This window comes from Tistlia consotensis USBA 355 (genome assembly GCF_900177295.1).
In the GTDB taxonomy this organism is placed as follows: domain Bacteria; phylum Pseudomonadota; class Alphaproteobacteria; order Kiloniellales; family DSM-21159; genus Tistlia; species Tistlia consotensis.
Genome location: NZ_FWZX01000014.1, coordinates 1 through 54,149, shown reverse-complemented (window position 1 = coordinate 54,149; position 54,149 = coordinate 1). Strand labels below are relative to the sequence as shown.

Below are 54,149 nucleotides of genomic sequence, written 5' to 3'. Positions count from 1 at the left end.
AGCCTCGAGGGCTTCCAGGCCGGGCTCGCCTGGATCACCATCCTGAGGAAGCGCGAGGCCTTCCGGGCCGGCTTCGCGGGCTTCGATCCCGAAGCGGTCGCCGGCTTCGGCGAGGCCGAGGTCGAGCGCCTGCTCGGCGACCCCGGCATCGTGCGCCACCGCGGCAAGATCGAGGCGACGATCGACGGCGCGCGGGCTTGGCTGCGCCTGGAGGAGGGCCATCCCGGCGGCTTCTCGGCCTTCGTCTGGGAGGCGGTCGACGGCCGCCCGCTGGTCCGGCGGCCGAAGACCATGGCCGAGGTGCCGGCCGTGACGCCCGAGGCCGAGGCGCTGTCGAAGCGCCTCAAGAAGGCCGGCTTCCGCTTCGTCGGCCCGACCATCGTCTACGCCTTCATGCAGGCCGCCGGCCTGGTCGACGACCACGTCGAGGGCTGCTTCAGGCGCGGCTGAGCGCGCCCGCCGCCGCGCCGTGCGCCCGGGGTCCCGCCCGGGGGCCGTCATTGTTTTGACCCGGCCCCACTGCTATATACCCGCCTGATCAGGTCCCCCCGGCGGTTGCAGCCAGGCGCGGCGAAACGCGCGCTCCCGCCCTATCTCAGAGAAACAACATGCGACGCAGACGTATCTACGAAGGCAAGGCCAAGGTCCTCTTCGAGGGTCCCGAGCCGGGCACCCTGGTGCAGTACTTCAAGGACGACGCCACCGCCTTCAACGCCCAGAAGAAGGGCGTCATCACCGGCAAGGGCGTGCTCAACAACCGCATCTCCGAGTACCTGATGCTGAAGCTCGAGGAGGTCGGCGTGCCGACCCACTTCGTGCGCCGGCTGAACATGCGCGAGCAGCTGATCCGCGAGGTCGAGATCATCCCGATCGAGGTCGTCGTGCGCAACGTCGCCGCCGGCTCTCTCGCCCAGCGCTTCAAGCTGGAGGAGGGCACGCGCCTGCCGCGCTCGATCGTCGAGTACTACCTGAAGAACGACGAGCTCGGCGATCCGCTGGTCACCGAGGAGCACATCACCGCCTTCGGCTGGGCCGCGACCCAGGACATCGACGACATGCTGCAGCTGGCGCTGCGCGTGAACGACTTCCTCTCGGGCCTGTTCCTCGGCGTCGGCCTCAAGCTGGTCGACTTCAAGGTCGAGTTCGGCCGGCTCTGGGAGGACGAGCAGATGCGCATCGTGCTCGCCGACGAGATCAGCCCGGACTCCTGCCGTATCTGGGACGTCCAGACCAACGAGAAGCTCGACAAGGACCGCTTCCGCCGCGACCTCGGCAACGTCGAGCAGGCCTACCAGGAGGTCGCCCGCCGCCTCGGCGTCCTGCCCGAGGCCGGCCCGATGGACCTCAAGGGCCCGAAGGCGATGCAGTAGGGGCGCGTCGGCGACCGCGCCTGCCGTCAGAACTCCCGGCCGATCGCCGCGTCGAGCGAGAAGCGTCCGCCGCCCCTGATCAGGATCGACAGCGCCATCAGGCCCCAGAGCAGCGGCATCTCCAGGCCGCCCTGGGGCCAGAACCAGACCGGCCAGTGGTGGAAGACCGCGACGGCCATGAAGACTGTCACGGCCGCGGCCGCCGGCCGCGTCAGCAGGCCGAGCACCAGGCAGAGCCCGCCGAAGAACTCGGTGCAGCCGATCAGCACCGCCCAGAACAGTCCCGGCGTGAAGCCGGTGCTGGCCAGGAACTGCGCCGTGCCTTCCAGCCCGCCGCCGCCGAACAGGCCGAACAGCTTCTGCGAGCCGTGCGGAATCAGCAGGAAGCCGACCGTGACCCGCACGATCAGGTCGGCGAGCGGTGCCAGCGCGCCGTAGAGCCCGCCGAGAGCCGGGATGATGAGCCTGTTGCCGTTCGCCATGGCCTTGGAGCCTCCCCAGTCTGCCTGCCGTCCGCCGGCTAGCGCTTGAGCACCTGCCGGCCGAGCCCGGTCCGTGCCTGCCAGCGCGCGCGCTCCAGCTCCGGAACCGCCGTCTCCTGCTCGGGCCAGCCGACACAAAGATAAGCGACGAAGCGCCAGCCGTCAGGGACGGCGAGATCGCGTTCCACGGAGCGCGGCTCCAGGATCGAGACCCAGCCGAGCCCGACGCCATGGCTGCGCAGCGCCAGCCAGAAGGTCTGCACCGCCTGGACCACCGAGTAGCGCCGGGTCTCCGGCATGCTCGCCTGGCCGAGGCCGAAGCCCTGGCGCGTCGCCTCGTCGCAGAACACGGCGAGCTGCACCGGCGCTTCCTCCAGGCCGGCCAGCTTGAGCGAGGCGTAGAGCGCGCGGCGCTCGCTCGCCTGGGCGGCCAGGGCCTCGGCGTTGGCCGTGCGGAAGTTGGCGCGCACGGCCTCGCGCGCCGACTCGCTCTCGACGGCGACGAAGCGCCAGGGCTGGCTGTTGCCGACCGAGGGCGACAGGCAGGCGAGGTCGAGCGCCGCCTCGACGATCGCCGGCGGCACCGGATCGCGGCGGAAGCGCCGGACGTCGCGGCGCCAGCGCAGCAGCGCCGCGAACTCGGCGCGGAAGCGGGCGTCGAAGACCGGCGCCGCCTCCTCCAGCCGCGACGGCCGGGCACGGATCTCTCGGAAGGCCGGATGGCTCACGCGCTTGTTCCTCTGCGGCGGACGGCGATCATGCTCTATCCTGCCGGCCATGATCGAGTCACGCAGCAGGCGGAGCGTCCTGAAAGGTCTCGCCGGCGTCAGCGCGCTGGCCGCCCTGCCGCCCGGCCTCGCCCGTGCCGGTGCGCCCCGCGTCATCCGGCCGCAGCCGGCCGAGGCACAGCTGGTCGGCCCGTCCTATCCGAAGACCGCGGTCTGGGGCTACGACGGGCTGATCCCCGGTCCGACGCTCAGGCTGCGCCAGGGCGAGCGCCTGGACGTGCGGCTGGAGAACGGCCTGCCGCAGCCGACGACGCTGCACTGGCACGGCCTCAGGCTGCCCAACGCCATGGACGGCGTGCCCGGCGTGACCCAGGCGGCGGTCGAGCCCGGCGGCAGCTTCGACTACGCCTTCGAGGCACCCGACGCCGGCACCTTCTGGTACCACTCCCACGCCAACTCGGCCGAGCAGGGCGCGCGCGGCCTGGCCGGCCCGCTGATCGTCGAGGAGGCGACGCCGACCGCCGGGACCCTGCGGGTGGACCGGGAGGAGACCTGGCTGCTCGACGACTGGCGGCTGACCAAGGAGGCCCGGATCGCCGAGCCGATGGCGAGCATGATGGACCTCAGCCACGGCGGGCGGATCGGCAACACCGTGACGCTCAACGGCGTGATCCCCGAGGCCTGGCCGGTCACCGCCGGCGAGCGCGTGCGCCTGCGGCTGCTCAACGCCGCCAACGCCCGCTTCTTCGCCCTCAGGTTCGAGGCTCACGCGCCCTGGGTCGTCGCCGTCGACGGCCAGCCCTGCACGCCCTTCCTGGCCGAGAATGGCCGCGTCCTGCTGCCGCCGGCCGGGCGCCTCGACCTGGTCGTCGACCTGACCGGCCGGCCCGGCGCGCGCTTCGAGGTCGTCGACGACGCCTATCCGCGCGACGCCTACCGCCTGCTCGACATCGCCTACGCGGACGAGGCGCCGCTGCGCGCGAGCGCCCTGCCCGCCCCCATGGCGCTGCCGGCAAACCCGCTGGCCGAGCCGGACCTCGGCTCCGCCGAGACGATCGCGATCGTGCTGGAGGGCGGCGCCATGGGCGGCATGGGCGAGGCGACGCTGGGCGGCAAGACCATGGGCCTGCGCGCGCTGGCCGAGCGCGGCAAGGTCTGGGCGCTCAACGGCGTCGTCGCCGGCGACGGCGAGCATCCGCTGCTCGGCGAGCTGAGGCTCGGCCGCAGCTACCGCCTGGTCATCGAGAACCGCACGGCCTTCCCGCACCCGATGCACCTGCACGGCCACCACTACAAGCTCATCGCACGCGACGGCGCGCCGGAGATCCGCGGCATCTGGCACGACACGGTGATCGCCTGGCCGGACGGCACCGTCGAGGTCGCCTTCGTCGCCGACAACCCCGGCGACTGGCTGTTCCACTGCCACATCCCCGAGCACATGATGGCCGGGATGACGGGGATGTTCCGGGTCGGGTGAGGAGCGGTAGCGGCCGCCGCCTCCCTCTGCCTCGGCCGCCGTCGTCCCTTCCCATTTCGTCATCCCCACGAAAGTGGGGATCCAGAGGAAGGCGTCGTAAGCATGGACGGCCGACGGCCCGCGCCGCCGACTTCGTTCTCTGGATCCCCACTTCCGTGGGGATGACGGGCTGAGAGAGTCGGGATGGACGGGGTGCCGCCGGAACATCCCGCACATGCCGGCGACGCACGCGCCAGTGCATTGCCTGGAATCCGTCTCACGGTTAGGTTCCGCGCAACTCCTCCAGGCCAGCCGAGACGGAACCCCTGCCCATGAAGGCGAAAGTCCACGTCACCCTCAAGCCCGGGGTGCTCGACCCCCAGGGCAAGGCGATCCATCATGCCCTCGGCGCGCTCGGTTTCCAGGGCGTCGAGGAGGTCCGCCAGGGCAAGGTCATCGAGCTGGAGCTGGCCGAGACCGACCGCGCCAGGGCCGAGGCCGCGCTGGACGAGATGTGCCGCAAGCTGCTCGCCAACACGGTGATCGAGAACTACGCCATCGAACTGACCGACTGAGGGCGCCCGCCATGCGATCCGCCGTCATCGTCTTCCCCGGATCGAACCGGGAAATGGACATGGTCGCTGCCCTGGAGCAGGCCTCGGGGAAGAAGCCGGCCCTGGTCTTCCACAAGGACACCGAGCTGCCGGAGGTCGACCTCATCGTGCTGCCCGGCGGCTTCAGCCATGGCGACTACCTGCGCGCCGGCGCCATGGCGGCGCGCAGCCCGGTGATGGCCGAGGTCCGGCGCCGCGCCGAGAAGGGCGTGCCGGTGCTCGGGGTCTGCAACGGCTTCCAGATCCTGACCGAGGCCGGCCTGCTGCCCGGCGCGCTGATGCGCAACGCCTCGCTGCGCTTCGTCTGCAAGAACGTCACCCTGCGCTGCGAGAACGCCCAGACGCTGTTCACCGGCGCCATGGAAGCCGGCCAGCGCATGACCGTGCCCTGCGCCCACATGGACGGCAACTACTTCGCCGACGCCGATACCATGAAGCGCCTGGAGGACAGCGGCGGCATCGCCTTCCGCTACGTCGACGGCGAGGGCCGGACGACCGAGGAGGCCAACCCGAACGGCTCGCTCGACAACGTCGCCGGCGTCTTCAACGAGACCAAGACGGTGCTCGGCCTGATGCCCCACCCCGAGGACGCGACCGATCCGCTGCACGGCGGCACCGACGGCCGCGCCCTGTTCCACGGCCTGGCGGAGGCGCTCGCGTGACCGACACGACCAAGACCCCCGGGATCACCCCGGAGATCGTCGCCGAGCACGGCCTGAAGCCCGAGGAGTACCGGAAGGTCCTGGAGATCATGGGCCGCGAGCCCAACCTGGTCGAGCTCGGCATCTTCTCGGTCATGTGGTCGGAGCACTGCTCCTACAAGTCCTCGAAGGTCTGGCTGAAGAAGCTGCCGACCCAGGGCCCCCAGGTCATCTGCGGCCCCGGTGAGAACGCCGGGGTCGTCGACATCGGCGACGGCATGGCGGCGATCTTCAAGATCGAGAGCCACAACCACCCGAGCTTCATCGAGCCCTACCAGGGTGCCGCGACCGGCGTCGGCGGCATCCTGCGCGACGTCTTCACCATGGGCGCGCGGCCGATCATGAACCTCAACGCGCTCAGGTTCGGCTCGCCCGACCACCCGAAGACCCGCCACCTGGTCTCCGGCGTGGTCGCCGGCATCGGCGGCTACGGCAACTGCGTCGGCATCCCGACGGTCGCCGGCGAGGTCAACTTCCACCCGGCCTACAACGGCAACATCCTGGTCAACGCCATGACCGTCGGCCTGGCGCCGGCCGACCGGATCTTCTATTCGGCGGCCGCCGGCGCCGGCAATCCGGTGGTCTACGTCGGCTCGAAGACCGGCCGCGACGGCATCCATGGCGCGACCATGGCCTCGGCGGAGTTCGGCGAGGACAGCGAGGAGAAGCGGCCGACCGTGCAGGTCGGCGACCCCTTCACCGAGAAGCTGCTGATCGAGGCCTGCCTGGAGCTGATGGCGACCGACGCGATCGTCGCGATCCAGGACATGGGCGCGGCGGGTCTGACCTCCTCCTCCTTCGAGATGGCCTCGAAGGGCGGCGTCGGCGTCGAGCTCGACCTCGACCGCGTGCCGCTGCGCGAGGAGGGCATGACGCCCTACGAGATCATGCTCTCCGAGAGCCAGGAGCGCATGCTGATGGTGATCAAGCCCGGGCGCGAGGAGCTGACCCGCGGCATCTTCGAGAAGTGGGACCTCGACTTCGCGGTCATCGGCCGGCTGACCGAGACCGGCAAGATGGTCCTGCGCTGGCACGGCGAGGTCGCCGGCGAGCTGCCGATCGACCCGCTGGCCCTGGCCTCGCCGGAGTACGACCGGCCCTGGACGCCGACGACGCCCCCGCCGCCGCTCGACCCGGCCTCGCTGCCCGAGCGCGACCCGCTGGAGGCCCTGGAGACCCTGATCGGCTGCCCGGACCTCGCCTCGCGGCGCTGGATCTGGGAGCAGTACGACCACCTGGTCATGGGCAACACCGTGGTCCGCCCCGGCGCCGATGCCGGCGTGGTGCGCCTGCCCGCCGAGTGCGGGGGCGGCAAGAAGGGCCTCGCTGCCAAGGTCGACTGCACGCCGCGCTACTGCCTGGCCGACCCCGTCCAGGGCGGCCGCCAGGCCGTCGCCGAGGCCTGCCGCAACCTCTACGCCGTCGGCGCCCGGCCGCTGGCGGTCACCAACAACCTCAACTTCGGCAATCCCGAGAAGCCGGAGATCATGGGCCAGCTGGTCGGCTGCCTGCAGGGCATGGGCGAGGCCTGCCGCGCCCTCGGGGCCCCGGTCGTCTCGGGCAACGTCTCGCTCTACAACGAGACCGAGGGCAAGGCGATCCTGCCGACCCCGACGATCGGCGCGATCGGCCTGGTCGAGGACGTCGCCAGGATCCCCGGCGCCGGCCTGGCCGAGGCCGGCCTGGCGCTGGTGCTGCTCGGCCGGACCCGCGGCGAGCTCGGCCAGTCGCTCTATCTCAGGGAGATCGAGGGCCGCGAGGAGGGCGCGCCGCCGCCGGTCGACCTGGAGGCGGAGCGGGCGGCCGGCGAGCTGCTGCTCGCGCTGATCGCCAAAGGCCGGGTCTCGGCCTGCCACGACCTCTCCGACGGCGGCCTGCTGGTCGCCGCCGCCGAGATGGCGCTGGCCGGCACGGTCGGCTGCGCGCTGGACGTGCCCGGGGAGACCCCGAAAACCGCATGGTTGTTCGGTGAGGACCAGGGGCGCTATCTCTTGGCGGTGCGCGATGCCGATGCCATTCTGTCGGCGGCCGAAGCGGCCGGCGTGCCGGCCGTCCGGGTCGGCGAGACCGGCGGCGACGCGTTGAAACTGTCCGACGGCAGCGCCATCTCGGTGGCGAGCCTGCGGCGCGCGCACGAAGGTTGGCTGCCGGCCTACATGGCCGCGGAGCTGGCTGCCGAGTAACGGCGGTCCTGACCGCGGCTCCTGTCACTGGGAGGATGCTGTTCCATGCCGATGAACCCCGCCGAGATCGAGAAGATGATCAAGGAGGGCATCCCCGGAGCCGAGGTCCGCATCGAGGACCTGGCCGGCGACGGCGACCACTACGCCGCTTACGTCAGCGCCTCGGCCTTCAAGGGCAAGACGCGCGTGCAGCAGCACCAGATGGTCTACCAGGCCCTGCAGGGCCGCATGGGCGGCGAGCTGCACGCCCTCGCCCTGCAGACCTCGGCACCCGACTGAGCGAACCACAGAACAGCAGGCCGCGCGGCACGCCGCCCGCAGCCGGGCAAGATTGAAGGATCAAGCGATGGACAACCCCGTCTTCCAGCGGATCAAAGACGACGTCACCGAGAACGACGTGGTGCTCTTCATGAAGGGCACCCCGGTCTTTCCGCAGTGCGGCTTCTCGGCCGCCGTGGTCCAGGTGATGAGTCACCTGGGCGTCAAGTTCAAGGGCATCAACGTCCTCGAGGACCCGGGCCTGCGCCAGGGCATCAAGGACTATTCGAGCTGGCCGACGATCCCGCAGCTCTACGTCAAGGGCGAGTTCGTCGGCGGCTGCGACATCATCCGCGAGATGTTCGAGTCCGGCGAGCTGCAGGAGCTGCTGCAGACCAAGGGCGTCGAGGTCCGCGCCGACGCCTGACGGCGCGCCGAGCGACAATGCCGAGGGCCCCGGCCGACCGGCCGGGGCCCTTTTTCTTGTCTTGGTGAAAAAGCAAGACTTTCCAGGAACTTAGCGGACGGCCAGGATCGCGCCATGACCAGTGCGGCGCTCCACGGCACGCGACGCGAAGGCCTGGGGCTCGGGCTCGGCCTGCTCGGCGTGCTCGCCTTCTCCGGCACCGTGCCGGCGACCGTGCTGGCGCTCCACGCCTTCTCGCCCGGCTTCGTGGCGCTCGGCCGGGCCGCCCTGGCCGGCCTGGTCGCCGGCCTGCTGCTGCTGGCCTTCCGCCAGCGCCTGCCGCGCCGGGACGAGCTGCGCGGCCTGGCCCTGGCCGCGGCCGGCGTCGTCTTCGGCTTCCCCCTGCTGATGACCTGGGCGCTGCGCACGGTCGAGCCGGCGCACGGCTCGGTGGTCCTCGGCATCCTGCCGCTGGCGACGGCGACCTGCGGCGCCCTGCTGCAGCGCGAGCGCCCCTCGCCCGCCTTCTGGCTGACTGCCGCGGCCGGCAGCGCCACGGTCGTCGCCTTCGCCCTCTGGGACAATCCGTCGGGCGGCCTGCATCTCGCCTGGGGCGACCTCGCCCTGCTCGCCGCCATCGCCCTCGCCGCCCTGGGCTATGCCGAGGGCGCCCGCGTCGCGCGCAGCCTGGGCGGCTGGCAGACGATCTGCTGGGCCCTGGTGCTCAGCCTGCCGATCCTGCTGCCGCTGGCCGGCCGCGACCTGCTGGCGCAGCCGGCTGAGCCGATCGGGCCGGCCGCCTGGAGCGGCTTCCTCTACGTCGCACTGATCAGCCAGCTGGCCGGCTTCTTCGCCTGGTACCGCGGCCTCGCGCTCGGCGGCGTCGCGCGGGTCAGCCAACTGCAGCTGCTGCAGCCCTTCGTGACCCTGGTCTTCGTCTGGCTGGTCCTGGCCCGGCCGATCGGCCCCATGACCCTGGGCTTCGCCGTGCTGGTCGTGGCGCTGGTCGGGCTCGGGCGGCGTGCGACGGTGAGTCGGTAAGCCCTTCCGCCTTCGCCCTTCGGCAAGCTCGGGACAAAGCCGACTGTACTCTCAACGATCGCTCAATTCGCTTCATGCTGAGCCTGTCGAAGCGTGAAGCGAAGCGGCGCCGTCGTCACCCCCAGGCGAAGGCCGCCATCGAGAGGCTGCCGTGCTCGAAGCCGCGGTGGAGGGTTCGGCCAGGCCCGCCGTCGCCGGCGCCGAGGGCGACGAAGAGCGGCAGGAAGTGCTCGTCGCTGGGCTGCGCGAGGCGGGCCTGCGGGGCGCCGTCGAGCCAGCCGGCCAGCGCCGCCTCGTCGCCGGCCTCGACCGAGGCGACCAGCCAGTCCTCGAAGGCCTGGGCCCAACCGGCGGTGCGCTCGCGCTCGATCTGCAGCCGGCGCAGGTTGTGCACGGCGCCGCCCGAGCCGAGGATGAGCACGCCCTCCTCGGCCAGCGGCCGGAGCGCCCGGCCGAGCGCCAAGTGGCTCGCGGCGTCGCGCCGGCTCTGCACCGACAGCTGGACGACCGGGATCTCGGCCTCGGGGAAGGCCAGCAGCAGCGGCACCCAAGCCCCGTGGTCGAGGCCCTGGGCGGGGTCCAGCCGCGCCGCGATGCCGGCCTCGGCGAGCAGCCCGGCGGCTCGCTCGGCCAGGGCCGGCGCGCCAGGCGCCGGGTAGCCGAGGGCATAGAGCTCGCGGGGGAAGCCGTAGAAGTCGTGGATCGTCTCGGGCCGCGCCGCGGTCGAGAGCGTCGGCTGCGCCGTGTCCCAGTGCGCCGAGACGACCAGGATCGCGCGCGGCCGCGGCAGGGCGGCGCCGAGGCCGGCCAGGAAGGCGCGCGCCGGGCTGCCCTGCTCGAGCGGCAGGCTCGGCGCGCCGTGGGAGACGAAGAAGCTGGGCAGGCGGTCGGTCATGACCGGATAGCTGCGCCTCGACCGGCCCGCTGTCCAGGCCCCTGCGCGGAAACGCTGTGTCGCAGCCTGTCACCGCCTGTCGCCGGCAGGCGCCGGCAGGCGCCTCAGCGCCGCTCGGGCGGCAGGTCGCGGTAGCGCGCCTGGAGGTCGGCCAGCTTCGCCGGATCGGGCGTCTTGACGATCCGCTCGCCCGAGGCCGGGTGCTTCGCCAGCATCGCCTTCGGCCGGACCGGCCGCCGCTCCAGCCCACCGCCGCAGTTCGGGCAGACGTTGTGCAGCGGCTCCTCGGCGCAGGCGGCGCAGAAGGTGCACTCGTAGCTGCAGATCCGCGCCTCGGTCGAGGCCGGCGGCAGGTCGCGCCCGCAGAGCTCGCAGTTCGGACGCAAGGCCAGCATCACGACTCCTCCCCTCGCCACAGACGTTAACCGAACCCTAAGCGATCGCAGGGAAAGATCACGAGATCCAATTCGGGGGACGTCGACGATGCCACTTGCCCAGCGCTCACACCTGACGCCGCCCGGCGCCGCCGACCGCTTCCCCGAGGCCCTGGCGCTGCACCAGGCCGGGCGCCTGCCCGAGGCCGAGTCCCTGTACCGCGCGATCCTGCGCCGCGAGCCGCGACGCGCCGAGGCCTGGCACCTGCTCGGCGTGCTCGCCGGCCAGTGCGGCAACCTGCCGGCCTCGCTGGAGCTGCTCGACCAGGCCATCGAGCTCGATCCCCGCCCCGCCCTCTATCACGAGAACCGCGCCAAGGCGCTGCGCAGGCTCGGCCGCACCGAGCCGGCCGAGGCCGCCTACCACGCCGCCCTGGCCCGGGCGCCGCGCCAGGTCGGCCTGCATCTCGGCCTCGGCACCCTGCTGCTCGCCGACCGGCGGCCGGAGGAGGCCCTGGAGCCGCTGCGCCGCGCCACGGTGCTGGCGCCGGGCGACGCCTCGGCCCACGCGACCTACGCCGCCGCCCTGGCCCAGCTCGGCGAGGCGACGCGCGCCGAGATGGCGCTGCGCAAGGCGGCCCGCCTCGACCCGGAGCAGCCCGACCACTGGCGCAACCTCGGCCACGTGCGCCGCCAGCTCGGCAAGCTGGAGGCCGCTGGCGAGGCCCTGGAGCGCGCCGTCGCCACCGCGCCCGACGACGCCGAGGCGCGCTACGCGCTCGGCCTGCACCGCCTGCAGCTCGGCGACCTCGCCGGCGGCTGGCCGCTGACCCTGGGCCGCGAGGCGGCCCCCTCCGGCGCCGCCTGGCGCCGCACGCTGCCCCAGCCGCACTGGCAGGGCGAGAGCCTGGCCGGCCGGCGCCTGCTGCTGTGGGGCGAGCAGGGCATCGGCGACGAGGTCATGTTCGCCCGCCTGCTGCCGCGCGCCCTGGCCGATGCCGGGAGCGTGGCGGTCGAGTGCGACCCGCGGCTGGTGCCGCTCTACCGGCGCAGCTTCCCGGGCCTCGCCTGCCTGCCGCGCGGCGAGGCGGAGGTTCCGGCCGAGGCCTTCGACCTGCAGGCGCCGCTCGGCGACCTCGCCGCCCGCTGGCTGACCGGCTTCGAGGCCTTCGGCGACGGCGCCGCCTATCTCGAAGCCGACCCGTCCCGGCGCGAGGCGCTGCGCCGCCGTCTCGACGACGCCCGCCCGCTGGTCGGGCTCGCCTGGCGCTCCGGCAATCCCGCCAACGGCGCCGCCCGCACGCCGCCGCTCGAGGCCTGGAAGCCGCTGCTCGCGCGCCGGGACCTGCGCTTCGTCGCCCTGCAGTATGGCGACATCGGCGAGGACCTCGCCGCCTTCCGGGCGCTCGGCGGCGAGGTCGAGCTCTTCGACGGCCTCGACCTGCGCGACGACCTGGAGGGGCTGGCGGCGTTGATCGCCGCGCTCGACGGCGTCGTCACCATCGACAACGCGACGCTGCACGTCGCCGGCGCGCTCGGCGTGCCGACCCTGGGCCTGCTGCCCTTCGGGCCGAACTGGCGCTGGTTCGAGGGGCACGGCAACCGCACGCCCTGGTATGGCTCGGTCCGCCTGCTGCGCCAGACGAGCCCCGGCGACTGGGCGCCGCCGCTCGCCGAGGCGGCGAGGCGCGCCTAGAGCGTCGACACTGCTCCTGTGTTACCGGTCGGGTCCACGTCGGCGTCGAACGCTCTCCGGTCGGCGCCGGCCGTTGACCGAACCTCGGCCAGGTCGGGCGAGACTCGCCGCGCCGGTGACCACGACCCGAGCTGAGGTATGTCCTGAACTGCGTCGGCGAGGGAATGCTGCCCGACGGCACCCGCCGCCTCATGCCGGTCGACTTCAGGCGGGGACTGTAGAAGAGGGGAAGCGGTGAAGCGTCTGCCCGCCCCGGTTCGCTGAGGAACGCGGGAACCTGCTGCCAGGCGGCTTGAGGGACCGGGGTCCCGAGCCGCCGCCGGCCTACCCCCCTCTCCGCTCGGCCAGGAAGCGTTCGCGCCACTGCTGCTTGACCGGGTCGGACTGGCGCTCCAGCGGTGCTCGGGGCTGCGCGAAGCGGCCGTCCCACTCGACCCCCAGGAAGGCGCAGATCCCGGCCACCAGCCGCTCGGGGTCAGCGACCAGATCTTCGTAGAACAGGAAGAAGGGCTCGACGCCCGCCTCGGCGAAGTAGAGGTCCCAGTTGGCGTTCTGCTGAATCAGGCCGTGCAGCGCCTCGCGGATCGCCTTGCCGTCGTAGGTCGGCGCGCCGCCGCCTTTGCCGAGGCTGGTCCACTGGTCCGTCTGGCGTGCGTGGATCAGCGAGATCGCCTGGCCCAGGAGGTCGCGGCGTCGGATATGGATGAAGCGCGGCACCGGCAACAGACGGCCGAACAGGTGGTGGCGCAGTCCCACGGCGAACTGGTCGAAGTGGGCATGCAGCCCGAAGACGCCGTTCGGCGTCGTGCGCAGGCGGATCAACGCCGCGGCGTAGCCCTCCACGGATCGATCCTCGGGATCGTGGCCGGCGCGCGCCAGCAGATCCTTGTTCGGACCGCTCGACTTCAAGTACTCGGTCGGCACGCCGAGCACACCGGTCGCAGCCAGCAGACTCGAGAGATAGGTGCTTCCCGAGCGGCGGGTCGATCCGACGACATAGGCCAGCCGCGGCGTCCCCTCGAAATCCGGCTGGTCGAAACAGGCGTCGATCAGCGGATTGTTCAAGGCGAAGCGGGCGGTCTCCGCAAGGACGGCAGACGCGGTCATGCGGCGGCCTTCCGCAAGAGCGCCCGGTCGCGCCACGCCGGGCCAGGCCCGCGCTCGAGGGCGGTCGTGCCGATCCGCTGCGCCGTCGCCGGCCGAACCCGGACGGGCGCGGGGGGCTGCACCTGATCGAGGGGCATGCTCAAGGGCTCTCCGAACTGCCGTGAGAGAGCAGGCTGCCAGGGAGACGTGAGCAGAGCGTTAACGATACCCCCGCGGAGGCCGGGCCCGGGCACCCGAGGCGAGAAGGGGCCGCGGCTCACGCCGCGCCCCCTCCCCTGACCGTCCGCTGCTCAGGAACGCGGAAACTTGCTGCTCGGCGGTGTGAAGGACTGGGTGTAGAGCGCCACCCCCTTCGTGATCCGCACCTCGTCCAGGAAGCCGTTGAGGCCGTTGCCCTGGGCCGCGGTGTTGCCGCCGACGTAGACCGGTGCCGTGGAATTGTGCAGGGCCCCGGCGAAGGTCAGCGTCTGGCTGTCGAGCTGGCCATCGATGAAAGCCCTCACCGTGCTTCCCGCGCGCGTCCACGCGAGGTGTTGCCACTGGCCGGTCGTCACAGTCTGGACGGTCGCCAGCGTGCTGAACGACGTCCCGTCGGAAGACAGCGTCAGGCTCACCGTGCCGTCAGTGTTGAGGTTCGAGAAGAATGAGAACTGTCCGGTCGTGGCCTGCTGGAGCACGCGCCGGGTCTTCGCCAGGCTGTTGGGGTAGACCCAGCATTCCATGGTGAAGTCAGCGTCGAACCAGAAGCTGTCGTCGTCGGGGTAGGTGACGATCGAGCCGTCGCTCGGAAAGCTGCCGCTGCCGGTGCCGTACTTCACGGTCGTCGTGCTGATGCTGGCGCTGGTTGCGGTCGGCGTGTGGTTGTAGGAGCTCTCGTCGGCGAAGCTGCCGTCGAAGCCGAGCAGCAGCGAGACGTCGGCGAAGGGCGGATCGATGGTGCCGCCCGGCGGCTGGCCAGGCCCGATGCTCTTCACCGGCCACGGCCAGAAGCCGATGGTCGTGAGTGTCGTCATCAGTAGATCGCCCAGATGTCGTCCGCGGTGCCGCCGGTCAGCACCGCGAGCACGCGGATCGGGTTGTAGCCCTGCTGCAGCGGCACGTCGCTGCGCACGCCGCCCTGCTCGGTGACCAGGTTCGCCGTGCCGGCGGTGCCGACCAGCAGGCCGCGCGCGGCGCCGTCCGGCAGGGAATCGCTGCCCTTGGTGACCAGCACGACGTCGCGCGCCGGACCGATCGGCTGGACGGGACCCTGATCCATTTCGATGAATTTTAGAGACATGACTCACTCCTTTTGGTTGTCTTGACGAGGAGCGGCGAAGGCTAGGGGGGATCGGAGCGCGTCGCATCCCGCGCGCCCCGCTGCGCCGGATGCCCCTTCACAGGCGCCCGGCGAGATGCGAAGGAGGTCCTGCCGCCATCCAGCAGGGAGACATCGATGAGCCTCGCCTTCGAGGAGCTCGACTACCGGCCGACGCCGATCGGTGCCCTCAGCCTGCGGCGGCGGCGCGAGCCGGGTCGCGACGACGTGCTCTACGAGATCAAGCTCGGCGACGAGTTCCTGATGTCGAGCCGCTTCACCGCGGCCGAGATCGCCCTGGCCCGCCTCGGCCTGGCCGAGCTGCGGGGCGGCGACTTCGAGGTCGTGGTCGGCGGCCTGGGGCTCGGCTACACGGCGCGGGCGGCCCTGGAGGACCAGCGCCTCGCCTCGCTGCTCGTCGTCGAGGCGCTCGGCCCGGTCGTCGAATGGCATCGCCAGGGGCTGCTGCCGCTGGGCGCCGCGCTGACCAGCGACCCGCGCTGCCGCTTCGTCGAGGGCGACTTCTTCGCCCTGGCCGGGGATCCCGAGGCCGGCTTCGACCCGACGGCGCCCGGACGCCGCTTCCACGCGGTCCTGCTCGACATCGACCACGCGCCCGACCAGCCGCTCGATCCGGCGAACAGCGCCTTCTACGGCGCGGCGGGCCTGGAGCGCCTGGCCCGGCAGCTGCATCCGGGCGGCGTCTTCGCGCTCTGGTCGAACGACCCGCCCGACCCGGCCTTCCTGGCGACCCTGCGCCAGGTCTTCGCCGAGGCGCGCGCCGAGGTCGTCAGCTTTCCCAACCCGATCCAGGGCGGCGAGTCCGCCAACACGGTCTACCTGGCGTCCAGGCCGGCCTGACGGCCGGAGCGCGATCGGATCCGGCTCTACCGCTGCTCGCCGCCCTGCTGGCAGGCGAGGCAGAGCGGGGTCGCCGGGTCGAGGCGCAGGCGGGCCGGCTCGATCGCCTCGTCGCAGCTCAGGCACCAGCCGTAGTCGCCGGCGTCCATGCGCGCGAGCGCGGCGCGAATCCGCTGTCCCGCGGCCTGCCGGCGCTGCCCGGTCGCCAGCGCCATCTGCTGCTGCTGCAGCGCGTCCATGCGGGTCAGCCGGCCGCTGCTCTGCTGGTCGAGCTCGACCGGCCGGCGATCGTCGCGGGTCGCCGCCTCGAGCCGCTCCAGCTCGGCCAGCCGGCGCTCCAGCTCGGCCCTGAGGGCGGCCAGTCCCGCGGCATCCGGCAGGTCGTCGTCCGGCATGGCCTCAGGCCAGGCCCTTCGAGACGATCTCGAAGACGTCCCTGGACAGGCCCGGCTCGTCGGCGATCCGGCGCAACGCCTCGAGCATGCGCTGGCGCCGGCCCTCGTCGAAGCGGCGCCAGCGCACCAGCGGCTGGGTCAGGCGCGCGGCGACCTGCGGGTTCAGCTTGTCGAGCGCCAGCACCTCCTGGGCCAGGAAGGCGTAGCCCGAGCCGTCGGCGGCGTGGAAGCGCACCGGGTTGCCCGTCGTGAAGCTGCCGATCAGGGCGCGCACCCGGTTGGGATTGCGCCGGTCGAAGCGCGGATGCCGGCGCAGCGCCTCGACCGTCGCCAGGGTGTCTGGCCGCGACGCGGTCGCCTTCAGGGCGAACCACTTGTCGAGCACCAGCGGATCGTCGAGCCAGCGGTCGTGGAAGGCCTGCAGCGCCGCCTCGGCGTCCGGCCGCTCGAGGTCGCTCAGCGCGGCGAGCGCGGCGACGACGTCGGTCATGCGCCCGTCCGGCCGCGCCTGCGCCAGGGCCGCCGCCACGGCCGCCTCGTCGCCGGCCGCGACCCAGTAGGCGAGCGCGGCGTTCTTGAAGGCGCGCCGGCCCATCGCCTCGGTGTCGAGGGCGCCCTCCTCACCGGCCAGGGCCTGGTAGGCCTGCCGCCAGCCGTCGCGCAGGGCCTCGCCGAGGGTACGGCGGGCCAGCTCGCGCGCCTCGTGCACGGCGTCGACCTGCCAGGTCTCGCTGGCCTGGCCGAGCAGCGTCTCGCCGGGCAGGGTCAGCAGCTCGGCCTTGAAGGCCGGCTCCAGGCGCGCGTCGGCGAGGCTCGCCCGGAAGGCCGAGACGATCCGCTGGTCGAGCGTCGCCGCGCCGCCGGCGCGCAGCGCCTCCGCCATGCGCAGCAGCGAGCGGGTCGCCAGGGTCTGCAACGCCTCCCAGCGGCCGAAGGGGTCGTCGTCGGCACCGGCCAGGAAGGCCAGGTCGTCCTCGCTCCAGGCGGCCTCCAGCCTGACCGGCGCCGAGAAGCCGCGCAGCAGCGAGGGCACCGCCGGCTCGCCGACCTCCTCGAAGGTGAAGCTCGCCTCCGCGCCGTCGAGCAGCAGCACCCGCTCGGGCGCGACGGTGCCGCCGGCCTTGCCGAGCAGCGCGGCGCGCACGGGCAGCGGCATCGGCCTCTTCAACGGCTGCCCGGGCGTCGGCGGCACGCTCTGGCGCAGCCGCAGCGTCAGGCTGCGCGCCGACAGGTCCTGCGACCAGTCGGCCTCGAGCGTCGGCGTGCCGGCCTGCTGGTACCAGAGCCGGAAGGACGAGAGGTCCGCGCCGTTGGCGTCCTCCATGGCGGCGACGAAGTCCTCGCAGGTCACCGCCTGGCCGTCGTGGCGCTCGAAGTAGAGGTCCATGCCGCGCCGGAAGCCCGCGGGCCCGAGCAGCGTGTGGATCATGCGCACGACCTCGGCGCCCTTCTCGTAGACCGTCGGCGTGTAGAAGTTGTTGATCTCGATGTAGCTGTCGGGCCGCACCGGATGGGCCGTCGGGCCGGCGTCCTCGGCGAACTGCACCGAGCGCAGCAGGCGGACGTCGCCGACCCGCTTGACGCCATGGGAGTGCATGTCGGCCGAGAACTGCTGATCGCGGAACACCGTCAGCCCTTCCTTGAGCGACAGCTGGAACCAGTCGCGGCAGGTCACGCGGTTGCCGGTCCAGTTGTGGAAGTACTCGTGGGCGACGACCGCCTCGACCCGCTGCAGGTCGGCGTCGGTCGCGGTCGCGGCATCGGCCAGCAGGAGCTTCGAGTTGAAGACGTTGAGGCCCTTGTTCTCCATGGCCCCCATGTTGAAGTGCGAGACCGCGACGATCATGAAGAGGTCGAGGTCGTACTCCAGGCCGAAGACCTCCTCGTCCCAGCGCATCGCCCGCTTCAGGGAATCCATGGCGTGGCCGGTGCGCGGCTCGTTGCCGTGCTCGACGTAGATGCGCAGCGCGACCTCGCGGCCCGAGCGGGTGACGAAGCGGTCCTCGACGCAGGCGAGGTCGCCGGCGACCGCGGCGAAGAGATAGCTCGGCTTCGGGAAGGGATCGTGCCAGACGGCGTAGCGGCGCCCCGCCCCGGCCTCGCCCTGCTCGACCGGATTGCCGTTCGACAGCAGCACGGGGAAGCGCGCCGCGTCGGCCTCCAGGCGCACGCTGTAGACCGCCATGACGTCGGGCCGGTCCGGGAAGTAGGTAATGCGGCGGAAGCCCTCGGCCTCGCATTGGGTGCAGTACATGCCGTTGGACAGGTAGAGGCCCTCCAGCGCGCTGTTGTCCTGCGGCCGGATCCGGCTCTCGACGACGAGCTCGAAGGCCCCGTCGCGCTCCGGCAGGGTCAGGCGGTCGGCCTCCAGGGCGTATTCGTTCGGCCCCAGGCGCTCGCCGTCAAGGGTGACGGAGACCAGCTCCTGGGCCTCGCCGTCCAGCACGATCGGCGCGGCGCCCTGGCCCGCCGCCGGGTTGCGCCGGCCGCGCAGGGTCGCGCGCACCGTCGTCCAGTCGTCGCGCAGGTCGAGCGCGAGATCGAGCGTCTCGATCAGGTGCGCCGGCGGCCGGTAGTCCGAGAGGCGGGTCGGCTGCGGCGCGCTGGGGCTGACGGTACGGTCCATGGCGGGGCGGGTCTCCGGGAGCAGGATTTGGGAAGGCAGGCCTGCTTCGAAGGTAGGCGGCCCCGGCCGGAATCGAAAGGGCCGCGGCTTGCGCCGCGGCCCTCCCGGGTAACGAACCGGTCGACCGGACTTAGAAGTCCATGCCGCCCATGTCGGGCATGCCGCCGCCAGCCGGCTGCTTCTTCTCCGGCTTCTCGGCGATCATCGCCTCGGTGGTGATCAGCAGGCCGGCGATCGAGGCCGCGTCCTGCAGCGCCGTGCGCACGACCTTGGTCGGGTCGATGATGCCGGCCTTGAACATGTTGACGTACTCGCCCTTGGCGGCGTCGAAGCCCTGGTCCTGGTCCTTGCCTTCCAGGAGCTTGCCGACGATCACCGAGCCGTCGAAGCCGGCGTTCGCGGTGATCTGACGGACCGGCGCCTGCAGGGCCTTGCGGACGATCTCGACGCCGACGCGCTGGTCGTCGTTGTCGGACTTGACCTTCTCCAGGACCTTGGAGGCATAGAGCAGGGCGGCACCGCCGCCGACGACCACGCCTTCCTCGACGGCCGCACGGGTCGCGTGCATGGCGTCGTCGACGCGGTCCTTCTTCTCCTTCACCTCGGTCTCGGTGGCACCGCCGACGCGGATCACCGCGACGCCGCCGGCCAGCTTGGCCAGCCGCTCCTGCAGCTTCTCACGGTCGTAGTCCGAGGTGGTCTCCTCGATCTGCGCCCGGATCTGCGAGCAGCGCGCCTCGATGTCCTTCTTCTTGCCGCTGCCCTCGACGATCGTGGTGTCGTCCTTGGTGATCACGACCTTCTTGGCGCGACCCAGCATGTCGAGCGTGACGTTCTCGAGCTTGATGCCGAGGTCCTGGCTGACCGCCGTGCCGTTGGTCAGGACGGCGATGTCCTGCAGCATGGCCTTGCGGCGATCGCCGAAGCCCGGGGCCTTGACGGCCGCGACCTTGAGGCCGCCGCGCAGCTTGTTGACCACCAGGGTCGCCAGGGCCTCGCCCTCGACGTCCTCGGCGATGATCAGCAGCGGACGGCCCGACTGCACCACAGCCTCGAGCACCGGCAGCATCGCCTGCAGGCCCGACAGCTTGCTCTCGTGGATCAGGATGAAGGGATCCTCGAGCTCGACGCGCATCTTGTCGGCGTCGGTGATGAAGTAGGGCGACAGGTAGCCGCGGTCGAACTGCATGCCCTCGACGACATCCAGCTCGGTCTCCAGGCTCTTCGCCTCCTCGACCGTGATGACGCCCTCGTTGCCGACCCGCTCCATGGCCTTGGCGATCATCACGCCGACCTCGGCGTCGCCGTTGGCGGAGATCGTGCCGACCTGGGCGATCTCGGAGTTGTTCGAGACCTTGCGCGAGCGCTTCTGCAGGTCCGCGACGACCGCCTCGACGGCGCGGTCGACGCCGCGCTTCAGGTCCATCGGGTTCATGCCGGCGGCGACAGACTTGGCGCCCTCGCGGACGATCGACTGGGCCAGCACGGTCGCGGTCGTGGTGCCGTCGCCGGCCAGGTCGTTGGTCTTGGAGGCGACCTCCTTGACCATCTGCGCGCCCATGTTCTCGAACTTGTCGGCGAGCTCGATCTCCTTGGCGACGGTGACGCCGTCCTTGGTGATCCGCGGCGCGCCGAACGACTTGTCGAGCACGACGTTGCGGCCCTTCGGGCCGAGCGTGACCTTGACCGCATCGGCCAGGATGTCGACGCCGCGCAGCATCCGCGTGCGCGCGTCGGTGGAGAATTTGACGTCCTTGGCAGCCATGTTCGTTACTAGCCCCTTTTGCTAGGCAGCTTGACTTACGCGGCCTTCTTCGAGGACTTCGAGCCCTCGAGGATGCCCATGATGTCCGACTCCTTCATGATCAACAGGTCTTCGCCGTCGATCTTGACCTCAGTGCCGGACCACTTGCCGAAGACCACCCGGTCGCCGGCCTTGACGTCGAGGGCGACCAGCTCGCCCTTCTCGTTGCGCGCGCCCGGGCCGACAGCGACGATTTCGCCCTGCTGCGGCTTTTCCTTGGCGGAGTCGGGGATGATGATGCCGCCGCTGGTCTTCGCGTCCTCTTCGATGCGACGGACGACCACGCGGTCATGCAACGGCCGGAATTTCATGCTCGTGCTCCCGAAATGAGTCTGAGGTCTAGCCCCCATCCGGGGGTGTTAGCACTCCCTGCTGGCGAGTGCCAACCGGGCATGGATGTACAGCGCTGCCCGTCGCATTTCAAGGTCCTCGATCGAAAAAAATATTCTTTATAAATCAGCTTGTTATACCCGTGCGCCTGCGCTCGCGATGCCACACGTAGAGCCCGCTGCCGATCAGCACGCCGGCGCCGATCAGGGTGCTCGGGCCCGGGAAATCGCCGAACAGCACCAGCCCGTAGAGGATCGCCCACACCATGTTGGAGTAGCCGAAGGGCGAGACAACCGCGGCCGGTGCGTTCTGGAAGGCCTTGATCAGGCAGAACTGGCTGGCCGTGCCGATCAGGCCGACGGCGGCCATCAGCGCCCAGCCGGCGGCGTCGGGGCTCTGCCAGAACCAGGGCACCACGGCCGAGCTCAGCAGGGCGCCGACGACGCCGGTGTAGAGCGTCGTGGTCAGCGGCGAGTCGCGCTGCGCCAGCAGGCGCGTCACGATCTGGTAGAGGGCATAGATGCAGGCGGTCAGCAGCGGCAGCAGCGAGGCCCACTCGAAGACACCGACGCCGGGCTTCAGCACGATCAGCGCGCCGACGAAGCCGACCACGACCGCGCACCAGCGCCGCACGCCGACCGGCTCGCCGAGCAGCGGCACCGACAGCCCGGTGACGACCAGGGGGGCCACCAGCATGATCGCGCTGGCGTTGGCCAGCGGCATCAGGCTGAGCGCCAGGAAGAAGCAGCCGGTCGTCGCGACCAGCAGCAGCGAGCGCAGCAGCTGCAGGCCGAGCCGCCCGGAGCGCGCCAGCCGCGGCAGCCGGCGGTTCAGCACCAGGCAGACGAGCAGCACGTGGAACAGGTAGCGCGCCCAGACGATCTGCGGCACGGCGTAGTCCTGCGAGAGGTACTTCGCCGTCGCATCCATGGACACGAAGAGGCAGATCGCCAGCAGCATCCAGAGGATGCCCTGGCGATGTCCGGCGAGCGCAGGAAGCGACTCGCGGCCTTCGTCGGGCCGCGCCTCTTGCCGCACCGCACCGTCGCCGGCCGCGGCCCGCCGGCCGCCCTCGGCGCAGGTGTCGCTGCTCGCCATGGATCCCCTTGTGACTTGCAGCGCCCCTGATAGCCTATGGACGACAAACCACAAAATGACCGATCCGCAGGGGGGATATGCCCGATGAAGACGACCGCCGCCGTGCTCTACGAGATGGGCCTGCCCCGGCCCTACGCCGACAGCCAGCCGCTCAAGATCGAGGAACTTGAGCTTGAGGGGCCGGGCCCCGGCGAGGTGCTGGTCGAGGTCAAGGCGGCCGGGCTCTGCCACTCCGACCTGTCGGTGATCAACGGCGACCGGCCGCGCCCGACCCCCATGGCGATCGGCCACGAGGCCGCCGGCGTGGTCCGCGAGCTCGGCGCCGGCGTCGATGACCTGGCGGTCGACGACCAGGTGGTCATGACCTTCGTGCCGGCCTGCGGCCACTGCGTGCCCTGCTCCGAGGGCCGGCCGGCGCTCTGCGAGCCGGCCGCCGCGGCGAACGGCAAGGGCGTCCTGCTGTCCGGCGCGCAGCGCCTCTCGAAGGGCGGCAGGCCGGTCGCCCACCACATGGGCGTCGCCGCCTTCTCGACCCTGACCGTCGTGTCGCGCCGCTCGCTGGTCAAGGTCGACCGCGACCTGCCGGCCGAGCAGGCCGCCCTGTTCGGCTGCGCCGTCATGACCGGCGTCGGCGCCGTCATCAACACGGCGCGCTTCGAGGCCGGCCAGACCGCCGCGGTGATCGGGCTCGGCGGCGTCGGGCTCAACAGCCTGCTCGGCTGCCTGGTCGCCGGCGCCTCCAAGGTCGTCGCGGTCGACCTGGTGCCGGCCAAGCTGGAGCTGGCCCGCCAGCTCGGCGCCACCGACGCAGTCGACGCCTCCGCGCCCGACGCGGTCGAGCGGATCAAGGCCCTGACCGGCGGCGGCGTCGACGTCGCCTTCGAGATGGCCGGCTCGGTGCCGGCGCTCGAGCTGGCCTACAAGGCGACCCGGCGCGGCGGCCAGACGGTGACCGCCGGCCTCGCCAACCCCTCGAAGAACCTCTCGATCCAGCAGGTCAGCCTGGTCGCCGAGGAGCGCACCCTGAAGGGCAGCTACATCGGCTCCTGCGTGCCGTTGCGCGACATCCCGCGCTACATCGGGCTGTTCCGCGGCGGCAAGCTGCCGGTCGACCGGCTGCTGTCGGAGCGCATCGGCTTCGAGGACCTCAACGCCGCCTTCGACCGCCTGGCCGACGGCAAGTCGGTGCGCCAGGTCCTGACCCCGGCCGCCTGAGGCCTTTCGAGGAGACCTCCCGTGGACTTCACCCTGAGCGAGGCGGAGATGGCCGAGGCGAAGCCGGTGAAGCCGGCCTACACCCTCTACTGGTCGCCCGGCACGGCGTCGCTGGCGCCGCTGACGATCCTGGAGGAGGTCGGCGTGCCCTACGAGCTGGTCAGGGTCGACACCCGCAAGGGCGAGCACCGCGACGCCGCCTACCGGGCGATCCATCCCTACGGCAAGGTGCCGGCGATGATGCTGCCGGACGGCCGCCCGCTGTTCGAATCGGCGGCGATCTGCCTGCACCTGGGCGAGGCCTATCCGCAGTACGGCCTGGTGCCGGAGAGCCGCAACCACGACCGCGCCCGGCTCTACCAGTGGATGTTCTTCGCCGCGGACACGCTCTATCCCAGCTACCAGCGCTGGTACCATGCCGACCACTACATCGAGGGTGAGGCCGAGCAGGCCAAGCTGAAGGCGCGCACCCTGGAGCTGCTGGACGAGCAGTGGGCGGTGATCGAGACCCAGGCGGCGCGCCGCGAGTGGCTGGTCGGCAACCGCTTCAGCATCGCCGACATCTACGTCGCGATGCTCTCGACTTGGCACCCGGACCCGGCGGGCTTCGCCAGGCGCTTCCCGGAGACCCGGGCGATCGCCGAGGCGGTCGCCGAGCGCCCCTCCTGGCAGCGGGCGCTCGCGCTCAACGGCGGCAGCTGATCCGGCGGCCGGCACGCCGGGCCCTCCGTGGAGACGCCAGCGGTTGTGGAGCGAACGAGGCCTGGTGACAATCAGCGCGCGAACATTATGATGTCTCGCTGGGGGATACGGCACGTATCCTGATTGGTAGTTTGGGGGGAGTACCAATGTCCTTTCGGCGCGTTCTCGCGGCAGGTCTTGCCGTGTCCAGTCTCTGTGCCTGCTCGGCGATCACCCAGGGCACGACCCAGGAAATCTACGTCAACACGACCCCGCCAGACGCCAACTGCGCCCTGCAGCGGGAAGGCAAGGTGATCGCCCGGGTGGAAGGCACGCCGAGCGCGGCCCTGGTCGCCAAGACCAAGCACGACATCATCATCACCTGCGAGAAAGACGGTTACGAGACGGCGACCTACTACAACAAGAGCGGGTGGGAATCCGGCTCGGGCGCTGCAGGCATCGCGCTCGATGTCGTCTTCACGGCGGGCCTGAGCAGCATCATCGACTCGGCCACCGGGGCGGACAACAAGTACGAGAGCCCCGTCAACATCACGATGGTGCCGAAGCAGACGGCACCGAAAGAGTCGGCCTCGAAGCAGTAGCGGGCGGGGCGCCGGCCGGCGAGGACGGCGCCCTGCCCCCTCAGACCACGCGGATGTTCTTGAACTGCCAGGGGTCGTCGCGGTCGATGTCCTCGGCGAACAGCTCCTCGCGGCGGTGGAGCGGGGTCCAGTCGCCGTAGACGCCGACGACCGGGCCGAGGTAGGGCCGGCAGATCTCGAGGATCCGCTCGTGGTCCATCTGCTCGGGCTCGACGAGGCCGCGCTTCGGATTCTCGCAGGCCCAGACCAGGCCGGCGAAGACCGGGATGGTCACCTGCAGCGAGGTCGCGTTGTTGTGCGGCGCCAGCCGGCGCGCCTCGTCGACCGAGAGCTGCGAGCCGTACCAGTAGGCGTTCCTGCCGTGGCCGCAGAGCAGCACGCCGAGCTCGTCGATGCCGCCCGGCTGGACCTCGTCGACGATCAGGCGCTTGGCCTCCTGCATCTGCCACTGCCGGCCCGACAGCTCGTGCACCGACAGCACCGCCGAATCGCAGGGGTGGTAGGCGTAGTGCACGGTCGGCCTGTAGACCGCCTTGCCGCCGTCCCTGACGGTCAGGTAGTCGGCCAGCGAGATCGACTCGTTGTGGGTGATCAGGAAGCCGTTGATCGGCCCGGCCAGCGGCGTCCAGGTGCGCACCCGGGTCGAGGCGCCGGGCCGCAGCAGGTAGATCGCCGCGTCCGAGCCGCTGTCGTGGCGCCGGCCGTCGGCCGGCAGGCCCTTCTCGTGGGTGCCCCAGCCGAGCTCGGCCGGCTGGCAGCCCTCGGAGTAGAAGCCGTCGACCGACCAGGTGTTGACGAACTCGCCGGGCCGCTTCGGCGTGGTCGGGACCTGGGTGTCGCGCTCGGCGACGTGGATCACCTTGACGCCGAGCCGGCGCGCCAGGTCTGACCAGCCGGCCTGGCCGGCCGGGTTGCCCGTCTCGGTGCCGGTGTCGCGCGCGATGTCGAGCAGCGCCTGCTTGGCGAAGTGGCTGACCAGGCCGGGATTGGCGCCGTGGGTCAGCACGCAGGTCGGCGCGTCGGCGCCCAGCTTGCGGCCGGCCTCCAGGGCCTTCTCGCGCAGGGCGTAGTTGGTGCGCTCGGCCGGCGCGGCCGAGGCGTCGGTGTAGCCGCCGAGCCAGGGCTCGATGCAGGTGTCGAGGTAGAGGGCGCCGCGCTCGGCGGCGAAGCTGAACAGCGCGACCGAGGAGACGTCGACCGAGAGGTTGAGCAGGAAGTCGCCGGGCCCGAGCAGCGGCTCGAGCTGGGCGCGGTAGTTGTCCGGCGTAAGGGCGACCCTGCGGAAGCCGATGCCGTACTCTTCGGCGACGGCCAGGCCCGATTCGTCGGGGCAGAGGATCTGGATCTGCTCCGGCCGGATCTCCAAGTGCCGCATGATCAGCGGCAGCACGCCCTGGCCGATCGAGCCGAAGCCGACCATGACCAGGCGATGGGTGAAGGCGAGGTACTTCGTCGGCTCGGCCATCGGCTCTCTGGTCCTCCCGCTTGCTGGTGTGGGATGTCGCTGGGGCCGCGCGCCACGGGGCGCAGCGGACAAGCCGCGCCGCATAAAGAAAACGCGTGACGGGCGCAACCGCAAAGCCTGCGGCCGGCGCACCGCCGGCCTGCGGCGGAGGGCCGGCGCCGGGCCCGCCGCAGCAGCGGACAATCCCTTACCAGCCCTGGCTTTTCTCCAGGTTCCGCCACGATTTTTTCACTTGCGCCCCGGTGCGAAACTTCCATATTGCGCAGCGACGCAAACGCGCACGTGCCTCTGGTCGTCCCGTACGGCCACGCAACGACGTCCAAGCGGATCTCGTTGATTTGGCTGCCGGCCCAAGTCCGAAAGGGCGAAGCCGGTACGGAGACGGTGCAATGACGACACGGAAGCCGCGTGCGGCCCTTCCGCATTTCTTCTACCTCGAAACCCGCGACGCCACCTCTGCGCCCGCGCTGCGCTGGGACTATTGGCAGTTACTCGGCCGGGACGTGCCGTCGAGCAGTACCAGGGGCTGACGCCCAGCTTCCCCTGACAGCTCGCCCTGCACGATTCCCTGATTCGGGAATCCTGACGGATTCCCGCCGGCCCCCGAAGGAGGCCCTGCCGATGACTCCCAAGATCGCCCGCTTCCTGGCGGAGCAGCATCCCGCCACCCCTTGCCTGGTGCTCGACCTCGACGTCGTCGAGGAGCGCTACCGATCGCTCGCCGCGGCGCTGCCCTCGGCCTCGATCTACTATGCCGTCAAGGCCAACCCGGCGCCGGAGATCCTGGCGCTGCTGGAGCGTCTCGGCTCCTGCTTCGACACCGCCTCGGCCCAGGAGATCCGCATGGTCCTGGCGACCGGTGCCGGCGCCGAGCGCATCTCGTTCGGCAACACGATCAAGAAGCAGTCCGACATCGCCTGGGCCCACGCCCAGGGCGTCAGCCTCTATGCCTTCGACAGCGAGGCCGAGCTCGACAAACTGGCCGAGTCCGCGCCGGGCAGCCGCGTGTTCTGCCGCATCCTGGTCGAGACCCAGGGCGCCGAGTGGCCGCTGTCGAAGAAGTTCGGCTGCGCCCCCGAGATGGCCTCGGACCTGCTGGTCCGCGCCCGCGAGCTGGGCCTCGAGCCCTACGGCGTGTCGTTCCACGTCGGCTCGCAGCAGACCGACACCGAGCAGTGGGACGTGGCGCTCGGCGCCGCGAAGATGGTCTTCGCCAGCCTGCAGGAGGCCGGCATCGAGCTGAAGCTGGTCAATCTTGGCGGCGGCTTCCCGACCCGCTACCGCGAGGAGATCGGCGGCATCGAGGGCTACGGCGCGCGCATCACCGAGGCCTTGGTGCGCCACTTCGGCAACCACGTGCCGGCGACGATCATCGAGCCGGGCCGCTACATGGTCGGCGAGGCCGGGGTCATCGAGGCCGAGGTCGTGCTGGTCGCCCGCAAGTCCTACGACGACGAGAAGCGCTGGATCTATCTCGACATCGGCCGCTTCTCGGGCCTCGCCGAGACCGAGGGCGAGGCGATCCGCTATCCGATCGTGACGCCGCGCGACGGCGGCGCGACCGGCCCGGTGGTGCTGGCCGGCCCGAGCTGCGATTCCGCCGACATCCTCTACGATCGGGCCGGCTACGAGCTGCCGCTCGACCTCAAGGTCGGCGACCGGGTGCGCCTGCTGTCGACCGGCGCCTACACGACGACCTACGCCTCGGTCGGCTTCAACGGCTTCCCGCCTCTGGCCAGCTACTGCATCTGAGCCTCCCGGCGGCGTCCGCAGGACGCCGGCGGGGTCTCCCTCGGGCGGCGGTCTGGACCACCGGACCGCCGTCTTTTCCTGCTCCCGGGCGGCGTGCGGCAGGTCGCCGCGCCATGCGAAGCGCTGGCATCGGCGCCGGCCTCGTGCTAAGGCGACGGAGCGTCAGGGCTTCTCGGGTGGGGGATTTTTGGATGTCGATTCGCTCCGTGGTGGCGGGCGCCGGTGCGGCGACGTTGGTCGTGCTGGGCGCCGGCGCGGCCGAGGCGCAGACCAGCTACGTCAATACCTCTGGCTACGCCTATCCCCAGCAGCAATACGCCGGCTATGCCCAGCCCGCCTACGCGCAGGGCTACTACCCGCAGCAGGCCTACCCCGCCCAGGCCTATCCGGCCCAGGCCTACCCGCAGCAGGCCTATCCCGCCCAGGCCTACCCCCAGGGCTATGCCTACCCCCAGGGCTACGCCTATCCGCAGCAGGGCTATGCCTACGCACAGCAGGGCTACGGCTCGCCCTACGCGGCCCAGGCCTACGGCGGCGCGGCCTACGTGCAGCCCTACTACGGCTCGCCCTATTCGCCGCAGGCCAGCGACCCCTTCCCCGAGGCGCAGCCCGCGGCCCAGTCCGCCAACGAGACGCTCTACGTCTCCGGCAGCGGCACCCAGGTGCTCTACCCGGCCCAGCAGGCCATGGCTGCCCAGCAGGCCGTGGCTCCGGCCGCGACCGCGGCGCCGTCACCGGCACGCAGCGAGCCGGTGACGGCCGCGCCGGCCGCCAAGCCGCTGCCGGCCGCGGCGCCCAAGCCGACCCAGGCGAAGGCCGAGCCGAAGCCGATCCCGGTCGCTCCGCCGCCGCCGACGGTCGCCGCCAAGGGCACCTCCGAGAGCGCCGCCCAGAGCGCCGCGAAGCCCGAGGTTCCGGTCGGGACCTTCGACCAGCTCTACGCCGCGCGCGATGCGACCTCGACGCAGCAGGCCGAGACGTCGCAGGACAATCTCAAATACGATCCGAAGGCGGGCTACGGCGGCTGGCTCTCGGAGCTGCGCTTCGGCCTCTTCTATCACGACGCCGGCCTCAAGAGCGGCAAGAAGGAGGACGGCTTCGACGTCAACGGCGAGGTGCTGTTCGTGTCGCCGGACTTCCTGAGCTGGGCCTTCTCGCCGCGGCCGACGATCGGCGGCCAGATCCACAGCGAGCTGAAGACCAACAGCCTCTATCTCGGCCTGACCTGGGACTACGACGTCACCGACTGGCTCTACCTCGAAGGCGAGTGGGGCCCGGTGTTCCACGACGGCAACCTGCATGGCCAGACCGCGGACAAGAAGGGCTACGGCTGCTTCATCCTGTCCCATGCGTCGGTCGCGGTCGGCTACCGCTTCGACAAGCACAACTCGGTCCAGGCCTACCTCTCGCACATGTCGAACGGCGGCCTGTGCTCGGAGAACGACGGCGAGGACTACGCCGGCGTGCGCTACGGCTACCGCTTCTGACCGACCGGGCCGGGGGCGGCGCCGACGGCGTTTCCTCCGGCGCCGCTCTGGTCTAGTGTGCGCGCCATGCGCAGCCTCGACCGCTACATCTTCTCTCAGCTCGGCTGGACGACCATTGCCGTCACGATCGCGCTGACCTTCGCGATCTGGCTGACCCAGTCGCTCAGGCTGTTCGACTACATCGTCAACCGCGGGCTGCCGGCCGACAAGTTCCTGGAGTTCGCGGCGCTGCTGATGCCCTCGTTCCTGGGCGTCGTCGTGCCGATCGCCTCCTTCGTGGCGGTGCTGTTCGTCTACAACAAGATGATCGGCGACCGGGAGCTGGTGGTGCTGCGCGCCGCCGGCCTCAGCCAGGGCCAGCTGGCGCGCGCCGCGGTCATGCTCTGTGCGCTCTCGGTGCTGGCCGGCTACTTCATGACGATCTACCTGCAGCCCGCCTCGTTCCGCGCCTTCAAGGACCTGCAGTTCGAGCTGCGCCACGATCTCTCGACCGTGCTGCTGCAGGACGGCGTGTTCAACGAGCTGGCGGACGGCCTGACGGTCTACGTGCGCGAGCGGCTCGACGACGGCGAGCTGCTCGGCATCATGGTCAGCGACCAACGCGACCCCAAGCAGCCGGTGACGATCATGGCCAAGCGCGGCGCGCTGGTGCACACCGCGGCGGGCTCCATGGTCGTCATGTTCGACGGCAACCGCCAGCAGTTCGATCCGGTCAAGAAGCGCCTCTCGATGCTGAAGTTCGACCGCTATTCGGTCGAGCTCGGCTCGGTCACCAACGGCGACCAGATCCCCTGGCGCTGGCGCGAGCCGCCGGAGCGCTTCATTCCCGAGCTGATCGGTCCGCCGAAGTCCGAGGAGGACGTGCGCTACCGGGCCGAGCTGATCGCCGAGTTCCACCAGCGCATCGTCATCCCGCTCTACACCATCGCCTTCGTCTCCATCGGGCTCGCGGCGATGCTGGGCGGCGAATTCGACAGGCGCGGCCGGCCGCGGCGCCTGGCGGTGGCCGTGATGGCCGTCGGCGCCCTGGAGGGCGTTCAGCTCGCCCTGCAGGACATGGCCCAGCGCACCGAGGCGGTCGACTTCCTGCTCTACCTGCCGCCCATCGTGGTGACGGCGATCTCCCTGTTCTTCCTCTACCACCGGCCGCGGCGGCCGCGGCGCGCCGCCGCCTCGGCCTGACGGACCGGCCGGAATTGTCCGCCACCGCCGGCACCACCGACCCTTCGGGCCAGACCGGCGACCGCGAGGCAGTCGAGACCTTCCTGTCCGACCCGGCGAGCTACGGCCTCGGGGACGAGAGCGTCGAGCGCATCGACACCCATGTCGCCACGGTCTTCCTGGCCGGCGAGCGCGCCTACAAGATCAAGCGGCCGGTCGCCTACTCCTTCCTGGACTTCCGGACCCTCGAGGCGCGCCGCGCCGTGCTGCTGCGCGAGCTGGAGCTCAACCGGCGCACCGCGCCGGAGCTCTACCTGGAGGTCGTGCCGATCGTCGCCGACGAGGGCCGGCTGCGGCTCGGCCGGCCGCTCGGGCCCGACGGCGCGCCGGCCGAGGACGGCAGCGGCCGGCCGGTCGAATGGGCGCTGGTCATGCGTCGCTTCGACCAGGAGCTGCGCTTCGACCGCCTGGCCGCCACCGGCCGCCTCGACCGGCCGCTGGTCGAGCGGCTGGTCGACGCGATCATGGCCGTCCATCAGACGGCCGAGCGCAAGGGCAAGCCGTTCGGCGGCGCCGCCTACCTGCGCCGGGTCATCGCCGAGAACGCCGAGGACTTCGCGGCGCTGCCCGAGGTCTTCCCCGCCGAGCGGGTCGGGCGCTACGGCGCCGCGGTCGGCGGCGCGATCGCCGAGGTCGCGGCGATCCTCGACGCGCGGCGGGCCGGCGGCCTCGTGCGCCGGTGCCACGGCGACCTGCACCTCGCGAACATCGTCCTCTGGAAGGGCGAGCCGACGCTGTTCGACTGCATCGAGTTCAGCGAGCAGATCGCCAACATCGACCTGCTCTACGACTTCGCCTTCCTGCTGATGGACCTGGACTGCCGCGGCCTGCGCCCGCTCGCCTCGGCGGCCATGGCCCGCTACTTCGGCCGCAGCGGCCAGAGCGCCTCGCTGCGCGCGCTGCCGGCGATGCTGTCGATCCGCGCCTCGGTGCGCGCCAAGGTGACCGGCCTCGGCCTGTCGGCGCAGCGCGACCCGGCGACGCGCGAGCGCGACCGGACGCTGGCGCTCGACTACCTGGCCGCCGCCGAGCGCTACCTTGAGCCCTCGTCGCCGCGGCTGGTCGTCGTCGGCGGTCTGTCGGGCAGCGGCAAGTCGACCCTGGCGCGCAGCCTGGCACCGGCCCTGCCCGGCCCGCTCGGCGCCCTGCACCTGCGCAGCGACGTGGTGCGCAAGCGGCTCTACGGCGTCGCGCCGGAAGAGCGGCTGCCGGCCGACGCCTACAGCCGCGACCTCAGCCGTCAGGTCTACGAGCTGCTGCTCGCCGAGGCGCGCATGGCGCTGGTCGCCGGCTGGCCCGTCGTGGTCGACGCGGTCTTCGCCCGGCCGGCCGAGCGGCACGCGGTCGAGGTCCTGGCCGCCGACCTCGGCCTGCCGCTCGAGGCGCTCTGGCTGGAGGCGCCGAGCGCGACGCTGAAGGCGCGCGCTGCCGGGCGCGCACCCGACGCTTCGGACGCGACCCCCGCGGTCGTCGAGCGCCAGCTGACCCGCGATCTCGGCCAGATCGCCTGGCCCCGGCTCAGCGCCGAGGCCGACAGTGAGGCCGTCGCCGCCGCCGCCCGGAAGCGGCTCGGACTCTAGGCCCCCAAATCTAGGCCCCCGAATCTAGGCCCCCGAATCTAGGCCCCCGAATCTAGGCCCCCGAATCTAGGCCCCCGAATCTAGGCCAGCGACTCGCGGCCGGAGAGCGCCGCGGCCTCCGACGCCGTCGCCGGTGCCACCAGGTCGCGGTAGGCGTGCCAGCTGGCGTGGCCGACGATCGGCAGGGTGATGATCAGGCCGAGATAGCCGGTCGCCAGTCCCGCGCCGGTGAACAGCACGATCAGGCAGGCCCAGACGAACATCGGGAAGGGGTTCTGGCGCACCGCCTCGACGCTGGTCGCGATCGCCACCACCACGTTGACGTCCCGGTCGAGCAGCATCGGCACCGAGACCACGGTGATCGCGAAGACCAGCGTGGCGAGCACCGCGCCGATGCCGCAGCCGACCAGCAGGAAGGGGATCGAATCCCAGCGGAAGAAGACGTGCTGGATGAAGCTGTCCGGCGCCGGCGGGTCGTAGGCGAAGAACAGCATGAAGATCAGCGAGGCGAGGCGCATCCAGGCGATGAAGAAGAGCAGCAGCGCGACGCCGAGCAGGGCCACCTGGCCGAGGTTGCGCCGCCAGGCGGTCAGGGCCAGGCGCATCGAGGTCGGCTCGCCGGCGGCCAGGCGCCGGCTGGTCTCGTAGAGGCCGACGGCGAGGACCGGGGCGACGAGCAGGAAGCCGCCGGCCAGCGGCAGGAACAGCGCGAAGATGTCCCAGACCCACATCAGCGCCAGCGCCACGAAGCCGGCCGCGACGAACAGCGCGCCGTAGCCGAAGCCGACCGCCGGCGCGGCGCGCAGATCGGCCCAGCCCGCGGCCAGCCAGTCCCACGGCTGGTCGATGGTGATCCGGTTGATCCGGGGCACGCCCCCGGACAGCAGGGGTACCTGGTCGCTCATGGCCTCGTCCTCCCGTCCCGGCGCGTCCCGTTCCCGGACGCTGCCCTCTGATCGAGATTAAGGGTCGAGCATCTTACCGTGAAAGACAATCCCCAGGCCGACAACCGGGCATTGACGCAGATCAATGAGCGAAAGGAGGATTCGACCGCCTTCTGCGCTCGGCTTGCCGGTGCGCGAGAAGTCCGCCGGCTGCGACAAGGAGAGGGGAATCATGTCCGACAGTGCCGCCGTCGCGGGGCTCCATCCAGTCTCGCGTTATGATGACGGCCCGATCCGCCTGTTCACCGTCGCCACGGTGTTCTGGGGTGTGGTCGGCTTCCTGATGGGAGTCATCATCGCCTTTCAGCTCGCCTTCCCGGAGCTGAACCTGCACGAGCCCTGGACCACCTTCGGCCGCCTGCGGCCGGTCCACACCTCGGGCGTGATCTTCGGTTTCGGCGGCAACGCGCTGCTCGCGACCTCGCTCTACGTCGTGCAGCGGACCTGCCGGACCCGCCTGTTCGGCGGCGAGGAGGCCGGCTACTTCCTGTTCGCCGGCTACCAGCTGTTCCTGGTCATGGCGGCCTGGGGCTACATCAACGGCGTCACCGAGGGCCGCGAGTACGCCGAGCCCGAGTGGTACGTCGACATCTGGCTGACCATCGTCTGGGTCGTCTACCTGGTGGTCTTCCTCGGCACGATCATGAAGCGCCGGGAGCCGCACATCTACGTGGCGAACTGGTTCTACCTCGCCTTCATCGTCACCATCGCGATGCTGCACATCGTCAACAACCTGTCGGTGCCGGTGTCCTGGACGGGGGCCAAGAGCTACAGCCTGTTCTCGGGCGTGCAGGATGCGCTGACCCAGTGGTGGTACGGCCACAACGCGGTCGGCTTCTTCCTGACCGCCGGCTTCCTCGGGATCATGTACTACTTCATCCCGAAGCAGGCCGAGCGGCCGGTCTATTCCTACCGGCTGTCGATCATCCACTTCTGGGCGCTGATCTTCCTCTACATCTGGGCGGGCCCGCACCACCTGCACTACACCGCCCTGCCCGACTGGGCCCAGACCCTCGGCATGACCTTCTCGATCATGCTCTGGATGCCCTCTTGGGGCGGCATGATCAACGGCATCATGACCCTCTCGGGCGCCTGGGACAAACTGCGCACCGACCCGGTGCTGCGCTTCCTGGTCACCTCGGTCGCCTTCTACGGCATGAGCACCTTCGAGGGCCCGCTGATGTCGGTGAAGCCGGTCAACGCCCTGTCGCACTACACCGACTGGACAATCGGCCACGTGCACTCCGGCGCGCTCGGCTGGGTCGCCTTCGTCTCCTTCGGCGCCCTCTACTTCCTGGTGCCGCGGCTGTGGGGCGCCACCCGCCTCTACTCGATCAAGCTGGTCAGCTACCACTTCTGGATCGCGACCATGGGCATCGTGCTCTACATCACCGCGATGTGGATCAGCGGCATCATGCAGGGCCTGATGTGGCGCTCCTACGACCAGCTCGGCTTCCTGCAGTACTCCTTCGTCGAGACCGTGGCCGCGATGCACCCCTTCTACGTGATCCGGGCGTGCGGCGGCGTGCTGTTCCTGATCGGCGCGCTGATCATGGTCTACAACCTGATCCGGACCGCCCGAGGCGAGATCCGCGACGAGAAGCTGCTCGTGCATCGGCCGAGCGCCCTGCAGCAGCCGGCCCAGTAGGGAGACCCTTGCAATGGCTCTGCTCGACAAGCACGAGAAGATCGAAACCAACGTCATCCTGATGCTGGTGCTGGTCCTGATCACCGTCTCCATCGGCGGCCTGGTCGAGATCGTCCCGCTCTTCACGATCCAGTCCACCATCGAGCGGGTGCAGGGGGTGCGCCCCTACAGCCCGCTCGAGCTGACCGGCCGCAACATCTACGTCCGGGAAGGCTGCTATCTCTGCCATTCCCAGCAGATCCGGCCGTTCCGCGACGAGGCCGAGCGCTACGGCCACTACTCGCTGGCCGCGGAGTCGATGTACGACCACCCCTTCCAGTGGGGCTCCAAGCGGACCGGGCCGGACCTGGCGCGGGTCGGCGGCAAGTACTCCAACGCCTGGCATGCCGCGCACCTGACCGATCCGCGCTCGGTCGTGCCGGAGTCGGTGATGCCGCCCTACGCCTTCCTGGCGACCCGGCTGCTGTCGGGTGCCGACATCGCCGCGCACCTGAAGACCAACCGGGTCGTCGGCGTGCCCTACACCGACGACGACATCGCCAACGCGGCGGCCGACCTGGAGGCCCAGGGCGATCCGAACGCCGATCACGAGGCGCTGCTGGCCCGCTATCCCAAGGCCGCCATCGGCGACTTCGACGGCCAGCCGGGGCAGCTGACCGAGATGGACGCGCTGATCGCCTACCTGCAGATCCTGGGCCGGATGGTGGACTTCACCGACGTCCGTCCCGAAGACCTGCGGCAGCAGTAGGGCCTTCCGCACCATGGAAGAGCTCAGTCACTTCATGCGCAACCTGTGGGTCGTCTGGCTGATGGCGATCTTCGTGGGCATCGTCGCCTGGGCCTACTGGCCCAGCCGGCGGCGCCGGCAGAGCCTGCAGGAGCAAGCGAACATCCCCTTGCGCGACGACGAGGACGACGTCCCGCCTGCGCGCGGGCAGAGCCAGGGCGATCGGAGGCCCAAGTAGCATGCCGACGAAGATCGAGAAGGACGCCGTCACCGGCACGCAGACCACCGGCCACGAGTGGGACGGCATCAAGGAGCTGAACACGCCGCTGCCCAAGTGGTGGCTGTACACCTTCTATGCCTGCATCCTCTGGTCGCTGGTCTACTGGGTGCTCTATCCGGCGATCCCCTACATCACCGGCGCGACCCGGGGCATCCTGGGCTGGTCGAGCCGCACGCAGATCACCGAGCAGCTGGCGACCGCCCACGCGGCCCAGGCCGAGTACCTGAAGGGCATCCACGACACCCAGCTGGCGGCGATCCCGGACAACCCGAAGCTGTTCGAGTTCGCGCGCCGCGGCGGCGAGGTCGCGTTCAACGACAACTGCGCGCCCTGCCACGGCGTCGGCGGCTCCGGCAATCCGGGCGGCTTCCCGGTGCTGGCCGACGACGTCTGGCTGTGGGGCGGCACGCTCGCCGCCATCCAGCAGACGGTGACCCACGGCATCCGCTGGAGCGACGACGCGGACACCCGGGTCAGCGAGATGCCGACCTTCGGCGAGATCCTGTCGCACGACGAGATCAACAACGTCGCCGAGTACGTGCTGTCGCTCTCCGGCAGGGCCGACGACCCGAAGGCCGCCGAGGCCGGTGCCCAGGTCTTCACCGACAACTGCGCAGCCTGCCACGGCGACAAGGGCCAGGGCAGCCACGACGTCGGCGCGCCGCGGCTCAGCGATGCCGTCTGGCTCTACGGCGGGACCAAGGCCGACATCGTCTCGCAGGTCACCAAGCCGAAGCACGGCGTGATGCCGGCCTGGAGCGGCCGCCTCGACGCCGACACCATCAAGATGCTGGCGGTCTACGTCCACTCGCTGGGCGGCGGCAAGTAGCCGGCGGCGGCGCGGTCTCCGGACCGCGCCCGACCAGGCAGGCCACGACGCCCGGCACGGCAACGTGCCGGGCGTCGTCGTTTCGCTGCAGAACGAGCAGGCCCGCTTGATCCACCGCAATGCAGCAGGCCGGTGCCGGGCGCACCTGTGAGGGCGTTCCGTCGCAGGGCGCCCCGGGCGGCCGTCCGGCGACGACAGGCAGCAGATGGCAAGAAGTCCGATCAATGTCCGATGAGATCGTCGTCGAGGAAGTCTCCTCCGTCCGCGAGCAGAAGGAGGCGCTGAAGCGTCGCGAGGAAGCCCCGGCCGGCGCGACCGCGGGGCGCGACCAGCCGCTCTACGCCGACCGGGTCAAGGTCTACCCGCGCAAGGTCTGGGGCACCTTCCGGCGCCTCAAGTGGGCGGCCCTCGGGCTGCTGCTGGCGATCTACTACCTGGTGCCCTGGATCCGCTGGGATCGCGGGCCCGGCGCGCCGGACCAGGCGGTGCTGATCGACATGCCGAGCCGCCGCGCCTACTTCTTCTTCATCGAGATCTGGCCGCAGGAGGTCTACTACCTGACCGGCCTGCTGATCCTCGCCGCCGTCGGCCTGTTCTTCGTGACCTCGCTGGCCGGCCGCGTGTGGTGCGGCTACGCCTGTCCCCAGACCGTCTGGACCGACCTCTTCATGTGGGTCGAGCGTCTGGTCGAGGGCGACCGCAACGCCCGCATGCGCCTCGACCGGCAGCCCTTCTCGGTCGGCAAGCTCGCGCGCAAGGCCACCAAGCACGGCATCTGGCTGCTGATCGCCTTCGTCACCGGCGGCGCCTGGATCATGTACTTCAAGGACGCGCCGACGCTGGTCCACGAGCTGGTGACCTTCCGGGCCGCCGAGTCGGTCTGGCTGTTCATCGGCCTCTTCACCTTCACGACCTACCTGCTGGCCGGCTGGGCCCGCGAGCAGGTCTGCACCTACATGTGCCCCTGGCCGCGCTTCCAGGCCGCGATGTTCGACGAGGACACGCTGATCGTCACCTATCAGCGCTGGCGCGGCGAGCCGCGCGGCAAGCTGAAGAAGGGCGAGAACGACGACTGGTCGAAGCGCGGCGACTGCATCGACTGCAAGGCCTGTGTCGCCGTCTGCCCGACCGGCATCGACATCCGCGACGGCCAGCAGCTCGAGTGCATCAACTGCGCGCTCTGCATCGACGCCTGCAACGACGTGATGGCCAAGCTCGGCCGCCCCGGCGAGCTGATCACCTACGACACCGAGGCCAACCAGATCGCCCAGGAGCAGGGCAATCCGAGGCCGCGCTACAAGCTGATCCGCATCCGCACGATCTTCTACGCCCTGCTCTTCGTCGGCGTGGCGACCGTGATGCTCGGCCAGCTGCTGTTCCGCAACACGCTGGACATCAACGTGCTGCACGACCGCAACCCGCTGTTCGTCACCCTGTCGAACGGCGACATCCGCAACGGCTACACGGTCAAGCTGCTCAACAAGACCCGCGAGCAGCGGACCTTCGTGCTCAGCTTCGCCGGCCTGCCGGGCGCGACCATGGACGTGCTGGAGCACCCGGCCGACGGCGACGCCGTGCTGCTTATCGCCGCGCCGGACTCGGTCGCGACCTACGACGTCCAGGTGCGCGCGCCGCGGTCCGAGTCGGTCGGCGAGAGCCACCCGGTCACCTTCACCTTGACCGATCCCTACAAGGGCGAGACCGTCACCTACAAGAGCGTGTTCAGAGGACCGGAACGATGAGCCGAGCCGCCCTGCTGCGTCACCGCCTGTTCGGCGAGAGCCGCTGGATTCCCTGGATCTTCGTCGGCGGCTTCGGGGTCGTCTTCGCGGTCAACGGGATCATGGTCTCGACCGCGCTCGACAGCTGGACCGGCATCGTCGAGCACGACTACTACCTGCGCGGCCTCAAGTACAACGAGGCCCTGGAGGACGCCCGCGCCCAGGCCAAGCTCGGCTGGCAGGTCGGCGTCGCCCAGGACAACCCGCAGCCCGGCTCGCTGCGCCTCCAGGTCTCGCTCGCCGACCGCGACGGCCACCCTATCGCCGCCGACCGGGTCGTCGCCAAGCTGGAGCGTCCGACCCAGACCGCCCTCGACCGCGCCGTCGGCTTCTCCGCCGACCAGCGCGGCCGCTGGAGCGCCGAGGTCGCGGCGCTGCCGCCCGGCCAGTGGCACCTGCGCATCGTCCTGCACAAGGGCGAGCACAGCTTCGAGACGGTCAAGCGCCTGATGGTCAAGTGACGCCATGAGCCTCGCCGAGCCCCTGCCCCGCGGCGGCGCCGAGCCGCCGTCGGTCGACGCCACCGCCTACGTCCAGCTCGCCGACGACGGCGGCCGGCGTCTCCACCTGCTGGTCGAGGGCGTGCACTGCGGGGGCTGCGTGCGGCGCATCGAGCGGGGCCTGGCCGAGCTGCCGGGGGTCGAGGAGGCGCGGCTCAACCTGACGACCCGGCGGCTGACCGTCGGCTGGCACGGCGAGCGCCGCTTCGCCGGCGAGGTGGTCCGCAAGGTCGAGGGGCTGGGCTACAGGGTCGTGCCCTACGAGCCCTCGCGCCTGACCGCCGACGACACGCGCAGCGAGAAGGAGCTGCTGCGCTGCCTGGCGGTCGCCGGCTTCGCCGCCGCCAACGTCATGCTGCTGTCGATCGCGGTCTGGGCCGGCGCCGGCGAGGAGAGCGGCAGCGCCCTGCGCGACATGCTGCACTGGTTCTCGGCGCTGATCGCCCTGCCCGCGATCGCCTATGCCGGCCGGCCCTTCTTCCGATCGGCCCTGGCCGCGCTCAAGGCGCGCAGCGCCAACATGGACGTGCCGATCTCGCTGGGCGTGCTGCTCGCCGCCGGCATGTCGCTGCACGAAACCGCGACCGGCGGGCCGCACGCCTATTTCGACTCCGCCGTCACCCTGCTGTTCTTCCTGCTGGTCGGCCGCTATCTCGACCGCCGGGCGCGCGGCCGGGCCCGCTCGGCGGCCGAGCGGCTGCTCGCCCTGGGCGCCCAGGCGGTCACCGTGCTGCAGGACGACGGCAGCCAGCTGCTGGTGCCGCCCGAGCAGGTCGCGCCGGGCGCGACCGTCCTGGTCGCCGCCGGCGAGCGCATCGCCGTCGACGGCGAGGTCGCCAGCGGCAGCTCGGAGATCGACAGCCAGCTGATCACCGGCGAGACGCTGCTGCAGGCGGCCGGCCCGGGCGCCCGGGTCTTCGCCGGCACGACCAACGTCTCGGCACCGCTGCGCCTGACCGTCACCGCGACCGGCGAGAAGACGCTGCTGGCCGAGATCGTCCGCCTGATGGAGTGCGCCGAGCAGCGCAAGGCGCGCTTCGTCGGCCTCGCCGACCGCCTGTCGCGGATCTACGCGCCGGTCGTCCACCTGGCCGCGCTGGGCGCCTTCCTCGGCTGGGCCCTGATCGGCGGCCTCGCCTGGCAGCAGGCGCTGCTGATCGCCGTCGCCGTGCTGATCGTCACCTGCCCCTGTGCCCTCGGCCTCGCCGTGCCGGCGGTCCAGGTCATGGCCAGCGGCCGCCTGATGCGGCGCGGCATCCTGCTGAAGTCGGCGACTGCGCTGGAGCGCCTCGCCGAGGTCGACACCGTGGTCTTCGACAAGACCGGCACCCTGACCGAGGGCCGGCCCGAGCTGCGCCGCGAGGCCCCGCCGACCGGGACCGGGGACGAGGCCCTGAGCGAGGCCGGCGCGCTGGCCGCCAACTCCAGGCATCCGCTGGCCCGCGCCCTGGTCCGCGCGCTGCCCGACGTGCCGGCCGCCGAGGGCGTCGTCGAGGTCCCCGGCTGCGGCCTCGAACGCCTGACCGAGGCCGGACCGGTCCGGCTCGGCAACCGCCGCTGGCTAGGCCTGGACGACGAGGCCGCGGGCGACGACGCGGGCGAGGGGCCGGAGCTCTGGCTCTGCCGTCCCGGCCGGGCGCCGGTGCGCTTCGCCTTCGAGGACCGCCTGCGCAGCGACGCCGCCGCGGTCGTCGCCGAGCTGCAGCGCCGGGGCCTCGCCGTCGAGCTCCTGTCCGGCGACCGGGCGCCGACCGTCATGGCCGTCGCCGGCCGGCTCGGCATCGCCGGCGCCCAGGCCGGGCTGACGCCGGCCGGCAAGGTCGCGCGCCTCGAGGCGCTGGCCGCCCAGGGCCGCAAGGTGCTGATGGTCGGCGACGGCCTGAACGACGCGCCGGCGCTGGCCGCCGCCAGCGTCTCGCTGTCGCCGTCGAGCGCCATCGACATCAGCCAGACCGCCGCCGACGCCGTGTTCCAGGGGACCCGCCTGGATCCGGTGCTCGAGGTGCTCGAGGTCGCGCGGCGCGCCGAGGCGCTGGTCCGCCAGAACTTCGGCCTGGCGATCCTCTACAACCTCTTCGCCGTGCCGCTCGCCGTCGCCGGCTTCGTCACGCCGCTGATCGCCGCGGTCGCCATGTCCTGCTCGTCGCTGACCGTGATCGGCAACGCGCTGCGCCTCGGACTAGTCCGGCGGCGGGCAGCCCCGGACGCGGCACGGTGACCGTCCTCGTCTACCTGATCCCGATCGCCCTGTTCCTCGGCCTGCTCGGCCTCGGCGCCTTCCTCTGGGCGCTCAGGAGCGGCCAGTACGACGACCTGGACGGCGCCGCCCAGCGCATCCTCTTCGACGACGAGGACGACGCTCCGCTCGAGGAGCCGCGCCGGGAGCCCCCGCCCAAGGACTGACCGGCCGGCCGCCTCAGGCCCCACCGTCGCGGCCGAGCTCGGCCAGCAGGAGCCGCAGCTCCGCGGCGCGCACCGGCTTCGGTACGATGCCGACCATGCGCAGCGCCCGGGCCTTGCCGAGCAGCAGCGCCGCCTCGCGCATCTTCGGGTCGAAGCCGCTCATCAGCAGGATGCGGGCCCGGCTGCCGGCATCGGCCAGGACCTGCAGCAGCTCGATGCCGTCGGTGTCGGGCATCGCCAGGTCGAGGATCACGACGTCCGGGCGGAACGAGCTGTACAGCGCCGCGAACTGCCGGGCCCGATCGGTGAAGGCCACCTCGAAGCCCAGGCCCTCGGCGACCTCGCGGACGAAGGCGCCGACGTCCGGCTCGTCGTCGACCATCAGGAGGCGCAGCCCCGTGACGGCCGCGTGGCCGTTGCCGTCGAGCGCCTCGGCGACCTTGCGGGCCAGTTCGTCCCGGCGATAGGGCTTGGACAGCAGATTGCCGAGCCCCTCGATCGAGCTGCCGCCGGCCAGGGCCGCCTCGGTGTAGCCCGAGGTGAACAGCACCTTCAGGCTGGGCCAGCGCCTGCGCGCCTCGCGGGCCAGCTCGGGTCCCGACATGCCGCCGCGCATCACGACGTCCGTGAACAGCAGATCGACCTCCGCCTGCTGCTCCAGGAGCTGCAGTCCGGCCTTGCCGTCCGCCGCCTCGACGACCCGGTAGCCGAGCGCGCGCAGCTGGCGCAGCGCGACAGCGCGGACCTCCTCGTCGTCCTCGACCACCAGGATGGTCGCGTCGCGCGCCACCTTGGTCACCGGCCGAAGGTGCGGCGCGGCGGCCTCCTCGTCCTTCGGCTGCGTGCTCGCGCGCGGCAGGTAGAGGCGCACCGTCGTGCCGTGGCCGAGCTCGCTGTAGATCTTGACGTGGCCGCCCGACTGCTTGGCGAAGCCGTAGACCATGCTGAGACCGAGGCCCGTGCCCTTGCCCGGGTCCTTGGTGGTGAAGAAGGGCTCGAAGACCTTGTCGAGAACCTCCGGCGGGATGCCGGTGCCGCTGTCGGACACCGCGAGCACGACGTAGTCGCCCGGCGCGACCTCGAGGTTGCAGGCGGCGTAGTGCGCGTCGAGCGGCTTGTTCGCGGTCTCGACGATCAGGCGCCCGCCGTCCGGCATGGCGTCGCGGGCGTTGATCGCGAGGTTGGCGAGCGCTGCCTCGAGCTGCGTCGGGTCGGCGAGGGCCGGCCAGAGCTCGGCGGCCAGCCGGGTCTCGACCTCGACCGGCTCGCCGAGCGTGCGGCGCAGCAGCGCGATGGTGTCGGAGACCAGGCGGTTGAGGTCGAAGACCCTGGTCTCCAGCGGCTGCCGCCGCGAGAAGGCGAGCAGCTGCCGGGTCAGGTTCGCCCCGCGCAGGCTGGCACCGAGCGCCTGGTCGGCCAGCTTGCGCGCCCGGAGCTGGCCGTCGAGCTCCTCGCACAGCTGGTCGAGGTTGCCGATGACGATGGTCAGAAGGTTGTTGAAGTCGTGGGCAAGGCCGCCGGTCAGCTGGCCGACCGCCTCCATCTTCTGGACCTGCCGGAGCTGCTCCTGCAGGGCCTTGCGCTCGCTGACGTCACGGATCACGGCCAGGAAGGTCGTCCTGCCGTCCTCGATCAGCTTGGAGATCGAGGCCTCGGCCGGAAACTCCTCGCCGCTCTTGCGCCGCCCGGTCACCTCGCTGCGCTCGCTCATGCGCCGGACCGTCTCGGGACGCTCGGCGAAGGCGGCCAGATGGCGGCGGTGCTCCGCCACCATGCCGGAGGGCAGCAGCAGATCGAGGAACTGCCCCGAGACCTCCTCGACGCTGTAGCCGAACACCGCCTCGGCCGCACGGTTGAAGAGCGTGATGCGCTGCTCCTCGTCGACCGCCACGACCGCGTCCGGCGCCATCGCCAGGATCTCGCGGAAGCGCGTCTCCGCGGCCTGGCGCTCCGCCTCGGCACGCAGCCGCCCCTGGCGCATCGCCGAGTCGCGCAGCTCGCGCTCGATCGCCGGGACGAGCCGCTTCAGGTTGTCCTTGACGACATAGTCCTGGGCGCCCGCCCGCATCGCCGCCACCGCCGTCTCCTCGCCGATCGTGCCGGAGACGAAGATGAAGGGGATGTCGAGGCCGCGGCTGCGCAGCAGGGCCAGGGCCTGGGCGCCGCTGAAGCCAGTCATCGTGTAGTCGCAGAGGATCAGGTCCCACTCCTGGCTCTCGAGCGCGCCGAGGAAGGCCTCGGCGGCGGCCACGGTCCGGTGGCTCGGCGCCAGGCCGCCGCGGCGCAGCTCGCGCAGGATCAGCTCCGCGTCGTCGGGGGAGTCCTCGACCAGCAGGACGCGCAGCGGCTTCGCCATACCCCGCTCCTGCCCGCTCATCCCATCGGCCTCGGCGGCATCTCGTTGAGCAGCAGCCAGTAGAGCCCGAGCTGCCGGGCGGCCTCGACGAAGGCGTCGAAGTCGACCGGCTTGCGCACGTAGCTGTTGGCACCCAGGCGGTAGCCCTCGACGAGGTCGCGCTCCTCCCCGGAGGAGGTCAGGATCACCACCGGCAGCAGGCGGGTACGCTCGTCGGCGCGGACACGGCGCAGCACCTCGAGGCCGTCGACCTTCGGCAGCTTCAGGTCGAGCAGCACGACCTGCGGCAGGTCCGAGACGTCGCGGCCCGCGTGCTCGCCGGTCGCGAAGAGGTAATCCAGCGCCTCGGCACCGTCCCGTGCCACCACCACGGGATTGCTGATGTTGTTCTTGCGGAACGCGCGCAGGGTGAGCGCCTCGTCGTCCGGATTGTCCTCGATCAGCAGGATGTTGCGTGCCGACATAGGCTCTCCCTCGTCCGGAGCCCGACCCGATCGCCTCGGCGCGATCGGGTCGGGCTCCAATCAGGTGGTCGCAGAGGGCGCTTCGCCGGCCGGGTCGAGTCGGCCCGGCCGGATCGCGCTCTCGAGTGTGAAGTAGAAGGTTGCCCCTTCATTGGTAGCGGCCTCGGCCCAGACCGCGCCGCCGTGCTTGTGAACGATCCGCTGCACGGTCGCGAGGCCGATCCCGGTCCCCGGGAAGCTGCGCGCGTCGTGCAGGCGCTGGAAGGCCCGGAACAGCTGCCCGGCGTAGGTCATGTCGAAGCCGACGCCGTTGTCGCGGACGAAGAAGGCGGGCTTGCCGTCCTGCTCGCAGCGCCCGAGCTCGATGCGCGCCGGCGTCCGCCCGGCGGTGAACTTCCAGGCGTTGCCGATCAGGTTCTCCAGGGCGATCCGCAGCAGGCGCGGATCGCCCCGCGCGGTCAGGTCCCGGGCGATCTCGACCTCGACCGCGCGCTCGGGCGAAGCCGAGCGCAGGCCCTCGACCACCTCCAGCGCCAGCGCTCCGAGGTCGACCGCCTCGGGGGCGAGCTCGGCGCGTGCGACCCGCGACAGCCTCAGCAGGTCGTCGATCAGCAGCCCCATGCGCTGGGCCGCCTGGCGCACCCGGTTCAGGTGGCCCCGGCCCTCTTCGTCGAGCTGCTCGCCGCAGTCCTCGAGCAGGGCCTGGCTGAAGCCGTCGATCGCCCGCAGCGGCGCGCGCAGGTCGTGCGAGACGGAATAGCTGAAGGCCTCGAGCTCCCGGTTCACCGTCTCCAGCTCGGCGTTGTCGAGCGTCAGGCGCTCGTTGAGCTCCTGGATCCTGCGCTCCGACGCCTGCTCGTCCGTGACGTCGCGGATATCGGCGACGATCAGCAGGCCGTCGCCGGTCTCGACCGGACTGAGGCTGATGGCGACCGGGAACTCGGTGCCGTCGGCGCGCAGACCCTGCAGGTCCCGGCCGGCCCCCATCGGCCGGACCCGGGGCTGGTCGAGATAGCCGGAGCGATGGCCAACGTGACCCGTGCGGTAGCGCTCCGGCACCAGCAGCTCCACGGTCTGGCCGGCCAGCAGCTGGCGGGAATGGCCGAACAGCCGCTCCGCCTGGTCGTTGACCAGGACGATGCGGCCGTCGGTGTCGATGATGACGACGGCGTCGGGCGCCGATTCGACCAGGGCGCGGAAGCGCGCCTCGCTGGCCCGCAGCCGGCGCTCGGCCCGGCGGCGGTGGCTGCCGGACCGCGCCAGCACGATCGAGACGGCGCCGAGCAGCAGCACCAGGACCGCCGCCGCGGCCAGGAAGCGCCCGGCCAGGGCCTCGCCCGGCGCCGTCAGGACGGGCGCCGGCAGGTGGCTGACGAGATAGAGCAGCGGCGGCCGCGTCGCCGGCTCGCCGTCCTTGCCGAGCAGCTCGGAAAAGGGCGCGAGGCGCGAATAGGTGAAGAGATCGCCGTCCTCGACGAACTGGCCCTGCGGCGGACCACCCGCGATCCGCTGCCAGGCCGCCGCATAGGCGTGCCCGAAGGAGCGGTCCCGCCGGTCGGGATACATGAAGGCCCACTCGTCCCGGGGCGTCGGGCCGATCAGCCAATAGCCGTCCCGATCGATCAGCCAGACCTGACCTCGGCTGGCGCCGGCCAGGTCTGAGATCCGGTCGAGCAGCCGCCGGCCCAGATAGTTCAGGACGACGAGGCCGCGCTGCCGGCCGGCGCCGTCGAACACCGGCGTCGCGAAGCGGATCATCGGCTTGATCGGCTGCTCGACCTCGCCGTGCTCGCGGTTGAGATCGAAGGGCGAGACTTAGATCGCGCCGGGGCCGCGCTTCAGCGTCTCCGCGACGTAGGGCCGGGCGGCCTTGTCCTGCAGCTGGTCGTCGGGAACGACGACCGGGCTGCCGCCGTTCCAGTTGACGCGAACCAGCTCGCGGCCGTCGGGAGCGATCAGGCGGATCTGGTCGTAGAGGCTCTTCTCCGCCGCGAAGGCGTGGTAGTCCTCGGCCAGGGCCTGCCGGGCCTCGGCGTCGGGGGACGCGAGCCAGCGCTGCAGGGCCTGCTGGCGGGCGAGATAGCGCAGGTCCGACAGGATGGCGGCGAGCTCGCCGTCGCCGCGCTGCCGGCCGATCTCGACGACGCGCTCCTCGTCGGCCTGCTCGGCGTTCCGCAACGCGGTCGCCTGGACATGGAACAGCAGATAGACGACCAGCGCCGCGGCCAGCGCCAGGGGCGCAAAGACGAGCGCCGCCCGTCGCAGCGTGTCGACGCCGAAGAGACTGTCGGACTGCTCGTCGCCTCCGGCCACCTCGCACCTTCGGCCGGGAGGCCGGCCGCCTCAAGACATCACAGGGCGCGCCCGGCGCCGCTCGAAGGGTACTCTCTTGTTGCAGCCCGAGAAGCATCGGCGCAACCGGCAATCTAGCGTTGCGAGCCTTAACCTTTTCTAAACGAATTCGACCCTTTTTCTCCTGTGGCCTTTTCCGGGGCGGCATCCCGACGGTCGGCCGGTCGACGGCGCGGGGCCGGCCGCGCTATCCCTGGCGGCGGTGCGGTGGAGGGAGGCTGCCTCGGGGAGCGGCATGCGCGGGTTCAGGATGACGATGGAGATCGACGCCAACGGCATCGTCGTCGCGGTCTACGAAGGGCTGTTCGACGCTTCCGAGTGGCTGCGCCAGCGCCGCGCCGGCTTCGAGAGCCGCTACCGGCTCGCCGACTACGACGGCCGGTCGATGGTCGTCGACATGCGCCGCTGCCGCCTGCCGGGCCAGGACTGGGCCTACCAGTTCGAGGAGGTCGCCAGGGTCCTCCGCGAGCGGCGCCCGACCGCCTTCCGCAACGCCTTCATCGTCGGCGACCACCCGGACTCGGACGCCGGCATCGCGCTGTTCGGCGAGTACCAGAAGCTGTTCCAGAACCCGGGCTCGGAGGTCCGCACCTTCCGCAGCTACGAGGAAGGCTACGCCTGGGCCCTGGAGGGTTTGCGCCCGCCCGACGCACCGGCGCCGACCGCCGACAGCGAGCGCCGGGACGACGTCGGAGGCCGCCCCGGCCGCCGCTGCGACTGAGCGGCGCCCGCCCGTCGGGACGGCGTCGGGGCCGTCAACGATTTGTTCATGGCCGTTCGGCCGGAATCCGGGTCGGGACAAGCGCGATCGCCCCTGGAGGCGGAGGCGAAGGCACAGCCATGCAGCGTTTCGGCATGACCATGGAGCTCGACGAGCGGGGCGTCGTCATCACCGTCTGCGAAGGCGTCTTCGACGCCTCCCAGTGGGTGCGCCAGCGCCGCGCGATCTTCGAGAGCCGCTATCCGCTCGAGGCCTACGACGGGCATCCCGTGGTCAGCGACATGCGCCGCTGCCAGCTGCCCGCGCTCGACTGGGCGAGCCAGTTCAAAGCCATCGCCGACGCCATGAAGCACCAGCGCATGAAGCCGTTCCGCCGCGCCCTGATCATCGGCCGGAAGGACGGCGCGGACCTGGCGGTCGCACTCTTCGCCCAGTACCAGAAGATCTTCCATCACCCGGACGTCGAGACCCGCGCCTTCCTCGACTACGACGAGGGCTATGCCTGGGCCCTGGCTTCGCTCGACCGGCCGAGCGAATGCGCAAAGCTACCATAGATTGCCTTATTGTCGCCCATACAGTCAGCAACACGAGCAGATCGGACAGGTCGTCCGACCGGGGGGCAAGCCATGCCGGCGTTCAACATGACGATAGACCTCGACCCCAACGGCGTCATCGTCACGGTCTGCGAGGGCCGCTACGACGGCGAGGAATGGCTGCGCCTGCGCCGTGAGCTGTTCGAGAGCCGCTACCGGGTCGCGGACTACGACGGCCGGCCCGCCGTGACGGACATGCGCCGCTGCCGCCTGCCCAAGCGCGACTGGGCGACGGAGTTCAAGATCGTCGCCGACGTGATGAAGCGCGAGCACCGCAAGCCCTTCCGGCGTGCCGTCATCGTCAGCGGGGAGGACGGCTCCGAGCTGGCGGTCGCCCTGCTCGCCGAGTACCAGAAGCTCTTCCATCACCCGGGCGTCGAAACCCGCGCCTTCCTCGACTACGACGAGGGCTACGCCTGGGCCCTGGCCGGCGCACCGCCCGCCGACGGCGACGAAGGCGCCCCGGAACAGCGGACGGACGCGCCGAAGACCGTCCGAGACGGTCAGGCCCACGTGACGGATCCGGAAACCCTCGACGAACGAGGCTGACCGGGGCGAGGCCATGCGACCCGCGGCCGAACCCCCCGGACTGCCGCGCAACGCCGAGACCGGTTGTCGAGGGTCGGCTGACGGATATATCACCGAGCGACGCCGCAAGGGATGTGCGCATCGGCCGAGGAAGCGGAATGCCGGGCTTCAGCATGACCATGGAGATCGACGCCAACGGCGTGATCGTCGCCGTCCTCGACGGCATGTTCAGCGCCTCGGCCTACATCCGTCTGCGCCGCGAGATCTTCGAGTCCCGTTACGGCCCCGCCGACTATGACGGCCGCCCGATCGTCGCGGACATCCGGAACTGCGCGCTGCCGGACCGGGACTGGCCGGATCAGTTCCAGGAGTTCGCGCAGTTCCTGAGGGAGCGGCGCCCGAGCCCCTTCCGCATCGCCATCGTCATCGGCGACGAGAAGGGCGCCGAGACGGCGGTCACCCTGTTCTCCGAATACCAGCGCCTGTTCTTCCACGCCGAGGTCGAGACCCGGGCCTTTCGAGACGGCGACGAGGCCTACGCCTGGGCCCTGGCGGGCCTGCGACCGCCGGGCGAGCCGGAGCCCGCCGGCAGCGGCAGGCAGGACGACTGAGGCCCCGGACGGCGCGACGCCCCGCGTCGTGTCCCCCTCCCGTCCGACTGCCCGCCGGGCCCATGGCCGGCGGCATCGGGCCGTCGCCCCAAACGACGAAGGCCCCGGCGAGCCGGGGCCTTCGCGAAACTCGGAACGGAACCGAGCGGTCAGCGCGAGTAGTACTCGATGAAGCATGCGGAACATCAAATAAAAGTGCTGCATATCAGTGGCTTATGAAGACGCGCTGTACGCCATCCACCAACGTTTCCCACCAACATTTTCGCTCGGACCGCGCGTCAAGCTGGCAACAGCAACCACAGGAGAAGAAAATCAGCATATCGCGCTTGAGGCCGCGTTCAAGGCACACCATATAGTGCGGCACCCCGAAACGGCGGGGGAGAAAAGCGAGGTGTCATGCAACGCGATTTTCTCCTCCCCGATCTTGCGGCACGGTAGCACGAACCTGCTGTGAGGTGTCCCTGTAGGGGAGACGAGGGCTAGGAGCAAAGTGACAGCGCCACGGTGGTTCGTGAGCCGTGGTCCGTGTAATTGGCTGAGGAATTCTCCTTGGCACTGCCCGGATGACGGGGAGCGGCCTTGGAGGCATCAGGTCTTGCCAGCCCAGCGGATAAGCTCTGAACGTAGTTGGTGGGACGCTAGGTCTCGCCCACGGCAGTCGGATAGGACGCCCTGAGGTGGGCCATCCTGCTCGACCAAGCCGGAAGGCAAGATCCTGCAAGGAGCCGGCTGCCGCCCGACATGCACCAGATATTCCAATGGTGCAGCGTCGCTGCACCGGCTCGAGAAACCGAGGTGCAGTTGACTGCACCTTCGCGTCCCCGCCCGGTTGCCCCTCAAGGCTGCCCTCGGGCGCACCTGTCAGGACCGGGCGGGGATCGCGGCTAGAGGAACGTCCTCAAGTGTGAGGGCGTCTCCAGCGGTCAGCTACCGGCCGCCATCTTCTGGAAGATCGCGGCAGCGGCGCTCAGGGAGTCGAAGCCCTGCGGCAGGGTCTCGCCGTCCACGACGACGCGGAAGTGGCTCTCGCCAGTCCGCTTGATCGTGACTTGCCCTGAGCGCGACTCCACGGCGGAGTCGGCAGGCATGTTGATGGTGGTTGCTTCCACGGTCATCCTCGCTCGCTAGCGGATCTTCTCGGGGGCGAAGACCATCCCGAGGCGGACAGCGGTCTTCCACGGGACCTGCCCCTCGCCGGGCACTTCAAGGACCACCTCGTTGCCAATCTTCATGGCGCGGATGCCGCCGTCGTACACGGCGTTGAGCAGGGCTTCGGGGTCCCGCTGGTCGAGGTTCTCCAGGTAGCTCTGCGCCATCGCCCGATAGTCCTTGGTCGTGCGGTTCATCGCCTGGTTCCGCATCGCCTTCTTCAGGCTCTCCATCCGGACGGGGCTCTCGCGGCACCACGCCACGAAGTCCGCCATGTCGTAGACGCCGGCCTTCTGGACGGTCGAGACCCACTGGTTGGACAGGGCGGTGGCGAAGCGGCCGAGACGCTCCCCCGCTTCCTGCGGCGAGACCCCGAGCTGGTCGGCGACCTTGAACAGCAGGCGCTCCGAGATGTCGAAGTCGTCGCCCCGGAGGTACTCGCCGATGATGGAGACCTGAGTGTAGGTGTCCACGGCGCCGGCGAAGTGCGAGAACTCCCGCTCCACGGCCGCGTCCTGGAAGCCCTCCAGAGGCTCGCTCGGGGCCGCCTCAGCCTTGGGCGGCGTGTACCCCTGCCCGTCGCCGATGCGACTCCCCGCGGCCACCTGCGGGGCCTGAGAGGAGCCCGGCTCGTAGTAGGCGCCGGCACCGTCCCGCATCAGCTGGCCCATACGGACAGCGACCTTCACGCTGGTCGTCATGCCGTTGGAGAGCGTCACGAGGTCGGAGTCCTTCACCACCTGGGGCGACAGCGGCTCGCTGGAGATGCCGGGGCGGTGGAACGTGGTCTGCCCGGCCGGGTAGCGGGGCGCCTCCGGGGGCGGGGCGCCGATGGTGATCCGGGCGACGCCGCCGGCACCACGCCAAGTGGCGGTCGGGTTGCGCGGGTTGGCGCCCCCGTACTGTTCGGAGTCGTCGCGCTCCTGCCGGGCCTCGCTCCGGAGCGCCTCGGCGTCGTTGGGGTGAACCTGATAGTGAGTGGTCATGCTGGTTCCTTGCTTGGGGTCTTGGAGAACGGGGTGTCGGTCCCCGGCACCGGCTCGGCGCTCGGACCAACGGGCTTGCGGCTGGCGAGAAGGTGCGGGGTGGCCTTGAGCGCGAGCGCACCGAAGGCGCCGACGATCAGTAGCGAGAGGTAGTCGCGCACCCTGGCGGGGACGCGGGCATAGAACCGCTGCCCCGAGCTGCTGTAACGGCGCTCGCCGGGGACCAGCCGCAGGACGCGGTAGGCGAGCATGTGCCGGAAGTGGCGGTCGCTGGCGAAGGTCGCGGGCTGGTCGGCCTGGAGGGCGTAGAGCCCGAAGACCATGGCTAGGACGCTCTCCGGCCAGACACCCTCCCTCCGCATCCTGGCGAACCAAGCGGAGGTCCGCTGGTCGGCGGGCGTGGACGGGGTGACGCGCGGGGGTGTCTCGCCGCTGTTGATCCAGGACTGGATGCGGACCAGCGCAGCGATGATGCCGGGGTGCTGGCGGTTGCGGTCGATGAAGGCTTCCGCCAAGTCGCGGTAAGGGGACAGCTCAAGGGTGGTGATCATGCGCCCTGCGGCGTCTCCGGTGTTCTCCTGGCGCTTGGCGTGGGTGGAGCAGAACTGCCCCAACTCCTTCCGAGGGAGCTGGCAGCCGGCGAACGCGCAGGGACGGGCACTCGCCCGTGCCTCCCGCAGTCGCCTTTCGGTCTCGGGGTCGGTCATGGTCTAGCGGAACTCGGGTTCGGTGCAGTCGGCTGCACCTTCGGGGTCGGTGAACGGGAGGTCGGTGATCCCGCTCAGCGCCTCGGCGATGTCGGGCACGGAGAGCGACGCACGGTTGATGCCGTTGTCGCTGAGGAACTGGCGGGCGACGTTGAGCAGGGCCGCCTGGAGCTGGTCGGCCGGGGTCGTCTCCAGGAGCGCCGCCAGCTTCTCAGCCTGAGCCAGCCAGATGCGCTCCAGGACTTCGCGCTTGGGGTCGGCCATCGGTCAGCCTCGGGCCGCGTGAAGGGCCGTCAGCTCGGCGTTGATCGCGTCCTGGTCGCCGTGCCTGAGCAGCTCGGTTGCGTGGCTGCCGAGCAGGCGAATGGCCCGGTTGATCAGGACGGCATCCGAGACCGGCCGCTGGCACCAGAGCTGATAGGCGAGGCCGGACAGCCGGAGCGCCTCGGTGGAGGTCTCGGTGAGCTGGAGGTGGCGTTCCTTGGCGACGCGACCGTGGCGGAGGCCGAGGCGGGGCGGGAGGTTGCTGGTCGTGGGCATGGGAGGTCGGCTCCTCGAAGGGGTCCATAGTTGCGAAAAAGGAAAGGGTGCGGAGGCACGGTCATCCCCCGACCCCCTGCGCCGTCACGCTTTCAGGAGGTCGGGGGCGAGGACCCGAGCAAGACCGTTCAACTCCCGCGCCGGACTCCCTGAAGGAGTCGACGACGTGGGTTGTTGGGGCGGGAGGTCGGGTGCGAACGCACTGCCTCCCGGTAAGAGCACGGGCCAGGGAGGCACCATGCCCTTGCCGGGGGACAGGACGAAGGAAGCAGGCGGGGAGGAAGTGAGGGCGGGGGCCTCGCCAGGACGCCCCACTACTCAACAACAATCATAACTGCACACAGGGGGATAGAGGGTGGGGCGGCGGTCTCTCCTCCAAAGGGCGGACTTATCGCGCCGCCCTCCGTCTCCCCAGTATCGTCAGGCTGCCAGTCGGCTCTCGGGGCCAGTGATCTCGTCCCCGTCGTCCGCGTGAAGGACGCCCCCGGCAGGAGTCCCTGGAGTCGATTTCCCGGCCGCCGAGGGGTCTTCTAAGGGTCGGCAGCTACCGCCCTAGCCGGAATGGCACTTGAGTCTGTATGGGGCTCCTAGCGACTCCTGGAGGCATACCGGATTTCCGGGTCCAGTCTCACGCCAGAGACGCGACATTCACGCCGCGTCGAGCCGCTCCAGGACCCGCTTGACAGTCATCGCCTGCCACTGCCCGCCGCGCGGGGTCTCAAGCCCGGCCGCGTTGAGCGCGGCCGCAATCTCTCTGAGCGTCGCCCCACGGTCCCGGAGGGGCGCCACCACGCCCCGCAGCCGTGCCGCCCGCTCGTCAGCCTGCGCCTTCAGGACCACGTTGCGCTTCATCGTCTTGTCCCGGAGCCCGCCGAGGTTGGGCTTCCGGTTCTCCCGCTCCGCCCGCGCCTTCACTTCCTGGAGCGCGGCCTTGGTTCGGAGCGAGATGAAGTCGCGCTCTTGCTCTGCGAGCGCCGCGTAGACGTGGAGCTGGAACTTGTCGGCATGGGGCATTTGCGCGACCTTCAGCTTGAGCTTCGGGTCCTCCATCAAGGCAGCGATGAACGAGACCTTGCGCGAGAGGCGGTCGAGCTTCGCGACCAGCAGGACAGCACGCTCCCGCTTCGCCAGCTCGATTGCCTTCGCCAGCTCCGGGCGCTCGGCATCGGCGCCGCTCTCCACTTCGATGAAGTCGCCGACCACCTCCCACGGCTCCTCCGAGTAGGACTCCAGGAACAGGCGAATGTCGCGCTCCTGCGCCTCCAGCCCGAGGCCGCTGTGTCCCTGCCGCTTGGTGCTGACTCGCTTGTATGTGACGTACCGAACCATGGCTGCCTCCCCCCGAGTGGCTGAGTCAGGGAGGATGTAGGGCGCTCCGTAACAAACGTCAACGGTCGTTGTGTATGTTACAGCCAATTCCACGCGGCGGACGTTTGGGCGTTCGATGCAGTTTGCTGCACCAAGCCCCCAATGGGGGGACACTGGAGGGGGGATGATTGATCATGTACTTTCAGATTTTTGCGGCTAATGTTTGAGCCGCAATGCGTCTATAATCCCAGCTAGAGGCTCTAGACGGAGCGGTACATGTCAGAACAGACTAGAGGGATGATAATCGCCGCAGTCATAACAGGCGCTTGCACCCTAATCGCCACTTTAATCGTTGTTCTATTTACCCCTGCTGGAGAGCGGTTAGTGCTCATTCAACAAGCGCCAGCAAGCTTGATCGAAGAGCTATCGAAAGCTCAAGAACTCACTGGGAAAAACACGCAAGCCTCACCCGTCAGTCAATATCCATCCACACGGTCGGTTCAGTTTGATCCCGAGGTCGTCACAGACATGCTCAACTCTCTGGATCAGTACTTTCTTACCTGCCCTGAAAAACTCAGTCCGATCCCGCCCGGAACAACTTGGGGAGAGCTCCTTGTCCGGTACGTGGAATACGAGGGGCTCTATGAGCAATGCTTCAACTCCGTGCAGCGAGCCAAGACGTTCATAAGAGAGTATCTAGCAGGCTTCCCTGAGAAGGCTCAGGTGCCGGTCAGGTGACGCGCCACAGCAAGCTGAGCAGGCTCAGCACCCAATTGCCTTAGATGGGGACATGAGATGGACGACAAAGAGATACTGATGGAGTTGTTCGCCATGAAGCAGGCCGTGGGCGTTGCATTTGCAACACTCGCCAAGGCGCAAGGCGACGCCGAACAGATCATCGATAAGCGTCGTCTCGCTCACACCTGAGCGGGTTTGCATGCCCAGGGCATGAGGTCGTCGATGCGGCTCTGGGGATGGCCGGCGACGAGGCGTTCGA

56 protein-coding genes and 1 pseudogene (1 of these 57 running past the window's edge) are annotated in these 54,149 nt (G+C 70.6%); 33 read left to right on the top strand and 24 right to left on the bottom strand.

The genetic code is table 11. From position 1 onward, the window contains the following. Positions 1-450: the 3' portion of a DNA-3-methyladenine glycosylase I gene (locus tag B9O00_RS16910; RefSeq protein ID WP_085123882.1), read on the top strand. It extends 111 nt beyond the left edge of the window; 450 of the gene's 561 nt are visible here — the last part of the coding sequence; its start codon lies beyond the left edge, outside the window; the stop codon is at positions 448-450. Positions 451-608: 158 nt separating this feature from the next. Continuing rightward, entirely contained in the window at positions 609-1,370 is a 762-nt protein-coding gene (gene purC / locus B9O00_RS16905) for a phosphoribosylaminoimidazolesuccinocarboxamide synthase (RefSeq protein ID WP_085123881.1), read from the top strand. Between the two features lie 26 nt (positions 1,371-1,396). Here the strand turns inward: purC and B9O00_RS16900 are convergent, their stop codons facing one another. Together B9O00_RS16900 and bluB are read right to left on the bottom strand one after the other, a co-directional pair. Continuing rightward, entirely contained in the window at positions 1,397-1,852 is a 456-nt protein-coding gene (locus B9O00_RS16900; RefSeq protein WP_085123880.1) for a DoxX family protein, read from the bottom strand. Positions 1,853-1,890: 38 nt separating this feature from the next. Further along, positions 1,891-2,580 carry a 5,6-dimethylbenzimidazole synthase gene (gene bluB, locus B9O00_RS16895; protein WP_235017146.1) on the bottom strand — a complete coding sequence of 230 codons (690 nt, stop codon included), beginning with the start codon at positions 2,578-2,580 and terminating at the stop codon, positions 1,891-1,893. A gap of 49 nt (positions 2,581-2,629) precedes the next feature. On the opposite strand from bluB, the gene B9O00_RS16890 reads away from it, so the two are divergent. From B9O00_RS16890 to B9O00_RS16860, 7 genes are all read left to right on the top strand, one after another. Continuing rightward, positions 2,630-4,057, top strand: coding sequence for a multicopper oxidase family protein (locus B9O00_RS16890; protein WP_085123878.1), 1,428 nt, complete (start codon positions 2,630-2,632; stop codon positions 4,055-4,057). 311 nt (positions 4,058-4,368) lie between these two features. Next, positions 4,369-4,611 (top strand): phosphoribosylformylglycinamidine synthase subunit PurS, encoded by a 243-nt coding sequence (gene purS / locus B9O00_RS16885; RefSeq protein ID WP_085123877.1) that lies wholly within the window; start codon positions 4,369-4,371, stop codon positions 4,609-4,611. A gap of 11 nt (positions 4,612-4,622) precedes the next feature. Beyond that, positions 4,623-5,312 (top strand): phosphoribosylformylglycinamidine synthase subunit PurQ, encoded by a 690-nt coding sequence (purQ, locus tag B9O00_RS16880; protein ID WP_085123876.1) that lies wholly within the window; start codon positions 4,623-4,625, stop codon positions 5,310-5,312. Further along, positions 5,309-7,534 (top strand): phosphoribosylformylglycinamidine synthase subunit PurL, encoded by a 2,226-nt coding sequence (gene purL, locus B9O00_RS16875; protein ID WP_085123875.1) that lies wholly within the window; start codon positions 5,309-5,311, stop codon positions 7,532-7,534. The genes purQ and purL overlap by 4 nt, the downstream gene beginning before the upstream one ends. Positions 7,535-7,579: 45 nt before the next feature. Then, positions 7,580-7,813: a BolA family protein gene (locus B9O00_RS16870; protein WP_085123874.1), complete on the top strand. Its 234-nt coding sequence runs from the start codon at positions 7,580-7,582 to the stop codon at positions 7,811-7,813. Positions 7,814-7,880: 67 nt separating this feature from the next. After that, entirely contained in the window at positions 7,881-8,219 is a 339-nt protein-coding gene (gene grxD / locus B9O00_RS16865) for a Grx4 family monothiol glutaredoxin (protein WP_085123873.1), read from the top strand. 114 nt (positions 8,220-8,333) lie between these two features. Continuing rightward, positions 8,334-9,239: a DMT family transporter gene (locus B9O00_RS16860; RefSeq protein ID WP_085123872.1), complete on the top strand. Its 906-nt coding sequence runs from the start codon at positions 8,334-8,336 to the stop codon at positions 9,237-9,239. A 115-nt stretch (positions 9,240-9,354) separates the two neighbouring features. Here B9O00_RS16860 and B9O00_RS16855 read toward each other — a convergent pair whose 3' ends face one another. Together B9O00_RS16855 and B9O00_RS16850 are read right to left on the bottom strand one after the other, a co-directional pair. After that, on the bottom strand, positions 9,355-10,134 hold the full coding sequence (locus B9O00_RS16855) for a DODA-type extradiol aromatic ring-opening family dioxygenase (protein WP_085123871.1): 780 nt from the start codon (positions 10,132-10,134) through the stop codon (positions 9,355-9,357). Positions 10,135-10,238: 104 nt separating this feature from the next. Beyond that, positions 10,239-10,529, bottom strand: coding sequence for a DUF1272 domain-containing protein (locus tag B9O00_RS16850; protein ID WP_085123870.1), 291 nt, complete (start codon positions 10,527-10,529; stop codon positions 10,239-10,241). Positions 10,530-10,617: 88 nt separating this feature from the next. Between B9O00_RS16850 and B9O00_RS16845 the strand changes: the two genes are divergently transcribed. Next, the gene (locus B9O00_RS16845) at positions 10,618-12,204 is read left to right on the top strand and encodes a tetratricopeptide repeat protein (RefSeq protein WP_085123869.1); all 1,587 of its coding nucleotides are present in this window, start codon (positions 10,618-10,620) and stop codon (positions 12,202-12,204) included. 324 nt (positions 12,205-12,528) lie between these two features. On the opposite strand, the gene B9O00_RS16840 is transcribed toward B9O00_RS16845, so the two are convergent. From B9O00_RS16840 to B9O00_RS32545, 3 genes are all read right to left on the bottom strand, one after another. Beyond that, the gene (locus B9O00_RS16840) at positions 12,529-13,347 is read right to left on the bottom strand and encodes a Stf0 family sulfotransferase (RefSeq protein WP_143596261.1); all 819 of its coding nucleotides are present in this window, start codon (positions 13,345-13,347) and stop codon (positions 12,529-12,531) included. 254 nt (positions 13,348-13,601) lie between these two features. After that, positions 13,602-14,324, bottom strand: a complete 723-nt coding sequence (locus tag B9O00_RS16835; protein WP_143596260.1) for a LamG domain-containing protein — start codon at positions 14,322-14,324, stop codon at positions 13,602-13,604. Then, positions 14,324-14,569 carry a spike base protein, RCAP_Rcc01079 family gene (locus B9O00_RS32545; RefSeq protein WP_143596259.1) on the bottom strand — a complete coding sequence of 82 codons (246 nt, stop codon included), beginning with the start codon at positions 14,567-14,569 and terminating at the stop codon, positions 14,324-14,326. Before B9O00_RS32545 ends, B9O00_RS16835 begins: the two co-directional genes overlap by 1 nt. 177 nt (positions 14,570-14,746) lie before the next feature. Between B9O00_RS32545 and B9O00_RS16830 the strand changes: the two genes are divergently transcribed. Beyond that, the gene (locus tag B9O00_RS16830) at positions 14,747-15,469 is read left to right on the top strand and encodes a polyamine aminopropyltransferase (RefSeq protein ID WP_085123866.1); all 723 of its coding nucleotides are present in this window, start codon (positions 14,747-14,749) and stop codon (positions 15,467-15,469) included. Between the two features lie 26 nt (positions 15,470-15,495). Here B9O00_RS16830 and B9O00_RS16825 read toward each other — a convergent pair whose 3' ends face one another. The 5 genes from B9O00_RS16825 to B9O00_RS16805 form a co-directional block, all read right to left on the bottom strand. Further along, positions 15,496-15,864 (bottom strand): TraR/DksA family transcriptional regulator, encoded by a 369-nt coding sequence (locus tag B9O00_RS16825; protein WP_085123865.1) that lies wholly within the window; start codon positions 15,862-15,864, stop codon positions 15,496-15,498. 4 nt (positions 15,865-15,868) lie between these two features. Continuing rightward, positions 15,869-18,490: an aminopeptidase N gene (gene pepN, locus B9O00_RS16820; RefSeq protein WP_085123864.1), complete on the bottom strand. Its 2,622-nt coding sequence runs from the start codon at positions 18,488-18,490 to the stop codon at positions 15,869-15,871. A 130-nt stretch (positions 18,491-18,620) separates the two neighbouring features. Beyond that, on the bottom strand, positions 18,621-20,255 hold the full coding sequence (groL, locus tag B9O00_RS16815) for a chaperonin GroEL (protein ID WP_085123863.1): 1,635 nt from the start codon (positions 20,253-20,255) through the stop codon (positions 18,621-18,623). A gap of 35 nt (positions 20,256-20,290) precedes the next feature. After that, positions 20,291-20,605: a co-chaperone GroES gene (gene groES / locus B9O00_RS16810; protein ID WP_085123862.1), complete on the bottom strand. Its 315-nt coding sequence runs from the start codon at positions 20,603-20,605 to the stop codon at positions 20,291-20,293. A 145-nt stretch (positions 20,606-20,750) separates the two neighbouring features. Further along, on the bottom strand, positions 20,751-21,722 hold the full coding sequence (locus B9O00_RS16805) for a DMT family transporter (RefSeq protein ID WP_085123861.1): 972 nt from the start codon (positions 21,720-21,722) through the stop codon (positions 20,751-20,753). Positions 21,723-21,806: 84 nt separating this feature from the next. Between B9O00_RS16805 and B9O00_RS16800 the strand changes: the two genes are divergently transcribed. The 3 genes from B9O00_RS16800 to B9O00_RS16790 all read left to right on the top strand — a co-directional run bounded on the left by B9O00_RS16800 (position 21,807) and on the right by B9O00_RS16790 (position 24,220). Continuing rightward, positions 21,807-22,937: a zinc-dependent alcohol dehydrogenase family protein gene (locus B9O00_RS16800; RefSeq protein WP_085123860.1), complete on the top strand. Its 1,131-nt coding sequence runs from the start codon at positions 21,807-21,809 to the stop codon at positions 22,935-22,937. Between the two features lie 21 nt (positions 22,938-22,958). Further along, on the top strand, positions 22,959-23,639 hold the full coding sequence (locus B9O00_RS16795; RefSeq protein ID WP_085123859.1) for a glutathione S-transferase family protein: 681 nt from the start codon (positions 22,959-22,961) through the stop codon (positions 23,637-23,639). A 182-nt stretch (positions 23,640-23,821) separates the two neighbouring features. Next, entirely contained in the window at positions 23,822-24,220 is a 399-nt protein-coding gene (locus B9O00_RS16790; RefSeq protein ID WP_085123858.1) for a hypothetical protein, read from the top strand. Positions 24,221-24,260: 40 nt separating this feature from the next. Here B9O00_RS16790 and B9O00_RS16785 read toward each other — a convergent pair whose 3' ends face one another. Further along, a complete protein-coding gene (locus tag B9O00_RS16785; RefSeq protein WP_085123857.1) occupies positions 24,261-25,685 on the bottom strand; it encodes a homospermidine synthase in 1,425 nt (474 codons plus the stop codon). A 621-nt stretch (positions 25,686-26,306) separates the two neighbouring features. On the opposite strand from B9O00_RS16785, the gene B9O00_RS16780 reads away from it, so the two are divergent. The 4 genes from B9O00_RS16780 to B9O00_RS16765 all read left to right on the top strand — a co-directional run bounded on the left by B9O00_RS16780 (position 26,307) and on the right by B9O00_RS16765 (position 31,725). After that, positions 26,307-27,437, top strand: a complete 1,131-nt coding sequence (locus B9O00_RS16780; RefSeq protein WP_085123856.1) for a type III PLP-dependent enzyme — start codon at positions 26,307-26,309, stop codon at positions 27,435-27,437. Positions 27,438-27,628: 191 nt separating this feature from the next. Beyond that, complete coding sequence (locus tag B9O00_RS16775) at positions 27,629-28,924, top strand: acyloxyacyl hydrolase (protein ID WP_085123855.1); 1,296 nt, start codon at positions 27,629-27,631, stop codon at positions 28,922-28,924. Between the two features lie 66 nt (positions 28,925-28,990). Beyond that, positions 28,991-30,106 (top strand): LPS export ABC transporter permease LptF, encoded by a 1,116-nt coding sequence (gene lptF, locus B9O00_RS16770; RefSeq protein WP_085123854.1) that lies wholly within the window; start codon positions 28,991-28,993, stop codon positions 30,104-30,106. A gap of 14 nt (positions 30,107-30,120) precedes the next feature. Then, entirely contained in the window at positions 30,121-31,725 is a 1,605-nt protein-coding gene (locus tag B9O00_RS16765) for a bifunctional aminoglycoside phosphotransferase/ATP-binding protein (RefSeq protein ID WP_085123853.1), read from the top strand. Between the two features lie 80 nt (positions 31,726-31,805). Here B9O00_RS16765 and B9O00_RS16760 read toward each other — a convergent pair whose 3' ends face one another. Next, a complete protein-coding gene (locus tag B9O00_RS16760; protein WP_085123852.1) occupies positions 31,806-32,630 on the bottom strand; it encodes a DUF2189 domain-containing protein in 825 nt (274 codons plus the stop codon). 211 nt (positions 32,631-32,841) lie between these two features. Between B9O00_RS16760 and ccoN the strand changes: the two genes are divergently transcribed. The 8 genes from ccoN (at position 32,842) to ccoS (ending at position 40,837) form a co-directional block, all read left to right on the top strand. Continuing rightward, complete coding sequence (ccoN, locus tag B9O00_RS16755; protein WP_085123964.1) at positions 32,842-34,317, top strand: cytochrome-c oxidase, cbb3-type subunit I; 1,476 nt, start codon at positions 32,842-32,844, stop codon at positions 34,315-34,317. Between the two features lie 13 nt (positions 34,318-34,330). Then, positions 34,331-35,065 carry a cytochrome-c oxidase, cbb3-type subunit II gene (ccoO, locus tag B9O00_RS16750; RefSeq protein ID WP_085123851.1) on the top strand — a complete coding sequence of 245 codons (735 nt, stop codon included), beginning with the start codon at positions 34,331-34,333 and terminating at the stop codon, positions 35,063-35,065. 13 nt (positions 35,066-35,078) lie between these two features. Then, a complete protein-coding gene (locus tag B9O00_RS16745; protein ID WP_085123850.1) occupies positions 35,079-35,282 on the top strand; it encodes a cbb3-type cytochrome oxidase subunit 3 in 204 nt (67 codons plus the stop codon). A 1-nt stretch (position 35,283) separates the two neighbouring features. Beyond that, positions 35,284-36,153 (top strand): cytochrome-c oxidase, cbb3-type subunit III, encoded by an 870-nt coding sequence (ccoP, locus tag B9O00_RS16740; RefSeq protein WP_085123849.1) that lies wholly within the window; start codon positions 35,284-35,286, stop codon positions 36,151-36,153. A 224-nt stretch (positions 36,154-36,377) separates the two neighbouring features. Beyond that, positions 36,378-37,895 carry a cytochrome c oxidase accessory protein CcoG gene (gene ccoG, locus B9O00_RS16735; protein WP_085123848.1) on the top strand — a complete coding sequence of 506 codons (1,518 nt, stop codon included), beginning with the start codon at positions 36,378-36,380 and terminating at the stop codon, positions 37,893-37,895. Next, positions 37,892-38,395, top strand: coding sequence for a FixH family protein (locus tag B9O00_RS16730; protein WP_085123847.1), 504 nt, complete (start codon positions 37,892-37,894; stop codon positions 38,393-38,395). Before ccoG ends, B9O00_RS16730 begins: the two co-directional genes overlap by 4 nt. A 4-nt stretch (positions 38,396-38,399) precedes the next feature. Further along, entirely contained in the window at positions 38,400-40,652 is a 2,253-nt protein-coding gene (locus B9O00_RS16725) for a heavy metal translocating P-type ATPase (protein WP_085123846.1), read from the top strand. Further along, entirely contained in the window at positions 40,649-40,837 is a 189-nt protein-coding gene (gene ccoS / locus B9O00_RS16720; protein WP_085123845.1) for a cbb3-type cytochrome oxidase assembly protein CcoS, read from the top strand. Before B9O00_RS16725 ends, ccoS begins: the two co-directional genes overlap by 4 nt. A 13-nt stretch (positions 40,838-40,850) precedes the next feature. On the opposite strand, the gene B9O00_RS16715 is transcribed toward ccoS, so the two are convergent. The 4 genes and pseudogenes from B9O00_RS16715 to B9O00_RS34345 all read right to left on the bottom strand — a co-directional run. After that, the gene (locus tag B9O00_RS16715) at positions 40,851-43,193 is read right to left on the bottom strand and encodes a response regulator (RefSeq protein ID WP_159460240.1); all 2,343 of its coding nucleotides are present in this window, start codon (positions 43,191-43,193) and stop codon (positions 40,851-40,853) included. A gap of 17 nt (positions 43,194-43,210) precedes the next feature. Further along, a complete protein-coding gene (locus B9O00_RS16710) occupies positions 43,211-43,657 on the bottom strand; it encodes a response regulator (RefSeq protein WP_085123843.1) in 447 nt (148 codons plus the stop codon). A 60-nt stretch (positions 43,658-43,717) separates the two neighbouring features. Further along, entirely contained in the window at positions 43,718-44,443 is a 726-nt protein-coding gene (locus B9O00_RS34350) for a sensor histidine kinase (RefSeq protein ID WP_437123444.1), read from the bottom strand. 63 nt (positions 44,444-44,506) lie between these two features. Further along, positions 44,507-45,970, bottom strand: a pseudogene (locus B9O00_RS34345) (PAS domain S-box protein); the annotation flags it as partial. Positions 45,971-46,244: 274 nt separating this feature from the next. Here B9O00_RS34345 and B9O00_RS16695 point away from each other — a divergent pair. From B9O00_RS16695 to B9O00_RS32540, 5 genes are all read left to right on the top strand, one after another. Further along, complete coding sequence (locus B9O00_RS16695) at positions 46,245-46,730, top strand: hypothetical protein (protein WP_089229721.1); 486 nt, start codon at positions 46,245-46,247, stop codon at positions 46,728-46,730. A 119-nt stretch (positions 46,731-46,849) separates the two neighbouring features. Then, positions 46,850-47,284 (top strand): hypothetical protein, encoded by a 435-nt coding sequence (locus tag B9O00_RS16690; RefSeq protein ID WP_085123839.1) that lies wholly within the window; start codon positions 46,850-46,852, stop codon positions 47,282-47,284. Positions 47,285-47,356: 72 nt separating this feature from the next. Beyond that, positions 47,357-47,872: a hypothetical protein gene (locus B9O00_RS16685; protein WP_085123838.1), complete on the top strand. Its 516-nt coding sequence runs from the start codon at positions 47,357-47,359 to the stop codon at positions 47,870-47,872. Positions 47,873-48,009: 137 nt separating this feature from the next. After that, the gene (locus B9O00_RS16680; RefSeq protein ID WP_085123837.1) at positions 48,010-48,462 is read left to right on the top strand and encodes a hypothetical protein; all 453 of its coding nucleotides are present in this window, start codon (positions 48,010-48,012) and stop codon (positions 48,460-48,462) included. A 208-nt stretch (positions 48,463-48,670) separates the two neighbouring features. After that, positions 48,671-48,916: a hypothetical protein gene (locus tag B9O00_RS32540; RefSeq protein ID WP_143596258.1), complete on the top strand. Its 246-nt coding sequence runs from the start codon at positions 48,671-48,673 to the stop codon at positions 48,914-48,916. Positions 48,917-49,385: 469 nt separating this feature from the next. On the opposite strand, the gene B9O00_RS16675 is transcribed toward B9O00_RS32540, so the two are convergent. The 6 genes from B9O00_RS16675 to B9O00_RS16650 all read right to left on the bottom strand — a co-directional run bounded on the left by B9O00_RS16675 (position 49,386) and on the right by B9O00_RS16650 (position 53,173). Next, positions 49,386-49,577, bottom strand: a complete 192-nt coding sequence (locus tag B9O00_RS16675) for a hypothetical protein (protein ID WP_085123836.1) — start codon at positions 49,575-49,577, stop codon at positions 49,386-49,388. Positions 49,578-49,586: 9 nt separating this feature from the next. After that, positions 49,587-50,597: a hypothetical protein gene (locus tag B9O00_RS16670; protein ID WP_085123835.1), complete on the bottom strand. Its 1,011-nt coding sequence runs from the start codon at positions 50,595-50,597 to the stop codon at positions 49,587-49,589. Continuing rightward, complete coding sequence (locus B9O00_RS16665) at positions 50,594-51,304, bottom strand: hypothetical protein (protein WP_085123834.1); 711 nt, start codon at positions 51,302-51,304, stop codon at positions 50,594-50,596. Before B9O00_RS16665 ends, B9O00_RS16670 begins: the two co-directional genes overlap by 4 nt. Positions 51,305-51,307: 3 nt before the next feature. Beyond that, entirely contained in the window at positions 51,308-51,568 is a 261-nt protein-coding gene (locus B9O00_RS16660; RefSeq protein WP_085123833.1) for a DNA packaging protein, read from the bottom strand. Between the two features lie 3 nt (positions 51,569-51,571). After that, complete coding sequence (locus B9O00_RS16655) at positions 51,572-51,844, bottom strand: hypothetical protein (protein WP_085123832.1); 273 nt, start codon at positions 51,842-51,844, stop codon at positions 51,572-51,574. 648 nt (positions 51,845-52,492) lie between these two features. Beyond that, positions 52,493-53,173 (bottom strand): recombinase family protein, encoded by a 681-nt coding sequence (locus B9O00_RS16650; protein WP_085123831.1) that lies wholly within the window; start codon positions 53,171-53,173, stop codon positions 52,493-52,495. A 255-nt stretch (positions 53,174-53,428) separates the two neighbouring features. On the opposite strand from B9O00_RS16650, the gene B9O00_RS32535 reads away from it, so the two are divergent. Together B9O00_RS32535 and B9O00_RS34040 are read left to right on the top strand one after the other, a co-directional pair. Then, a complete protein-coding gene (locus tag B9O00_RS32535; protein WP_143596257.1) occupies positions 53,429-53,890 on the top strand; it encodes a hypothetical protein in 462 nt (153 codons plus the stop codon). A gap of 57 nt (positions 53,891-53,947) precedes the next feature. Then, a complete protein-coding gene (locus tag B9O00_RS34040) occupies positions 53,948-54,079 on the top strand; it encodes a hypothetical protein (protein ID WP_268810773.1) in 132 nt (43 codons plus the stop codon). Positions 54,080-54,149 lie beyond the last annotated feature (70 nt).

Coding starts and splice junctions, on each gene's coding strand:
- purC (WP_085123881.1), top strand. CDS start 609: ATGCGACGCAGACGTATCTACGAAGGCAAGGCCAAGGTCCTCTTCGAG.
- B9O00_RS16900 (WP_085123880.1), bottom strand. CDS start 1,852: ATGGCGAACGGCAACAGGCTCATCATCCCGGCTCTCGGCGGGCTCTAC.
- B9O00_RS16890 (WP_085123878.1), top strand. CDS start 2,630: ATGATCGAGTCACGCAGCAGGCGGAGCGTCCTGAAAGGTCTCGCCGGC.
- purS (WP_085123877.1), top strand. CDS start 4,369: ATGAAGGCGAAAGTCCACGTCACCCTCAAGCCCGGGGTGCTCGACCCC.
- purQ (WP_085123876.1), top strand. CDS start 4,623: ATGCGATCCGCCGTCATCGTCTTCCCCGGATCGAACCGGGAAATGGAC.
- B9O00_RS16870 (WP_085123874.1), top strand. CDS start 7,580: ATGCCGATGAACCCCGCCGAGATCGAGAAGATGATCAAGGAGGGCATC.
- grxD (WP_085123873.1), top strand. CDS start 7,881: ATGGACAACCCCGTCTTCCAGCGGATCAAAGACGACGTCACCGAGAAC.
- B9O00_RS16860 (WP_085123872.1), top strand. CDS start 8,334: ATGACCAGTGCGGCGCTCCACGGCACGCGACGCGAAGGCCTGGGGCTC.
- B9O00_RS16855 (WP_085123871.1), bottom strand. CDS start 10,134: ATGACCGACCGCCTGCCCAGCTTCTTCGTCTCCCACGGCGCGCCGAGC.
- B9O00_RS16850 (WP_085123870.1), bottom strand. CDS start 10,529: ATGCTGGCCTTGCGTCCGAACTGCGAGCTCTGCGGGCGCGACCTGCCG.
- B9O00_RS16845 (WP_085123869.1), top strand. CDS start 10,618: ATGCCACTTGCCCAGCGCTCACACCTGACGCCGCCCGGCGCCGCCGAC.
- B9O00_RS16835 (WP_143596260.1), bottom strand. CDS start 14,324: ATGACGACACTCACGACCATCGGCTTCTGGCCGTGGCCGGTGAAGAGC.
- B9O00_RS32545 (WP_143596259.1), bottom strand. CDS start 14,569: ATGGATCAGGGTCCCGTCCAGCCGATCGGTCCGGCGCGCGACGTCGTG.
- B9O00_RS16830 (WP_085123866.1), top strand. CDS start 14,747: ATGAGCCTCGCCTTCGAGGAGCTCGACTACCGGCCGACGCCGATCGGT.
- B9O00_RS16825 (WP_085123865.1), bottom strand. CDS start 15,864: ATGCCGGACGACGACCTGCCGGATGCCGCGGGACTGGCCGCCCTCAGG.
- pepN (WP_085123864.1), bottom strand. CDS start 18,490: ATGGACCGTACCGTCAGCCCCAGCGCGCCGCAGCCGACCCGCCTCTCG.
- groL (WP_085123863.1), bottom strand. CDS start 20,255: ATGGCTGCCAAGGACGTCAAATTCTCCACCGACGCGCGCACGCGGATG.
- groES (WP_085123862.1), bottom strand. CDS start 20,605: ATGAAATTCCGGCCGTTGCATGACCGCGTGGTCGTCCGTCGCATCGAA.
- B9O00_RS16805 (WP_085123861.1), bottom strand. CDS start 21,722: ATGGCGAGCAGCGACACCTGCGCCGAGGGCGGCCGGCGGGCCGCGGCC.
- B9O00_RS16800 (WP_085123860.1), top strand. CDS start 21,807: ATGAAGACGACCGCCGCCGTGCTCTACGAGATGGGCCTGCCCCGGCCC.
- B9O00_RS16785 (WP_085123857.1), bottom strand. CDS start 25,685: ATGGCCGAGCCGACGAAGTACCTCGCCTTCACCCATCGCCTGGTCATG.
- B9O00_RS16780 (WP_085123856.1), top strand. CDS start 26,307: ATGACTCCCAAGATCGCCCGCTTCCTGGCGGAGCAGCATCCCGCCACC.
- B9O00_RS16775 (WP_085123855.1), top strand. CDS start 27,629: ATGTCGATTCGCTCCGTGGTGGCGGGCGCCGGTGCGGCGACGTTGGTC.
- lptF (WP_085123854.1), top strand. CDS start 28,991: ATGCGCAGCCTCGACCGCTACATCTTCTCTCAGCTCGGCTGGACGACC.
- B9O00_RS16760 (WP_085123852.1), bottom strand. CDS start 32,630: ATGAGCGACCAGGTACCCCTGCTGTCCGGGGGCGTGCCCCGGATCAAC.
- ccoN (WP_085123964.1), top strand. CDS start 32,842: ATGTCCGACAGTGCCGCCGTCGCGGGGCTCCATCCAGTCTCGCGTTAT.
- ccoO (WP_085123851.1), top strand. CDS start 34,331: ATGGCTCTGCTCGACAAGCACGAGAAGATCGAAACCAACGTCATCCTG.
- B9O00_RS16745 (WP_085123850.1), top strand. CDS start 35,079: ATGGAAGAGCTCAGTCACTTCATGCGCAACCTGTGGGTCGTCTGGCTG.
- ccoP (WP_085123849.1), top strand. CDS start 35,284: ATGCCGACGAAGATCGAGAAGGACGCCGTCACCGGCACGCAGACCACC.
- ccoG (WP_085123848.1), top strand. CDS start 36,378: ATGTCCGATGAGATCGTCGTCGAGGAAGTCTCCTCCGTCCGCGAGCAG.
- B9O00_RS16730 (WP_085123847.1), top strand. CDS start 37,892: ATGAGCCGAGCCGCCCTGCTGCGTCACCGCCTGTTCGGCGAGAGCCGC.
- B9O00_RS16725 (WP_085123846.1), top strand. CDS start 38,400: ATGAGCCTCGCCGAGCCCCTGCCCCGCGGCGGCGCCGAGCCGCCGTCG.
- B9O00_RS16715 (WP_159460240.1), bottom strand. CDS start 43,193: ATGGCGAAGCCGCTGCGCGTCCTGCTGGTCGAGGACTCCCCCGACGAC.
- B9O00_RS16710 (WP_085123843.1), bottom strand. CDS start 43,657: ATGTCGGCACGCAACATCCTGCTGATCGAGGACAATCCGGACGACGAG.
- B9O00_RS16695 (WP_089229721.1), top strand. CDS start 46,245: ATGCGCGGGTTCAGGATGACGATGGAGATCGACGCCAACGGCATCGTC.
- B9O00_RS16690 (WP_085123839.1), top strand. CDS start 46,850: ATGCAGCGTTTCGGCATGACCATGGAGCTCGACGAGCGGGGCGTCGTC.
- B9O00_RS16685 (WP_085123838.1), top strand. CDS start 47,357: ATGCCGGCGTTCAACATGACGATAGACCTCGACCCCAACGGCGTCATC.
- B9O00_RS16680 (WP_085123837.1), top strand. CDS start 48,010: ATGCCGGGCTTCAGCATGACCATGGAGATCGACGCCAACGGCGTGATC.
- B9O00_RS16675 (WP_085123836.1), bottom strand. CDS start 49,577: ATGACCGTGGAAGCAACCACCATCAACATGCCTGCCGACTCCGCCGTG.
- B9O00_RS16670 (WP_085123835.1), bottom strand. CDS start 50,597: ATGACCACTCACTATCAGGTTCACCCCAACGACGCCGAGGCGCTCCGG.
- B9O00_RS16665 (WP_085123834.1), bottom strand. CDS start 51,304: ATGACCGACCCCGAGACCGAAAGGCGACTGCGGGAGGCACGGGCGAGT.
- B9O00_RS16660 (WP_085123833.1), bottom strand. CDS start 51,568: ATGGCCGACCCCAAGCGCGAAGTCCTGGAGCGCATCTGGCTGGCTCAG.
- B9O00_RS16655 (WP_085123832.1), bottom strand. CDS start 51,844: ATGCCCACGACCAGCAACCTCCCGCCCCGCCTCGGCCTCCGCCACGGT.
- B9O00_RS16650 (WP_085123831.1), bottom strand. CDS start 53,173: ATGGTTCGGTACGTCACATACAAGCGAGTCAGCACCAAGCGGCAGGGA.
- B9O00_RS32535 (WP_143596257.1), top strand. CDS start 53,429: ATGTCAGAACAGACTAGAGGGATGATAATCGCCGCAGTCATAACAGGC.
- B9O00_RS34040 (WP_268810773.1), top strand. CDS start 53,948: ATGGACGACAAAGAGATACTGATGGAGTTGTTCGCCATGAAGCAGGCC.